This window comes from Paraburkholderia sp. RL17-347-BIC-D, assembly GCF_046027915.1.
In the GTDB taxonomy this organism is placed as follows: Bacteria; Pseudomonadota; Gammaproteobacteria; order Burkholderiales; family Burkholderiaceae; genus Paraburkholderia.
On sequence record NZ_JARESS010000001.1, the window covers coordinates 571,625 to 628,738 of the forward strand.

Below are 57,114 nucleotides of genomic sequence, written 5' to 3' on the forward strand. Positions count from 1 at the left end.
TCGGTCGGGGCGACCCGATCGATCATGCGGACCAGTTGGCGAAATGCCGGGGCGCCGCCCACGAAGGCGCCCGAATCTGCCTTGTCGTGGGCGAACGGAACGACAGGGGTGTAACTCATTGCAAAGCACGCTCCACTTGAACCGCGCGTGGCGCTACGCGGAAATTGCCGTCGAAAGGACGGGACGGACGGTCATGCATCGAGCGCGTTTCCGGCGAAATCTTCCGGTTACGTTGTCGGGACCGTCCGCCGCAAGAAGAGACAGAGTATGACGGCTTGTTGCCGATCTTGTCCTTGTCGAAATTAATCCTGGCCGGAGGTTGATGAAAGCTGGCGGCGCTGCCGCCGATTCGGCGACAGGCATGGTATAGGGCGTGTAAGGGCAAGGCACGAATGGGTATTGGCCGCGACGGCGAAAGCGCGCCTGGCCGATTGACGATGCGTTACCCTGATAACGGCGTTTCAGCGATGATTCTTTAATGGAACCCGGACTTCCTATCAAGCCCTATCAGGCTGCCGCGCCTCGCAGATCCCTGATATGTTGATAGACCGTGGCACGCCCCATCCCGAGTACATTCGCCACATAATTCGCCGCGCTTTTCCCCTTGAATGCGCCCTCGGCCCACAGCGCTTCGACCAATTCGCGGCGGTGGTCGCGAGTCAGGGAGTTCAATGCCAACTGGCGCTCCTGAAGCCACGTGTGGAGAAACGTGTTGATGCGCTCCTGCCAGTCGTCCTTGAACAGTTCCTCGGGCTGCTTCACCACGCCGGCGCCGGAGATCACGCGGTCGATGACATGCTTCACGTCTTCGAATACCGCAATGTTGTAGTTCACGCACATCACGCCGATGGCGGCCTCGGCGTCGTCGAAGAGCACGGTGCTGACGCAGCGCATGCGCCTGCCATCCCAGTTGATCTTTTCATACGGGCCGATGGTGCCGGACTCGGCTGAATGGTCCATTTCTTCCAGCGCCGACTCGTCGCCCAGCTCGCGCTTGGACAGGTTGTTGGCTATGTAGGCCACGGTCTGGCTTTGCAAGTCATGGATGACAATTTCGACGTACGGGAAGAACAGCAGCGCGATGCCGTCGGCGACCCGGCTGTAGCGATCCAGAAGAAGCCGGCGCGCGGCTGTGGTCTTGGTCTTGCGCATAGGGATGGGTGAAGTTCCAGTTTTCGGAAAGTCCGCAGCGTGTTGCGTCATGGTGCTGCAAGTCCGTGTGTTATCCGCCATTTTGCCATGAGCGGGATCTCGATCCAGTTGCTCTCCCGGCGCTCGTCGCGCCGTGCTCGACCTGCTCATCGCACACCCTGTGTCACCGCAATGTCACGCATCCCGCTGCGTCAAATACCTGAAGAGTGCGAACGCGATGGCCACGTCTTCCAGTCCAAGTCCGATCGAGCGGAAAAACGCGTGTTTGTGATAGGACGGCTTTTGCGCGACGCCCGATACGAGTTCGGGCAAATCAGCCACGACGTTGTCGGCGGACCATCCGTGTCGCTGCGCGGCCAACTTCATTTCGCCCGCGCTGGCCGGCGTGGTTTGCCGGTAGTCGCAATAGACGTCCATGGTGGGAATCCATGAGGGTGGAATTTCGTGGGCGTTCACGACGTTGGTGCTGATCGACGTAATGAGCGCCGGCTTGCCGAGCATGCCTTCCTGCAGCACGGGCGTACCCGATGAGGTGCACAAGGCCACCACATCGGCTTCGCGCACGCAATCTTCAATCGTGTTGGACACGACGACGCGCTCGTCGAGGGCCGCGACCGCCGCGCGCTTCGCCGCGTTGTCCTTGAGATCGGGCGAAAACACCTGAATCGAGCGCCACGGACGCACCGACGCCAGGTGGCGTAGATGCGCCTGGCCCACCGCGCCCGAGCCGATGATCGCGAGTTTTCCCGCATCGGGCGCGGCGAGGTGCTCGACGGCAAGCGCCGTTGCACCGGCGGTGCGCTCGATCGTGAGCAAGCCGGCATCGCACCACATCAACGGCTGTCCCGTTTCCATCGACATCAGCGCGGTCCACGCGGTAATGACCGGCTTCGTTGGCGTGACGATGTACGGCGACAGTTTGGCGCCGAATACCTTGCCGCTCGCCATCACGCCGAGGTACGTAATGAAGTCTCCCGCGCTGCCTGGAAACAGAGTCAGCGTTTGGGCCGGCTGCACCGCGGCGTCGTTGCCGAGCGAGCGAAACATCTGCGTCAACGCATCGCGCACGTCGAGATGAGGTAGGGCTTCGCGAACGGTTTCCTGATCGACGATCAACGGAACGGCTTTTTCTATCTTGCTCATTGGATTGCTCTCCACGACGTTGCCGGCCTCCGGCGTGGAAGCAATTCTAAAGTCAAAAAGTCCAGTCTGGACTTTTATTTTGAAAATTGCTTGCTTTTGCCAGAGTCCAGAATAGACTGTTGATCCAGAGAGAGTGTGAGGCCGGCTTCGCGCGGCGCCCCATGCGCCGTCTCGAGGCTTTGCAGTTAGCCGTTGTCCGTGCCCTCAATTCGCGATGCCCAACTACCTAGGGAGCCACCATGCTTCAGAAGCTGTCACTTTCAATTTTCGTCGCTGCTGCGTTGCTCGGTTCGGTCGGCACCGTCAGCGCGGAGACTCAAAACACCTTGCGCTTCGGCATCGAGGCAGCGTATCCGCCGTTCGAAAGCAAATCGCCGACGGGGCAACTGGAGGGCTTCGACGTCGACGTCGGCAACGCTGTTTGCGCCAAGATGGGCGTGAAATGCGAGTGGGTGGAGAATGCATTCGACGGGCTGATTCCCGCCTTGCAGGCCCGCAAATTCGATGTGATCAATTCGGCCATGAACATCACCGCAAAGCGCAAGCAGACGATCGATTTCACGCGGCCGATCTATGTCGTGCCGATCGTGATGGTGGCCAAGCGCGGTTCGGGCTTGATGCCTGACGTGAAGAGTTTGCAGGGCAAACGCGTGGGCGTGCTGCAGGCGTCGTCGCAGGAAGATTTCCTGAAACGCCACTGGGCGAATGCCGGCGTGTCGATCGTCTCATACGCCGACCAGGATCAGGTGTACACCGACCTCGTGGCGGGGCGGCTCGATGCGGCCGTTCAGGAAGCGCAGACTGTTCAGGACGGTTTCCTGAACAAGCCCGCAGGCCATGACTATGCGATTGCCGGCCAACCGCTCAGCGATCCGGCAACGCTCGGCGAAGGGACCGGTTTCGGTTTGCGCAAGGGCGACAAGGCGCTGGCCGGGAAGATCGATGCCGCGCTCGACGCGCTGAAAAAAGACGGCACGCTCAGCGCGCTTTCGCAGAAGTACTTCAAACGCGACATCATTGCGAAGTAAGGCGTTTTCGAACTAGTGCGAACCGGTGCGAACCGGTGCGAACCGGTGCGAACGGATTCGCGCCGGACCCGCGTGCGAGTTGTCGCATGCGCGCTTCCGGTCCCGTCAGTGAAAGCAGAGCGAGCGTATGGATTTCGATGTAATCGTGCTGGGCGCCGGGATCGTCGGCGTGTCGTCCGCGCTGCACTTGCAGGATCGCGGCCAACGGGTGGCGCTGGTCGATCGGCGCGGTCCGGGTGAAGAAACCAGTTTCGGCAACGCCGGCCTGATCGAAAGTTCGTCGGTCGTTCCGTACGCTTTTCCGCGCAATCTCGGCACACTGCTGCGCTATGCGCGCAATCGCTCGACCGATCTTTACTGGGACTATCGGGCGCTGCCATCTTTTGCAGGCTGGCTCGCCCGTTTCTGGTGGGAGTCGTCCCCCGAGCGGCTGATGGCCGCGGCGCACGACATGCTGCCGCTGATCCGGCAAAGCGTTGCGGAGCACGATGCGCTGATCGAGCGTGCCGGCCTCGAGCAACTATCGAGTGACAAAGGCTGGATCGAGGCGTTTCGCACGCAGGCGGAATTCTCGCGGCAGGCGGCCGCCTCCGAAGTAACAGCAAGTACCTATGGACTGCATGTAGCGGCGCTCGATGCCGCGGCGTTGGCCGCGCGCGAACCCGGCGTCGCGACGGGATTTTGCGGAGCGTTGCATTGGCAGGATCCGAAAAGCATCGTCAACCCCGGCGCGTTGACGAAGGGCTACGCACGCCTGTTCGAGCAGGGCGGCGGCGCGTTGTTGATCGGCGAAGCGACGACGTTGAAGCCGGAAGGCGGCACGTGGACCGTTGAAACTTCATCGGGCAGGATCAGCGCGCGGGACGTCGTCGTGGCGCTGGGCCCGTGGTCGGATCAGGTGTTCGCGCCGCTCGGATATCGTATTCCACTGCGGGCCAAACGCGGCTATCACATGCACTACCAACCCACGAAGCCGATCCTCTCGATGCCGCTCGTAGACTCGCAGCAGGGTTACGTGGTGGCGCCGATGGAAGGGCGTCTTCGGCTGACCACGGGCGTCGAAATAGCCTGGCGCGATGCAAAGCCGACAGGGATCCAGCTGGAGCGCGCCGAGCGCACTGCCAGACCGACATTCGGTCTCGGTGCGCGGCTCGACGAGCGTCCGTGGCTCGGCTTGCGTCCGTGCACGCCCGACATGCGGCCGGTCATTGGGCCTGCGGCTCGCCATAAAGGGCTCTGGTTTGCGTTCGGCCACAACCACCACGGATTGACGCTCGGCCCGGTGACAGGCCGTTTGCTGGCGGAAATGATGACCGGCGCTCAGCCATTTATCGATGCGCGTCCATTCCGTCCCGAGCGGTTCGGCTAGCTGTTCATCAACGGATCGCCTGATTGAATAACAAAGGAGAGTGACATGAAGATCAAGGACTTCGGCGTCGAGCGGTGGATGGATCTGTACGAAACCAGGTGTACGTACAACCTGGCGGAAACCTGCGTGGAATCGCTGACCGTCGATCAGTTGCTGACGCTCGCCAACAAACAGGACAGCATTCTCGACGAGCTACGCGCGCTCAAGCTCACATACGGTGCAATCGAAGGTTCGACCCGGCTGCGTGAAGCGATCTCGGCAATGTACGCGCGCCAGTCGCCGGAGAATCTGATCGTCACGCACGGCGCTATCGGCGGCAACGCGCTGGTGTACGAAACCCTGGTCGAGCCTGGCGACACGGTGATTTCCGTTCTGCCGACCTATCAGCAGCACTATTCGATTCCCGAGAGCTACGGCGCCGACGTGCGAATCCTGAAGCTGCGCGAGGAGAACCGGTTTCTTCCCGATCTCGCCGAACTGCGCAATCTCGTCAACGATAAAACCCGACTCATCGCGATCAATAACCCGAACAATCCGACCGGCTCGCTGATGGACGAGGCGTTCCTCGCCGAGCTCAGCGAGATTGCGCGTTCGTGCGGTGCGTATGTGCTATGCGACGAGGTATATCGCGGTACGGATCAGGAAGGCAGTGGCTATACCACTTCGATTGCGGATGTGTACGAGCGCGGCATCAGTACCGGCAGCATGTCCAAAACATACTCGCTCGCGGGACTTCGGCTCGGCTGGATCGCCGGTCCGAAGGATCTGATCCGCGCCGTCGCGATTCATCGCGACTACAACACGATCAGCGTTGGCATGATCGACGATCATTTCGCCTCCATCGCGCTGGAGAACCGCAAGGCGATTCTAGCCCGCAGTCACGACATCGTGCGGACCAACCTGGCGATCGTGGACGCGTGGATTGCCAAAGAACCGGCTATGTCTTATATCAAGCCGAAGTCGGGAACCACGGCATTGTTGAAATACGACCTGCCGATGTCGTCGCTTGAATTCTGCGTGGAGCTGATCGAACAGACCGGCGTGATGCTGACGCCGGGCAGTGCGCTCGACATGGAAGGTTACGTGCGCCTTGGGTACGCCAACAACCGCGACGTACTCGAAACAGGGCTTGCGAAAGTTTCAGAATTTCTCGCGAAGCATCGAGCCTGATTCATCGTCGACCGGGACGTGAGGGCATTCACTCCTCGCACTTCACGTCCTGCCTACGCACGACGATGATCACCGGATAGGTCCCGTGTTCCAGTTCCACGCGCGCGACGACGGACATCGTCTCATTGTCGACATCGTCGTACACGCTGACCTTTTCATTCCGCAGGCTCGTGAGGCCGGTACAACCGGACGCGCGGCCCTCGTCGGAAACCTTGCATTGAATCGGGTTGTCCGCAAGGAAGCGATATCGGTCCCGGTTGGGGGTCGCCAGGTATTCACGAAAACTCTGCGCCGATCCGCCGATGCCGGTGACATACCCAATCGCGCACTGCAGCTTGGGTGTGTCGCTGCTTCCGGCTGTCTGGGCTGTCGCGGCCGTGCTTGCGGCCGCGATGAGCGCCGCGAATGTCGATGCAAGAAGGTATTTCATGGCGCGAATCACGATGGTCGGACGAAGTGCTGGATTGTAATGGCATCTTCGCAAGCATGCTCCGCTAGACATTGAACAGTTCGCTACGCGCCGCGTCCAGAATCATCGCGACAGCCGGATGACTGATGCGGCGCTCGATCGAGATCGCAAAGAATTCTTCGACGATGGAATTGATCTGGCCGACCGTCGTCAGCTTGTGTTCGGCCTGTAGCTGGCTTTCCAGCACGGTGGGCGCGAACAGCAAGCCGCGGCCTTCACGGGCGAACGCCATGGTCATGGCCCCGTCGTCGAACTCGCCGACGATGCGCGGCGAAATGGCATGGGACGCCAGCCAATGATCCAGCTTGCGGCGCACCGCCGATTCCGTACCGGGCAGCAACACCGGCAACTGACCGAGCGACAACGGGAAGCGCTTTCTGCCGCTCTGGATCAGCGCTTCCGCGCCGAAGCAACTGAGCGTCGAGCGGCCGAGCCGGTGATTGAACGCCTTGATGTTGACGTCGGCGGGAATGGGGGCGTCCGCGATGATCAGGTCGAGGCGGTGGAGGGCCAGTTGCGCGAGCAGCGCATGCAGCTTGCCCTCGTGGCAGATCATGCGCAGCGACACGGACGCGCTCAGCGCGGGTTCCAGCAGCCGGTACGCGATCGCCTTCGGCACCGAATCCGCGATTCCGACGCGAAACCGCGTTTGCGGGCCCGCTTCGTTCTCGCGCCGCACGGCGCTTTCGAGCTCAGAGCCTAGCGAGAATATTTCGTCGGCGTAATCGAGCGCCAGGCGGCCCGCGTCGGTGAGTTCGAGGGTGCGGCCGCTTTTCCTGAACAGCTTTTTATCCAGCGCCTCTTCGAGCAGCTTGATCTGCCCGCTGAGCGTTTGCGGCGAGATGTGCAACTGCTCGCCCGCCCGAACGATGCCGCCCGCGTGCGCCGCGACCCAGAAGTAATGCAGATGCTTGAAGTTCACGATCTCTCCGTCGATTACGCAATGCTACGGTTTTCTCGAAGTGTCAGCATTGAAAATACGCATTTTACGTTATCTCGCGTTCAGGTAGATTGAGGTCTCGCCCATGAGTTCATGCGGGGCGGCTAACGGTACCTGACGGAGGTGGCAGATGGCATCGGTTGCGCAATTCCTGCGTTCAAAGGCATCCCAGACAGTATGGTCGACCCAGGCATCCGCCGCGGTTTACGACGCGATCGCGATCATGGCTTACCGGCAGGTGGGCGCGCTCATCGTCGTCCATGAAGGACGCGTGGCCGGCATCGTCACGGAGCGCGATTACGCGCGAAAAATCGTGCTGATGGACCGCTCGTCAAGGAATACGCCGGTGCGCGACATCATGTCGGCGGCCGTGCGCTATGTCAGCCCGGAGCAGACCACCGAGGAATGCATGGCGCTCATGACGGAGCTCCGGATCCGTTATCTGCCTGTGATCACCGCGGGGCAGGTGGTCGGCATGGTGTCAATCGGCGACCTGATCAAGAATCAGATTGCCGAGCAGGAAGACACGATCCGGCAGTTGGAGCACTACATTCACGGCAACAGTCTTCAGGTTGCTCAACATGGCTTTCAGGCGCAATCACCAGCAAGTTTGACCACTCAATAATATTACTGTTCGTAATGTTTTCAGCGCGATGAAGAAAGGCGCGCGAAGCGGGCAGTCCCCTGACTCACCAAAGAGGTTTTTATGTACACGCAGATCATCAATCAACTTCGACGGGTTGCCGGCTCGGTGACGCGCGGGACGGCGGCGCTCGGACTGGCGGGGCTCCTTGCTCTCGGCGCCGTGGCTTCGAACGATGCCGAAGCGAAGCGCGTGGGCGGGAGCCAAAGCATCGGGCGTCAGTCGCAAACGGCGTCGCCGTCCGGGCAAACACAACGGAGCCAGCAAGCTCAACCGGCGCAGGCCGCACAGACGCCGGCCGCCGCCGCGGGCAACCGCTGGATGGGTCCGCTCGCGGGGCTCGCCGCCGGGCTTGGCATTGCAGCGCTGTTGTCGTCGTTTGGTCTTGGCGAGGGGCTCGCGCAAATGCTGTCGAATGCGCTGCTGATCGGAGCGGTGATTCTCGCGGGCGTGCTGCTGTTCCGCTTTATCGCCAACCGGCGCCGTCCGGATCTTGCTTATGGACACGGTGCCGCGAACCGGCAGCAAACGGGCGGTTCAACATTCCTGAACCAGATGGGGCAATCGCGGCCTGAAGCGACTTTTCGGGGCTGGCCGCGCGCAGCGATGGGTTCGACCGGAGCAGCGAACGGCATGAAGACGCCTGAGCTTTCGCTCGGGCCAGATCAGGCGGCATTTCTCGTCTCGGCGAAGGCGATGTTCATGCGTCTCCAAGGTGCGTGGGACAGGAACGAGCAGGGGGATCTGTTCGAGTTGACCACGCCGGAGATGTTCGCGCGGCTCAAGCAGGATCTGGAAGCGCGGGGTCGCGAGCCGAGCCATACGGACGTGCCGCAGCTCGATGCCGAGGTACTGGGCACCGAAAGCAATGCGGATGAAACGCTCGTCAGCGTTCGTTTTTACGGTCAGATCCGGGAAGACGATGCACAGACCGCGCAGCCGTTCCAGGAAATCTGGAACCTGGTCAAACAGACGCAGGGCGACCAGGCGTGGCGGCTGGCCGGTATCCAGCAGATCGACTGATAGACCGACCGATAGCGGCACGAATGAGGCCGGCGCGAAGCAGCGCCGGCCTTCGGCCGCTCATGCATTTGATGTCAAAGAACGGCAACGAGTCGCCCTGCGACCGTCATCATCCGGACACTGAGGTGCGGCTGCTGTCGATCGCCGCGACGCAATCGATCTCGATGTCGAAGTGTCCTGGCCACGCCGGCACATTGATGAAAATCCTCGCCGGCGGGTTCGGTCCGAAGAAGCGCGCATAGATCGCGTTGACGGCAGGAAACGCTTCAACCGATGTGCAATACACGTTGCACTTGAGCACCTGATCGAGCGATGAACCCGCCGTCTCGACGCACAGTTTCAGTTGTTCCAATACCCGTTCCGTCTGCAGCTCGATCGGTGCGTCCATTACTTCGCCGGTGCTCGGATCGAACGGCGGAAACCCGGACACGTAGATCGTGTCGCCATGGCGGGTGACAGCGGAAGTCGGCGCTTTCCAGCGCTCGAGCCAGCTCGAAAGCGGTTCGACACGAATGATTTCACGGCTCATGGTTCGCTCCATGTAGAGGGGTTATTCGATGAAGAAGACGCTACGCCACATCCTGAAACATATTGTTCAACCACGCGCCCGACGGCTCCTTCGGCAAGCGATCGAAGCGGCCGTCCGCAAGCGACTGAACGCTAGTCACCAGCCCGCCCCATGCCGCGCGTGCGAGTGCGCCGCCCACGCTCACGCGCCGCACGCCGAGCCTCGCCAGTTCGCTCAGCGTAAACGCGGAGGGTCCGCCGATCAACAGATTGACGGGCTTCGGGCTGACCGCGGCGAGCACCGCTTCGATCTGCTCGCGCGTCTGGATGCCCGGCGCGTACAGACAGTCGGCGCCGGCTTGTGCATAGGCTCGTAAGCGCGCAACTACGTCTTCGAGATCGGGCACGCCAACAAAGAAATTCTCAGCACGGCCGACGAGCAGCGTGTCACTGCCTGTATCGTCGATCGCGCGTCTTGCCGCCGCGAGACGTTTGACGGCGACATCGAGCGGAAACAGCGGCGACTTCGGATCACCCGTCGAGTCTTCGATCGACAGCCCCGCGATGCCGGTATCGACCGCCATCCGGACGCTATGCGCCACCTCGGTGGGATCGTCACCGAAGCCGTTCTCGAAGTCGGCGTTGACCGGCAGATCTGTAGCACCGACCATCTCGCGAAGGTGCGCGAGGATCGCATCGCGTGACACGCCGTTGTCCGGCCGGCCAGTCGACCACGCGAAGCCGGAGCTGGTCGTGGCAATCGCCTTGAAGCCGGCCGACGCCAGATAACGCGCGCTGCCCACGTCCCACGGATTCGGCAACACGAAGCATCCGTCTTTGTGCAACGCGCGAAACGCCGAGCGTTTTTCAGCAGTATGGCGAGACATGATCGATCTCCTTGTTTGAGGACGTGGCAGCGCGCAGTCGTTACACGACTTCGGTTTCGACGACCGGAAAATCGACCTCGGTATCGAAGGCGTTGTTGACGAAATTCGTCAGCATGAATTGCGCGGCGAGCGCGATGATTTCGACGATGTTCGCTTCGCTGAAGCCGGCTTCGCGCACGGCGTGCAGATCGTCTTCTGTGACTTTGCCGCGGGATTCCATCAGCGCCTTCGCGAACGCGACGGCCGCAGCGGTTTTGGGCGTATGCGATCTGCCGAGCCGGTTCAGGCGAATCTCTTCGTCGTCGATATGCGCCATGTTGCTCGCGACATAGCTATGCGCCGACAGACAGTACTGACAGCCGTTGACCTGGGACACTGCGAGCGCGATGCCGTCGCGCAGTTTCGCATCGAGCGTCTTCGCAAGCGCGCCTTGCAGGGCGGCCCAACCGTTCAGTGCGTTTGGGCTAAGGGCCATGATGCGAAAGAGGTTGGGCGTCATCTTCAGTTGCTTCGTCATTGCATCGATGACCGGCTGCGAAGCGGCCGGGATAGCGTCGTTGGCAGGGAGGGCGATGCGGGTCATGGTCGTGCTCCTGTTTCGGATGATCGGGAGAAGGGTGCGTCTGCATCGAAATATCGGCTTGCGTTCTCGGCTGCATTGATGAAAATTCTAGGCGTGCAGGTCGAACAAAAAATCCTGAGAACAGGCGCAAAAGTCCGTGGATGCACGTGAAGGCGCGATCGCTTTAAAAACGAAACCGGCGCCTTGCCTCGGCGTTGACATGCCGGTGCAAGGCGCCGGCCAGGGCGCAAGAGCGTGCGAGTCAGGAATGCAGGGTCCGGCAAACGACGCAAGAAATCCTGGCGATCAACCCTTTGCGGGTCCCTCACGGTATTCGGCGGGGCCCGTATCGAACACCTCGCGAAACGCGCGCACGAACGCGCCGCGGCTCGCATACCCGGCGTGCCGTGCCACCTGATCCAGCGACAGGTCGCCGGCGCGCAACTGGGCGGCCGCCTGGCGCATGCGGATGTCGCGCAGCACCTGCATCGGTGACTGGCCGAGCGCGGCCGAAAAGCGCGCCATGAACGCCGAGCGGCTGAGGATCGCTGCATCCGCAAGACTGGCGACGGTGTGCGGCGCACCCGGGCGGGCCACCATGTCGGCGAAGGCGCGCGCGATTTGCGGATCGCCGAGCAGCGCGAATCGCTCCATCCACAGTGCGTTGGATTTCAGCGACCGGCGCACGAGCGCGACGATCACCTGTTTGAGCAACGCGCCCGACATTGCGCCGGCGCCGATCTCCTGCGCGACGAGTTCATCGAACGCCGTGCGCAGATAAACGTCGAGCCGGTCGGAAGCTTCGAACTGCTCGACGATCGGCGTCGACAACGTCCCGAACAGATTGATCGACGCGCCGAAAGACGCCTTGAAATAGCCGCAGATCATGACGGTCATCGGTTCGGCATTCCCCGCGCGGAAGCGACTGATCGAATCGACGACCTGTTTGTGCTCGCGTCCAGGCACCACGGTCGGCGCGATACCGGCCTGGTTTGCCGGGACCTCGAGCTTCAGTGAATGACGCGGCGGCACGATCAGCAGCGTGTGAGGTTTGAGCGGTACGGTCTCGGCGCCTGCGATGTGCAGGCGCCCCACGCCCGAGAGGATGTAGTGGATGCCGGGCGCGTCGTGGCCATCCAGTTCCAGCATGAATCCCTGGCTGACCAGGCACTCGGAAAGCCCCAATACCTGAATGTCGAGCAGGGTGATCAGCTCGTTCAGATTGCTGGGTGATAGACGTGGCGACGAAATTGCTTGTGAAACAGGCATGGGTCATCCGCGGGAAGTGAGGCAATCAACAGATGTTTGAGCGTGGACGATGATTGTCGCAGGTTTCCGGTGAACGCAATCGTGTGCAGCAGGCGGCAGAGGCGCGCCTGCACTCGCCCGGCGGCGAGTGGAGTGAACGCACGGACGTCGGACTGAACCATACGGACACCCCCCAAGCGTGGCGTGAGAGGCTTTTCCAGAAGCCCGACTACACCCTGATTTACGTGTCTTTCTTGCTGAAGTGGGTGCCCGCTGCCTTCACACGGTGAAGAGGAGCGCAAATGGAAAACAAACTTCATACCACAGAGAGCCGGCTTTCCGGCCCACGTCTCGAACCGGAATTGATGCGTGCGAAAACGCGGCGGATACCTCGCGCGCCGCTATGCAAGGCTCGAGCGCTTCTGTTCGTGGCCTTGTCGTGCTTCCTGAGCACGGCGCTTCCGGCGCAAAAATCAGTATCCGCCGATGCCAGCCCGGCGAGCACGCCGAGCGCCAAGGCAGCTCAGCACAGCCATCTCGATCGCTCCGGCAAGTCCCGCAAGGGCAAGGCCTCGTATTACGGGCGGGAGTTCTATAAGAAGGAGATGGCCGACGGTACGCCGATGAATCCGCAATCCAATGCCGCCGCAAGCAAGACGCTACCGCTTGGCACCAAGGCCCGGGTCACGAATCTGAAAAACGGTAACAGCGAGGTGGTCGAAATCAGGGATCGCGGTCCCTATGTCAAGGGTCGAATCGTCGACCTGTCGCCCAAGACTGCGGATAAGCTCGGGTTGAAAAAAGATGGCGTGGCCCCCGTCGAGGTCAAGCCGGTGGAAGTTCCGCAGGCCGACGGTAGCGTGAAGCCGGGCGCAGGTGTACAGGAAAGCGAGCGCGGCAGGACGTCGGCAGAGTTGCAGGATAGCCATTCCTTGCGTTGAATCCTTGCATTGAATGGACTGCGCGATGACAACGGACGCTTCCCATCGTTCGGCTTGTCAGAAGGCTTCGTGAGCGGACGTTTGCCCGCATCGACGCAATGCCGGGAGATGGCGCGCGGTTGGTGCCGCGTTATGCGGGTGGGCAACTCATCGACTTAACATGCAAGCTCTGGCAGGGATACGATTGAGGCAGCTGCGGGATCCCCGCCGCACTCAGATTCGAATCGCCACCAGTCGCGGCGCAGCCGGCGAGCATCATCGCCAGACTCGATATGACCGCGACGTGACTCCACACAGTAGATCGCATACGTGCTCGACACAACAGGAACGGGTTGCGGTAGGGGATTTGCTTCGCGAACGCTACAGGCCTGCTGTCGATCTTCAAGGTCTGGTCACCGAAAGGTAAGCCGCGGCCTCTTCGATCTGCGTGTCGTTCAACGTCGCCGCGACGGCTGTCATTGTTCCCGGCGCCGGCGGTTTCCCCTTCGCGCGGGCCTGAAATTCGTGTAGACGCGCAACGACAAATGCCGCCGGTTCACCCGCGATGCCTGGAAAGCGCGCGCCATTGCCTTTACCGCCGGCCCCGTGACAGCTGAAACAGGCGGGAACGTTGGATCCCGCACCCATCTCGGCGAGCTGCTTTCCGGCGATCACCAGACTCTGCTGCGGCGGCGTGCCTTCGGCAAGGGGTGGATTCTGCCTGGAAAAAAAGTTGGCGAGTTCGTGTATTTCGCTATCGGAAAGATTGAGTGCGACCGTCTGCATGACAGAACTTGCACGGCTGCCCGCCTTGAACATTGACAATGCATGCGCGAGATAATCCGCATTCTTGCCGGCAAGCCGCGGCCCACCGGTGGCGGTTCCGGCACCCAAGGCGCCGTGGCACGCCACACACGTTGCGATGGAGGGCGCCGTCGCCCCCGCGGCCATACCTTGCGCATTCACTGCGGACTGTGCATGACAGGTGCCGGCGAAAGCGACGAGCGCGGCAATCGAAAGCGAACGCAAGCCGTTGCGCAGCATGTTGGTAGAACGTGAACTGATCATCATGGTCTTCCCGATATCCTCCGGACAAGCGTCCGGTGAACGACGCTGTGAGGCGATTCTGCGGAAATGATTCTGACCAGCGAGCGACGAAAGAATTACGGATTTGTTATCTAAGGCGATGGGCCTGTCTGCCGCCCTCACGCGTCGCTCGACTGCCCATAAAGCCAAACAGCCAGTGGCGCGCGATTCCATTGCATAGAATCAGGTTACGCGCAGAACGCTTTCGGGCAACACGACCGCAGTCGCGTTCGCGGTCGAGCTTGCGCGTATACAACGCGATTCGTACTAATCGTAAGGAGAATCGTCATGGCGACCTATGTGGTTCTTGCGCAATTCACCGATCAGGGCATACGCAACATCAAAAACAGCCCGCAACGGGCCGGTCAGGCGGCGGAGTTGGCCAAGACCTTTGGCTGTGAAATGAAAGAGATCTACTGGACGGTAGGCAAATACGACATCGTCACGCTCATCGACGCACCGGATGAGCAAAGCTTCGCGGCATTCGGCTACGCGTTGGGGTCGGCAGGCAATGTCCGCACGCAAACGCTGCGTGCGTTCACGAAGGACGAATGCAGCGCGATTATCGGCAAACTTCCATAAAACGAGCAGTCATCTGACACGTGAGCCGTTCTCTTTCCGCGACTCTTTCTCAGGAGATCACAATGAACGCAAAAGCAAACGACAGCGAAGACGTCCGTGCATTCGTTCAAACGGCCGAGCAGGCCGGCGAGTTTGTCTGGGTCATTACGCTGGTCGACTTCGGGGCACAAAAGGTCAAACGGTCGATGGTTTCGGACGACACATTCGCCATGCGCGCTGCGGCTCAGGACGCCGGCGAAGCCTATCTGAAGGGGCTGACGGAAGACCGGTAGCGAGGCGGGCAGGCGCCTTGTCTTCGCTCGCGGACAGACTAAAGTTGGACCAAAGGCAGAGGGCCGCGAGAGGAGGAAGCCAATGTCCACCACGCCACAAGCTGCGGCATCGCCTCCCACGGTGTCTGTCGAAGCAGGTCGCTTCCACGTCGATCGGCCAGCAAGCGCGAACGATGTGATCGACCTGGTGCGGCAAAAGAATATCCAGATCGTCGATTTGAAGTTCACCGACTTACCCGGACTCTGGCAGCACTTCTCGATCACGCTGCCTGAGGTTCACCCGGACCTGTTCGACGCCGGCATCGGCTTTGACGGCTCGTCGATCCGCGGCTTTCAGGAGATCCACGAATCGGACATGCTGCTCAGACCCGATCCGGCGACCGCTTTTGTCGATCCGGTTTATGACACGCCGACTCTGTCGATCATCTGCGACGTCGTCGACCCGATTTTGCAGCAGCCCTATTCACGCGATCCGCGCTTTGTGGCGAAAAAGGCGGAAAACTATCTACGCCAAACCGGCATTGCGACCACTTGCTATGTCGGACCCGAACTCGAGTTCTTCATCTTCGACTCGATCCGCTTCGGTCAGGACCAGCATTGCGGCTTTTACTATGTCGAGTCGTCCGAGGGCGACTGGAATACAGGTCGTGACGAGGGTGCGTATGGTGGCGGCAATCTCGGCTATAAACAGCGCTACAAGGAGGGCTATTTCCCGGTTCCGCCTCACGACACGCTGCAGGAAATCCGCTCGGAGATCGCGTTGACACTGCAGCAGGTCGGCGTGCAGATCGAAGTGCACCACCATGAGGTAGCGACTGCCGGCCAGAACGAAATCGACATGCGGTTTGCCACGCTCACGCGCATGGCCGACAACGTGATGATCTACAAGTACGTTTGCAAGAACGTCGCGCGCCGGCACGGAAAAGTGGCAACTTTCATGCCGAAGCCGCTGTTTGCCGACAACGCGAGCGGTATGCATTGCCACCAAAGCCTGTGGAAAGACGACATGAATCTCTTTTACGACGCGAACGGGTGGGCGCTGACTTCCGACCTGTGCCGCTGGTACATTGGCGGCTTGCTGCAACACGCGCCCGCGCTGATGGCTTTTTGCGCCCCGACCACCAATTCATACAAGCGTCTGGTGCCGGGCTACGAGGCGCCGGTCAATCTCGCGATGTCGCAGCGCAACCGTTCGGCAGCGGCGCGCATCCCGATGTACTCGGATTCGCCGAATGCGCGGCGCGTCGAGTTTCGCTGTCCGGACCCGTCGGCCAATGCGTACCTTGCTTTCGCGGCGATGCTGATGGCCGGTCTCGACGGGATTGAGAACAAGACTGATCCGGGCGACCCGCTCGACCGCAACATCTACGACCTTTCGCCCGAAGAAGCCCGCAACATACGCCAGGTTCCGGGCTCGCTCGACGCGGCGCTCGCAGCGCTGGAGGACGACACTGCGTTCCTGCGCAAAGGCGATGTTTTCACCGACGACGTGCTGCAGACCTGGATCGACTACAAGCGCAGACACGAGATCGAGCCGATCAAATTGCGTCCGCATCCCTGGGAGTTTTACCTCTATTTCGATATTTAAACTGAACATTCGGACCGGACATATCGAGGCGGGCAGGCTTCGTTTCGACGATACGCAGTGCCTGTGAGGCGAGGGTGACTATACTCAAAGAGGCCGCCTCTGATTCAGGTTCACCGGGTTCAGGTGGTAGAGGCGCCGCGCAGGATTTCAACGCGAGCCGGCCGGGTCGCGCGGGAGAAACGTATGTTCAAGCATCTGCTGGTGCCGACCGACGGCTCGACGCTTTCCGAGGCCGCCATTCAGATGACGGTCACGCTCGCCGTGGAAAGCGGAGCCAAAGTCACGGGCCTCCATGTCATTCCGGAGTTTCATGTCCTCGCTTATGGCACGGAGATGATCGCGGACAACGAGGATCGAATCATTCAGGCCGCGCGACAGCGTGCGGACGACTACCTGGAAGTTATCAAAAAAGCCGCTGCGCAAGCCGGTGTCGAGTGCAATATAGTTGCCACGAGCCGCGCCCATCCTTATGAGGCGATTATCAGCGTTGCAGCAGAGCAGAACTGCGATCTCATTGTCATGGCGTCGCACGGTCGAAGTGGCATGCGGGCATTTTTGCTCGGCAGCGAGACCCAGAAGGTCCTGACGCACAGTCAGATCCCGGTTCTCGTCGTCCGGCAGTCGACGCCAGCCGGCGCGCATCCAGGGCGGTAGTCCGGCTCGTAGCCGAACGGGTGCGTCGGCCCGGAAGTGTACGAATGAATTGAATCGGAATCCTTATATAGGATCCGGCATTCGCGTCACGGGAGCGGTTCTTAACTCGTGTGGCGCCGTACCGTCACCCCTTGCGGGCGGCGACTCGTTGTTGCCGTAAAATCCTCACAAAGTTCAATACAGTCGGGGACTTTTCGCGTTGCCGATGAATCAACGCGATACCCGTCGACAGCGGATTGCCCCGCAGCGCGTGATACGACACGCTTTCGACCTGGATCTGCCGGATCGATGCGGGAACCACCGCAACGCCGAATCCAGCCGCCACGAGATTGGCCGCCGATGAGATCTGCGGCGACTCCATGCCAATCGAAGGCGCGAAGCCGGCTTCGCGGCAGGCGCCGATGATCGAGTCATACAAATCCGGGCCAATGGGACGTGGAAAAAGGATGAACGGATCGTTTGCAAGATCCGCCAGATCGATGCGCCGTCGCCGGTTCAATCGATGATTCGCCGGCAACACCGCCAACATGTCTTCGTCGACGAGCGGTTCGACAATCAGCTCCCGGCAGTTCAGCGGCATGCGCACCAGGGCGGCATCGATCTGCCGCTCGGCGACTTTATCCAGCAGCAGCGAACTGTTGCTCTCCTCGCAACTGATCGACACGCGCTCATACGCATGCCGGTAGCGCTGCATGGTCATCGCGACCGCTGGATGAAACACCGTCGAACCCGCGAAACCGAGCGAAAGCCGCCCGGTCTCTCCGCGTCCGGCGTTCTGCACCTCGACGAACGCCTGCTGCGCGTCCTCGACGATGCGTCGCGCGCGTTCGCGAAAGAGTCGTCCTGCCTCAGTCAATTCGACGCGACGCGGATGACGGATAAACAGCGGCGTGCCGATTTCCCGTTCGAGCTTCAGGATCTGCTGGCTCAACGGTGTCTGGGCGATGCCCAGATGAGTCGCGGCATCGGTGAAATGCAGGTGTTCGGCGACCGCGAGGAAGTAACGCAATTGGCGAAATTCCATATGTTTTTCGTCTCCAAATAGCGACTTTAAGATATTGGACTAATGACTGGACTGATTTTAACCTTCGTGTCAATCCGATGCGCTCAAAGGTCGCAGCCGAATTCGCTGGACCCAGGCGACGCGCATCGCGCCCAACGCCTCACGAGGAGAAATCGATGTCAGCAGCGCACACACCATGGGTAGCCGCCCGGCCCGACGTGGCTCACACGTTGATCGCGGAGTTACGCAGCATCGTCGGCAAGAAACATACGTTGACCGATGACGCCGCAACCCGCCGCTTCCGGACCGGCTTTCGTTTTGGCAGGGGCACGGCGCTCGCGGTGGTCCGGCCAGGCACGATCGTCGAGCAATGGAAAGTACTGCAGGCATGTGTAGCGGCGAACATGATCGTGATCACGCAGGCGTCGAATACGGGCCTCACTGGCGGCTCGACGCCCGATGGCGACGACTATGATCGCGACATCGTGATCGTTAGCACGAGCCGTATGAAAAAGGTGTTTGTGATCGACGGTGGCAAGCAGGTCGTCTGCCTGCCCGGCGCTACGCTCGACCAGCTGGAAAAAACGCTGAAGCCTCTTGGCCGGGAGCCGCACTCGGTGATTGGCTCGAGTTGCATCGGAGCGTCGGTATTTGGTGGTGTCTGCAACAACTCGGGCGGTGCACTGGTGCAGCGTGGCCCGGCGTATACGGAAATGGCGGCATTTGCGCAGGTCGATGAAACGGGCAAGCTGCACTTCGTCAACCATCTCGGGATTCAGCTCGGTGAGACGCCCGAGGATATGCTTGGCCGGCTCGAGCACGGCGAGTTCTCGGATTCCGATGTCCGGCACAACGTGGGCGCCGGGTCGGATCACGGTTACGCGAGCCATGTGCGTGAGGTCGATGCCGACACGCCGGCGCGCTTCAATGCCGACCCGCAGCGTCTTTATGAAGCGTCAGGCTCGGCTGGCAAGCTGATGGTGTTCGCAGTGAGGCTCGACACGTTTCCGATCGAACAGAACGCCAAGGTGTTCTATATCGGCACAAACCATCCCGACGAACTCACCGAGATCCGCCGCCACGCGCTGCACGACTTCAAATTCTTGCCGATCTCGGGCGAATATCTCCATCGGGACGCTTTCGACGTCGCTGAAGAATACGGTAAGGATACTTTTCTGGCGATCAACTATCTCGGCACGTCGCGGCTCCCCGCGCTGTTCGGACTAAAGAGCCGTTTCGACGCGCTGTTCGATCGTCTCGGCTTTCTCCCTTCGCATTTCACCGATCGCGTCATGCAGGCCGCGAGCCGGCTGTTCCCGAGCCATTTGCCGCCGCGAATGAAACAGTACCGCGACAAGTACGAGCATCACCTCATGCTGAAGGTCGCCGCTGAGAGCGTCGACGAAACCCGCGCGTTCCTCTCCGGCTACTTTGCGAAGGCGACGGGTGGTTATTTCGAATGCACCGATGAGGAGGGCAGGAAAGCGTTCCTGCATCGCTTCGCCGCCGCCGGCGCCGCGGTTCGCTATCGTGCCGTGCACACCCGCGAGGTGGAAGACATCGTTGCGCTCGATATCGCACTGCGCCGCAACGATCGCGACTGGATCGAGACGCTGCCGCCCGACATCGAGGAATCGATCTCCATCAAGTTGTACTACGGCCACTTCCTGTGCCACGTGTTCCATCAGGATTACATCGTCAAGAAGGGCAACGACTGCGTCGACGTCGAACACAAGATGTGGACGCTGCTGGACCGCCGCGGCGCCGAATATCCGGCGGAACATAACGTCGGCCATCTTTACCGCGCGAAGCCCCAGCTTGCGGCGTTCTATCAGCAACTCGATCCTTGCAACTGCTTTAACCCAGGAATCGGACAGATGTCGAAGTTCCGGAATTATCGGGAAGCGGCGGTCTAGCGGAACACTGCCATTGCGGAGTGCCCGCGCGCTTCATTGCACGGCACGCTGATTTCGCAGGAGATGGCGGAAAGGCTGAAATTGTCGATGGGGCGCGCCACAGACCGCGCGCCTCGCCGCGCCATATCAAACGTGGTAATAGCCGTCGCCAGCAGAATTCTGCAGCACGCCGTCGACGTAAACGCCCACGGGATCCCCGTCGGCCGATGTCAATATTGCGCCGTTGGCATGTTGGCCGATGAGCTTCATGCGGCCTCCGTGAACTTCGGCCATCGCCTCGCGGTCCAGGTCAATGGACGTGGAAAGGTCCATGATCGTTAGTGCTTTCATGATGCGCTCCTTAGGTGAGTAGAGGATGAGGACTGGACGAGCGGCCGGACGCTTGCAAGAACAATGCATATGTCGTGCCATCGCGCGGGTTTGCGCTGGCTTGTCCATCCAACGGCATCGGAGTGAGGCGCGGTGGGCTAACGGCCGCCACCTGAAGTGATTTCAGTTGCCCGCACGCCAACACTGCAGTAGCGACGAGAGTCGAAACGTCGCGTGCGAGCGTTGGCAGGGGCGGCCCGCGGCCAGTACAACAGCGCGAGCAGGATGTAATGAATCTTTGGGTGTCTACTTCTTGACCGCCGGCTCCACGGATATCGCGAGGGCCTCGGTGTACAGGGCCTCCACCTGATCACCCTTTTTGATGTTGGCGAACTGTTCGGGGTCTTGCACTATCAGGTCTAGTGTGTTGCCCTTTGGACCTTTCAACGTGACGGTCTTGTTCTTTGGATTGACGGCGACGACATTAGCCACGATTTTCACTTCCCGGCCTACGGTGCCGCCGGGCTTGCCGCCAGCGGGTGCGCGCTCCATCGACGGGCGCTCTTCGACCGAACTAATGCCGTCGCCTCCTTTCTTCAGGTTCAGGCTAAGTGCTTCACGGTAAACGACTGTGACGATGTCGCCAACCTTGAGCTGGTCAAAGTTGCGTGCCTCGTCCCCGACTTCCACCTCGACGACCTTGCCGTTTTTGCCCTTTAGCAGGACAGTTCTTGTCTCGCGATCAATGTCCTGCACAGTGGCCGTCACGCTCCTCGTTCCCTTGATGGTGACCGAGCCAGGCGCTCTCGTCACTTGCGTGTCGGCTTCCTGCTGTGCCCATGCCGCGGGCGCCACGGCCACCAAGGCGGCGATGACGAGAAATTTTGCGTTCGTCATGAACTGCTCCTTTGAGACGCTAAGGCTTCGTTGGTAGCGGACCGGCCGTGCGCGGATCGCGTTGCGTGTGTGGATTACGCGCCCCCCGGGGAAGGCGCTCGCCTACACACGTGAATCGTCCTTGCGGCACAAATCATGTCCTGTGAGCTGGCATTGCATGTTGCGCGGCCTATAGGATCGCTCATTCATCAACTATCGTCGCGAGGCAGGCGCCTGGCAATAGGACCTTAGGCCAATGGTTTCTGCCCGGAAGATCTCGGCGGGACATCTCTCACGCGGCTCATGGTTGCTTTGAGGGATGGCCGGCAAGGCCTCAAAAGCGCAAGCCTACTCCGGCTTCGATCAGATCCGTGTCGCGGTCGTAGCGCGTGACGATGCGGTTCCATGTGATACGTGTGAGCCAGTGCTGGCCGAGCCGGTAACTCGCTGATACGGCTACGAGCGCCGAGACGCGGCCGTCGCCGGTGCGGTTTTGCGGAAGGTCATCGTTCTGTGTGATGGAGACATAGGGCCCAACGCCGATCGACAGCGTGAGTTCATCGTCGAAGAAAGCGCGGGTCGCCCAAAATTGCGCGGCAATACCGTCGCGGCGCGACTGGATTTTCCCTCCTTCGTGGATGTATGAGGCCGTCACATCCACATAGCGCCACAACCCGCGCCGGTATTCGAGACTTCCGGCATTGGCCGACTCGGAGTTGTCGCTGTTCAGGATCGTCTTGCCGAACATCGCGGTGACTTCGTTATTCGTCACGTTCGTTGTCCGTGGTATCGGGCGCTGTCGTGGACCGGGCTCGCCCTTGGCTTCGAGTTGATAGCCGATGCCGAACAGCAGCGCGGTCGTGTCTGGACCGCCAAACACCTGGACGTGATTCAACTGCGCCTGCGCAATCCACCGGCGATCGAAATAATATGCGGCGCGTACGCTCCACAAGAGACCCCAGCCGTGCGTGTTCGAATAGTCACCGCCGGATTGAGCCGCGGTTGTGTCGAAGTATCGGTACGGCCCGGTACCGGCCGATAACTCGAGCCGGTCGTTCCACAACGGCAGACGCCCCCAGGCTTGCACGGTCTGGCCGTCACGATGGTGCTGCGGAATGTGACCTTCGTTGATCCAGGAAAAGCTCCAGGCGGCGTAGCGGCCGAGGCCTTCGCGATAAGTGGCGTCCCACGAATAGGTGTTTGCACTGTCACTCACGAGAGGGCCGGCCAGCAGCGAGAATTCCTGTGCACTTACGGGTGAAGACAAGATGAGGAAGGTGCCGATCAGAAGTGTCGACAGGGCAGTAATGCGGTCCTTATCGCTTTGGATTGTGGACACTATCCTGCCCTTGGCAGACTGGGTATTGGAAAGATAGCTTCTCGGGACGGGTTACGCTACCCGAAGCGATATCCGCAGAAAGGAATGCAGTGAACAAGACGCACGACACGCGGAAATTACCGCACCGACATGCTCCAGTATGTGTGTTAGCGAACGTACCTGATCTACGTTGTGGCGCAGACGCGTTGCGTGCGAATGTATTCGTTATGCCTTGTAGCGAAACGCCAATACGTTGCCGCGAGGGCGGATTCAACCGGTGGATGCAATAGTTTGCCGGAATCGACGGTTGGACATGTTCATCAACCCTATCGCGATAGTGAGCGCTGACGCAACTTGGGTGTAGTCGAGACGTTGCATGTCACTGTCCATGTTGTTTAACAGGTGTGGTCAAGACGTGATCTTCGGTATCGACGACGATCGCGGCGAATCAGACGGTCTCGGTCTCGCGACGATGGGTCGTCGCGCGGTACTGTATGCACGGCGGTTTCATGCAATGATGCGCGGCTTCGGCGAACAGGAAAGCGATCGCAATCAGCGCGGCCGCAACCAGACTCAGGTACTGCCCGCCGATCGACTCGAGCACTGCACCGCCAAGCACGCCGGAGCAGGCAAGCCCGATGTATGTCGCGGTATTGTTGAGGGCCAGCAGCAGGGGTGCCACGCCCGGCGAGAGCTGAACGAGCCGATGTTGTTGCGGGACGATGAGCCCCCAGCCGCATATGCCCCAGATCGTGAGCGCAACTGCAGTGCTGAATGCATGCGCGGATGTCCACGGCAACGCACAAAAATTGATGATGGCAAGCCACAGCATCGCATTGATGATGTTGCGGCTCTTGAATCGGTCCACAAGGCGGCCGGATAAGAGGTTCCCGGCCGTCGCCGCCACGCCCCAGAGCAAAAACATCCCGGCGAGAATGCGTCCGTCGCCGTGCGTGACACGCTGCAGCACCACGCCCGCATACGTGTACACCATGAGGAACCCGCCAAAGGCGAATAGCGAAGTGAGCAAGGTGAGCGCGATCCGCACATCGCGGACCGGCGCAAGCCGTTCTCGCAACCTGACAGATGCAGGCCGGGGAACGGATGGCAGCATCGTCCAGACGCCGATCATCGCCACGACCCCGAGCAGGGTGACGAACCAGAGAGTCGTTCTCCAGCTTCCGAAACCGCCGATAAACGTGCCGATCGGCGAGCCGAGAGCTGTCGCTCCCGTCAAGCCGGCTGTGACCGCAGCCAACGCTCGGCCGCGTTTTTCGGGCGGGGCAAGCGCAGAAGCAACGCCCAATGCAGTAGGCGAGAACAAAGCTGCGCCGAATCCCGACAGAGCCCGGCTAAATAAAACCCAGTGCAAGTCCGTAGCGACCGCGCTGAGCATGTTGCCGGCGACGAAGATACCGAGCGCGGAAACCAGCAGAAGCTTGCGCGGCCAGCCGCCCGCCAAAGCCGCCATGACCGGGGCAGCCAACGCGTAAGTCAAGGCGTAAAAGGTGACCATCAGCCCGGCGAGGCTGACGGATGTATTCAGCGATGCAGCGACGCCTGGAAGAATACCGGCAACTACGAAGTTGTCGGTACCCATTGCGAACATGCCCACGGCCAGTATCAGTAGTCGACGGTCCATACGAAAGCTCTTGCGATAAGCGGTTTGAGGTTGAGTCCGAAGACGCGCGTCGCGCTTGGACTGGCACGCGATCACGGGGTCCATCCGGCCGGCTTTTTGCGCCGGAGCGGTATGGGTAGAGAATAAGCGTCGTTGACCATGTCTCAAATGTCATATATACAAGCGATTCAGGACATGACCTCGGCACGCTATGCACACGATCGGCTTCGTTGTATTCCCGAATTTCTATCTAATGGGCTTCGCGGCGGTCACCGCCTTTGAACTGGCGAACGTCGTGCTCGCAGAGCAGGCATACCAGGTGACGGTTCTGTCTGAAGAGGGCGGCCTTGTATTGTCCTCGGCAGGTATCCGTGTAGAAACGCAGCCATTCAGCGACGCCGCGTTCGACACCGTCATGTTTGGCTCCGGCGTCGAGATCGACATCGTCTCTGCCGCATTGACAGCCTTCGTCAGGCGCGCGCTGAGTACGTCGCGGCGCATCGCGGCACCCTGCACGGGCGCTTTTATCCTGGCTGAAGCAGGGGTGCTGGACGGTCGACGAGCGACGACACATTGGCGCTTCGCGCACGATCTGCAGTGCCGTTTTCCCGAGATAGCCGTCGAAGAGGACCAGATTTTCATCGTCGACGGACCGATCTGGACGTCGGCAGGCATGACAGCCACGATCGACATGGCGCTCGCCATGATCGAGAAGGATCATGGTCAGGACGTATCACGCGCCGTCGCCCGCAAGCTCGTCGTTTATCATCGCCGCGCCGGCGGGCAATCGCAGTTCTCCACGTTGCTCGACCTGGAGCCTAAATCCGACCGGATCCAGAAAGCGATCGACCATGCGAACGCCAATCTGCGCAATGCCTTGACCGTCGAGGAATTAGCCGACGTCGCGGGCCTCAGTCCACGCCAGTTCAGTCGGGCGTTCAGTGCTGAAACGGGCCAATCCCCCGCCAAAGCCGTTGAACATTTGCGAGTGGAAGCCGCCAGGCTATTGCTGGAAAAAGGGCGTTTATCTCTGGATGTGATCGCAGACGAAGTCGGCTTCTCGGATCGGGAGCGAATGAGGCGCGCGTTCCTGCGGACCATTGGACAACCGCCCCAAGCGGTCCGTCGCTCCGGCAGGGACACCCGTGGGCCGACTGCGCGCGACCATCAATAACCGTGCGCTCGTTGCCGTCAACCTCGCGTTTGTATGAGGCCACTCGGCACTCGGTCGCAGCTTCTGCGAAACGGCAAAACGATGCTTGTCCACGATGCTCTGATCTGTTTGCGCGTCGCAGCGATTATTTACAGCAAGTTAACGGCGATTTGGTTAACCTGATGACAGACAATGCACAGGAGCCGCCATGAGTCGCGCGCTGGTTGGTCTACGGACTCTTCTTGGACTCGGCAAAACTCAGCCCCATGACCGCTCGCGGTCCGCGCCAGGCCGCAATGTGATGATGCGGGTCACCCTGGACGCCCAGCACGCCACGCCATTGCGCCAGGCGCTGATCCGAGACTGCGGCGATCAGCAATGGACCATTCGTGTCGCGCCGCTGCACGGAACGGGCCGCGTGCGGTTATCGCTCTATCTACCCAAGGACGCAGTCAACGGAGCGATTCAACGGCTCGCGCATCTGGCGCCGGCCGCCGAGGTGGGGCGGCTGCTTGAAATCCCCGAGGCGCCGACGGACGCCTGGCGGGATTTGATGGATGGCGAGCCGCGCGCCGACTCGCCATCCAACGGCATCGAAGCGGTTGAAAAAGGGGACACCCTTGCGCAACTGCTTACACCGCATCATGTTCTGCTCGGCCTGGACGTGGCTGACCGGGAGACACTTTTCGCGCAGTTCGGCCGTTTCTTCGAACGGCACTATGGGTTACCGGCAACGGGCGTGGCTGCAGGGCTCACGGCACGTGAGGCGCTAGGCTCGACAGGCCTCGGCCAGGGCGTAGCCGTGCCGCACGGTCAAATACGATTGCTGCGCCAGGCCATGGCTTTTTACGTTCGTCCCGCGACGCCGATTCCGTTCGATGCCCCCGATGGCAAACCGGTGAGCGACGTGGTCGTCCTGCTCGTCCCGGAATGGGCAAACAGCACGCACCTGCGGCTGCTGGCCGATGTCGCGCAGCGCTTCTGTGACCATCGGTTCCGCGAACTGCTGCATGGCTGTCTCGATGCGGGAGCCGTGTGCCAGTTGTTCGCAAGCTACGAGGAGGCGGATCGTGCGGAGCGCGGCATTTCGCACGGCGATCCCGCCCGTCACGACGGTGCGGCGGGCAAACGGGTCCGCGCGCACGGCTAGCATCGTTCCCGGGTCTCTTCCGGGTTGCCGAACACCCGGTTGATTCCGGCGCGGTTTATGCCGTCGCCGTGTCCTGAACCGCGCCTTCGTCCTCGGACTGCAATCCATCAGATCAGGCCGGCGTATTGCGCCAGGCGATCCTCGTCTCGAAGGTCCTTTCCGGCTTGTCATGCGGTAGCGCGCCGACGCGATGTCTCTGATCACGCGAGCGGCGTCGATCTCCTTGTATTCGTTCACCAGCCGATAACACAGCGAATCTGATTGAGGTTGCAACGACCTCGGGGCATCGGACGCTAAAATAAAACGTAGCGCCGGTCTTTTGCGTGAAACCGATTGTCCGATCCCGATCTATCAACGGCAGGCAACCATGAACACTCACTATGCGTGTTTCGTTCGCCCGGCAGTGGCTGCAATTTGCGTGGCTTCGCTTGCAACGCTCGTCGCGTGCGGCGGAAATACCTGCATTAGCCTCGGCGGGTGTGTCAGCGGAAATAGCGTGCCCGACGTCACGCTATCCGGGACGGCCGCCACCGGCAAGGCGCTCGCCAGCGCGGCGGTCAGCGTCAGTTGTGCTCAGGGTTCGGGCTCCGCCCTGTCGGACGGCGGTGGGCACTACACCCTCACGTTCAACGCCGCGCTGCCCTGCATCCTTACCGTGACCTCCGGCGGCACGAGCCTGCATTCGCTCGCATTTGCCGGCGGCACCTTCAATACGACGCCAGAGACCGAGTTGATGCTGGTCTATCTCGCTTCTCAACTTGGCACCACCGAGAGCGCTCTGATTGCGGGCTTCCCGAGTAACGCACAGTTCCAGCAAGTGCTAGCGAATCAGGCCGATGTGCTTGCTGCGCAATCGGCGGTCGTCACCAATCTGCAACAGCGCTACGGTGTCACGCTGACGGCGCCGGCGTTTCTGACGACGCCGTTTAATGTTGGGCAAGCCGGCGTCGACAGCGATCTCGACGCGCTGGCGGCAGCGGGCGCGATCGACACCAACGGCATGCCCGATCAGGCCGCCGTCGCGCTCCTATCAGCGGCGGGGCTCGCCCATCCGCTCACAGCGGCGTCCTCATCTTCGTCCGGCGCCGGCAGCACAAGTACTGCCGCCGGCGGCATGATGTGACGTTTGGCAAGCCGCAGGCCATGGAATCAGCCTCAGTAAGAGCCATGCTTTCCACGATCCGTAGATAGCGGACAGGGAAGGTATCGAAGCCAAACCGGGTAAATTGTGCAGCCCGTTGCTGCACATGGATTCGACAGATGAAAGATGAAAGATTGCTCGAGATGCGCGTCTTCAAGGCGGTCGTGGAGGCCGGCGGCTTCACCGCGGCGGCGAATCTTCTGGGGGTCAGCCAGCCCTTTGTCAGTCAAAGCGTCAACAGTCTCGAGCGCAGGCTCGGCGTGCAACTGCTGCATCGTTCGACGCGCACGCAGCGGCTGACCCATGAGGGCGAGCGTTTTCTTTCGTCCTGCAACGACATTCTCGATAGCCTGGAGGAAGCGGAAGCGCAGGTCCGCTCCAGCGAGCCGACCGGCAACTTGCGCATCAGCGTGCCTCAAGCGTTTGGCATGGATCAACTGGTGCCCGCGTTGCCCGGTTTCCTGTCGTCCTACCCGAAGTTGTGCGTGCATTTTTCCCTGTCGGACTCCAACGTCAACCTGATCGAGGACAACTTCGATGTCGCGGTCCGCATGGGCCGGCTGCAGGATTCCACTTTGCGCAGCCGAAAGCTCTGCGACCTGCAACGAATCGTCGTCGCTTCGCCGGACTATCTCGCCGCGCACGGCACGCCCGTGACGCCGCTCGGCCTGTCCAGGCACGCCTGCCTGACCTGGGAGTCGCCACGCGAGCATCTGAACCAGTGGCCGTTCATGATCAACGGCAGGCTCGAACGCGTCGTGGTGCAGGGTAGTTTCCGCAGCACCGACGGCACGACCCTGTTCCAGCTGTGCGTGGCCGGCGTGGGCATCATGCGACTCGCCGCCCACCTTGCCTTGCCCGCGATCCGCCGAGGCGATCTGGTGCCGCTCCTCTCGGAGTACCAGGCGAAGGACGACACCGCGATCCATGTCGTCTATCTGCCCGAGCGCCAACTGGTGCCGCGCATCCGCGCTTTCATCGACTATTTCGTCGAAGTCTTCCGCGAGCCGCCCTGGCAAAAGCCCTAGGCGCCCGGCATTTATATATCGGCGTAATAAATCCTATTGCCCGGCGCGCCTAGATCGGCGCCGGGTGTTTCCTTATCGTTAGCGGCATGCGATCACCGTCAACACAGGAGACACCATGAGCACCGGCACTGGAAAAATCGATAGCAGCGCGCAGCAGGCCGAACTGCGCCGCACGATTTCGCATCCTTCGAACAATTCCATCTATCGGCCGAAGCAGGCAGGGCTGAAGTTCCCCGAGCTGCCCGACTTTTCGTCCTTCGCGCAGGAGCGCCAGCACCGCAAGGAACGCCTCGTGGCCGCATGCCGCGCCTTTGCGCTGCACCATCTCGATTACGGTTTCGCCGGCCACCTCACCGTGCGTGATCCCGAGTTCCCGGAGTTGTACTGGACCAATCCGATGGCCGTGCATTTCTCCCAGGTGAAGCTCTCCAACCTGATCCTGGCCGACCATACCGGCAAAGTCGTCGAAGGCAGGTACGCGCTCAACCGCGCCGGCTTCGTGCTGCATGCCGCGGTGCATGAAGCCAATCCCGACATCGTGGCGATGTGCCATGCGCACTCCGTCTACGGCACCGCGTTCGCGGCGCTCGGACGTCCGCTGGACCCGATCACCCAGGATGCCGCGGCCTTCTATGAAGACCATATCGTGATCAAGGACGAGGCCGGCGCAGTCGCGGTCGAGGAAGAGGCCGGGCTGTCGGTTGCCGACTACTTCAAAAACGTCAAGGCGGCGATTCACCAGAATCACGGGCTGCTGACGGTGAGCCGCCACAGCATCGAAGCCGCCGCGTTCTGGTTCATCGCGCTGGAGCGCTGCTGCCAGCAGCAGTTGCTGGTCGAGGCCACCGGCATCAAACCCGTCATGGTGCCGGAGCACAGCTCGCGCTATAGCCGCGAACATGTCGGCAGCGAATACATCGGCTGGCTGCATTTCCAGCCCATCTATGACCAGCTCGTGCAGACCAGCCCGGACATGTTCGACTGAACGGCCAGCATAGGCCGTCGCATACACAACAAGCCGCACTGGCGCGACAGTCAAGCGCGCCGGCGGCGATTCAAGGAGACAACGATGTTGAAATCCGCTTACGGCGATGTCGTCACGCCAGCCAACGCCGAGGACCGGACCTACGCCAAGGTGACGTGGCGGCTGATTCCTTTCCTCTTTATGTGTTACGTCTTCGCTTATCTGGACCGGGTCAACGTAGGCTTTGCCAAGCTGCAGATGCTGACCGACCTCAAGTTCAGCGAAACCATCTACGGCCTGGGCGCGGGTATTTTCTTTATCGGCTATTTCATCTTTGAAGTGCCGAGCAACATCGCGCTGCATCGTTTCGGCGCGCGCAAATGGATCGCCCGAATCATGCTCAGCTGGGGCGTGATTTCCGCCGCGATGATTTTCGTGAAGACGCCTACCGCCTTCTACGTGCTGCGCTTCCTGCTCGGCGTCGCTGAGGCCGGATTCTTTCCGGGCATCATCCTCTATCTGACCTACTGGTTTCCGTCCTCGCGCCGCGCAAAGATCACCGCGATGTTCATGACGGGGATTCCAATTGCCGGCGTCATTGGCGGTCCGCTGTCGGGCTGGATACTGAACACCTTCAACGGCACGGGCGGCATGGTGGGCTGGCGCTGGCTGTTCCTGCTCGAAGCGCTGCCTTCCATTATCGGCGGCATTGCCGTGCTGTTTTACCTCGACGACAAGATCAGCGCGGCGAAATGGCTGAGCGCTGAAGAAAAGTCGCAGCTCGAGAAGGGGCTCGCGAACGAGTCAGGGCACATCGAGGTGCATAGCGCAAGCGGCGCATTCACCAACAGGCGAGTGTGGGTGCTGTGCCTGTGCTACTTCGGCATCATCATGGGCCTGTACGGCATCAGCTTCTGGCTGCCCACGCTCATCAAGGCCTCGGGCGTGAACGACGCTTTCAACGTCGGCCTGCTGACGATGATCCCCTACGGCGCCGCGGCCATCGCGATGGTGCTGCTGGGACGCAGTTCGGACCGGAGCAAGGAGCGGCGCTGGCATGTGGCGCTGCCCGCCGTGATCGGCGCAATCGGCCTGGTGGCGAGCACGCTGATGCCCCACAGCGTCGCGCTGGCTGTCGTGTCCCTCACGTTCGCCACGATCGGCATCCTTGGTGCACTGTGCCAGTTCTGGGCGATCCCGCCTGCATTCCTCGGTGGCGTGGCGGCGGCCGCGGGCATTGCGCTGATCAATTCGGTCGGCAATCTGGCGGGCTTTGTCAGTCCCTATCTGGTCGGCTGGATCAAGGATATGACGCACAGCACCGACATGGGTCTGTATTGCGTGGCAGCCTCGTTGCTCGTGGCGGCCGCCATCGTGCTGACGATGCCGAGGAGCGTGGTCAACCGTTAAGGACAAGTTTGCGCGGCAGCAATGCCCGAGATGTCGATTGCAGCGGCGGCCACCAGCTTTCGTTCCGGCTGGTGGCCGCCGATTCTAGCGGCCCAAACGCTACCGGCCCATGGCCGGTGCGGTGTCTTCCACCAATGGCGCCTCCACCGACGCAACATCAGCCGCAACATGGGACAGCTTCATCATGCGCGGCTGCAAGAGCAGCGCCACGAGCCCGCTCCAGCCGGTCTGATGCGAAGCGCCGACGCCGCGTCCGTTGTCGCCGTGAAAGTACTCATGGAACAGGATGAGATCCCGCGACCGCGGGTCGGCTTGCAGCATCGGATAGGCCGCCATCGCCGGCCGCACGCCTTGTGCATCTTTGAGAAAGAGCGTGGTGACACGCCGTGCGAGGTCGTCGGCAATCTCACTCAGCGAAAAACGCTTGCCCGATCCGGTCGGGTACTCGACGCGAAACTCATTGCCGTAGTAGCGATGGAACTCATATAGCGATTCGATCAGCAGGTAGTTGACCGGTATCCAGACCGGCCCACGCCAGTTCGAATTGCCGCCGAATACGCGCGAGTCCGATTCGGCCGGCTGGTATTGAATGCAGACGTTCACGCCATCATGGTCGAAGACATAAGGTGCGTCGCGATGCACACGGGACAGCGCCCGCACGCCGTGCCCGGAGAGAAACTCGGCTTCATCGAGTGCGCGGCGCAGCAGCGCGGTCATCCGCTGTCCGCGCAACAACGACAGCAGCGTGGTGTTACCCGTGCCGGGTTCGGTCCAGCGCGACACCAGCCTGGCGAGATTCGGCCGATGATCGAGAAACCACGCCAGCCGTTCGCGCAATCCCGGCAGATGGCCGTACACGCGATCCTCGAGCACGTGTACGGCGAATAGCGGAATCAGCCCGACGATCGAACGAATGCGCATCGGCACACGGGTGCCGTCCGGCAGGTGGAGTACGTCGTAGAAGAATTCGTCTTGTGCGTCCCATAACCCTGTTCTGCACCCTTCGCCGCAACTGACCGCTTCCGCGATGTACAGAAAGTGCTCGAAGAACTTCACCGCGATTTCGACGTACGCGCTGTTCGTCATCGCCAGTTCGAGTCCGATCTGCATCAGGTCGAGCGCGTAGGAGGCCATCCATGCCGTGCCATCGGCCTGATCGATGCGGCCGCCGGTGGGCAGCGGCGAAGACCGGTCGAAGATGCCCACGTTGTCGAGCCCGAGAAAGCCGCCCTGAAAGATGTTGTGGTCCTCGGCGTCCTTGCGGTTGACCCACCACGAGAAGTTGAGCAGCAACTTGTGGAACATGACTTCGAGAAATTCGTGATCGCCGACGCCGGTCACCTCGCGGTCGAGTTCGTACACACGCCATGTGGCCCATGCATGAACTGGCGGATTCGCATCGCCGAACGCCCACTCGTAGGCCGGCAATTGCCCGTTCGGATGCATATAGCGTTCCTTCACGAGCAGCAGCAATTGCTTCTTCGCGAAGTCGGGATCGATCACGGCGAACGCGACCGCATGAAATGCAAGATCCCACGATGCGTACCACGGGTATTCCCACTTGTCGGGCATCGACACGATGTCGCCATTGCACATGTGCCGCCAGTCCGCGTTGCGGCCGTGCCTGCGTGCTCCCGGTGGATTCGGTTGCCCGGGGTCGCCGTCGTGCCAGCGCGTCACGTCGAACTGGTAGTACTGCTTCGTCCACAGCATGCCGGCGAGCGCCTGGCGCTGCACGAGCCGCGCATCCGCGTCGGGGATGTCGTGCTGAAGCGCAGCATAGAATTCGTCGGCTTCCGCCTGCCGGCGCGCGAAGAGCGCTTCCATGTCGAGCGGCACGGCATCCGCAGCCGATTCGGGACGCCAGCGCAGGTACAGCACCGAGCGCTCATGAGGCGCGAAGCGCAGGCACACATGCGCGGCGGCGCGGGTGCCCTTGTCGCGCCGGATTGCCAGCTCGTCGCCGTCGACGAGGTAGTCATTGAAGCCGTCCTTGAACGGCCCCGCGCCTTCGGCGCCGAAAATACGGCGCACATTTGTTTCGTTTTCGCAGAAGATCCACTCGAGCGGCTGTTGCGCCGACGCCGTCACGATCATCGTTCCGTGCGCGGGGCTGTGCGCGACGACGCGAGCGCCTTCCTTGGTGTTCGACTCAAGCGTGAGCGACGGCTTGCCGGGCTTGCCCGACCACGCCCATCTGTTGCGCGCCCAGAATTGCGGCAACACATGAAGCACCGCGCACTGATCCGCGCGGTTTTCGACGCTGACGCGCATCACGATGTCGTCGGGTGTGTGCTTCGCATACTCGACGCAGACGTCGAAGTAGCGGTTATCGTCGAACACGCCCGTATCGAGGATTTCATATTCGGGCTGATCGGCGCCGCGCCGCATGTTTTCGTCGATCAGATCCTGGTACGGGTACGCATCGTGAGGATACTTGTACAGCATCTTCATGTACGAATGCGTCGGTGTGCCGTCGAGATAGAAGTAAAGCTCCTTGACGTCCTCGCCGTGATTGCCCTGCTCATTCGTCAGCCCGAAGAGCCGTTCCTTGATGATCGGATCGCGCCCGTTCCAGAGCGCGAGCGACACGCACCAGTCGAGCGGGTCGTTGCCGAATCCGGCAATGCCGTCCTCACCCCAGCGGTACATTCGGCTGCGCGCATGATCGTGCGGAAAGTAGTCCCAGGCAGTGCCATATTCGCTGTAGTCTTCGCGAACAGTGCCCCATTGCCGCTCGCTCAGATAAGGCCCCCAACGGCGCCAGCGGTCGCGCTCCGGACCATGGAGCCGGACACCTTCCGTCGACTGGAGAAGATTGATTGCGCGTAGCGGTGGCATGGAACCTCCCGACCCGACATCGACCATCCGACATGTTCAGTACCGTAATGATAGGCGCCATCGCGCTGTAACGCGTGAACCGCGGACCAGCCCTGTGTTGCATACTTAAGCGAATCACACACTGCCGGAAACATCGACATGGTTGCGAACCTTGCACGCTCCTGGCTAACCTGCAGCGCACCCGTGGCCGCGGCACAGGCCGCTGGCCGCCCGCTCGTGGCGCTTGAATCGACCATCATCGCTCACGGCATGCCTTACCCGGAGAATGTCCGCACGGCACGCGAAGTGGAGGCCTCGATCCGTGACCTGGGCGCCGAGCCCGCCACGATCGCGCTGATCGATGGGCGAATCCGCATCGGCCTGTCGGACGACGAACTGGAACTGCTCGGCCGCGCGGACCACGTGCACAAAGTCAGCCGCCGCGACCTGCCGGCTGTGCTGGCCGGCGGCGGGCTCGGCGCCACGACAGTGGCCGGCACGATGATATGTGCCGCGCTGGCGGGCATCGAGGTCTTCGTCACCGGAGGCATTGGCGGCGTGCATCGGGGCGCGCCGGAAACCTTCGACATCTCGGCCGACCTGCAGGAACTGGCGAAGACCTCCGTGGCGGTGGTCTGTGCCGGTGCGAAGTCCATCCTGGACATCGGCCTCACATTGGAATACCTGGAGACGCACGGCGTGCCGGTGCTCAGTTGCGAGCAAGACAATTTTGCTGCGTTTTACACGCGGGACAGCGGCTTCCGCTCGGACTTCCGACTGGACGACCCGGCGCAGCAGGCACGCTTCATCCGCACCAAGTGGGACTTGGGCCTCGTGGGCGGCGTGATATTGAGCACGCCGGTGCCGGAAGCGGCAGCGATGAGGTTCGAAGAGATCGACGCGCTGACCCAGCAGGCGCTCGCCGAGGCCGCGGCGCAAGGAATCACCGGTAAGGCCGTGACACCGTTCCTGCTGGCTCGCATCAAGGCGCTGACGGGCGGGCGCAGTCTGGCGACAAACATCGCGCTCGTGAAACACAATGCCGAGGTGGGGGCAAGGCTGGCGCTGGCGTTGGCACACGCAGGGCGCGGGGCGGACGCGGCGTAGCCGCCTGAGCGTCTCGGCCATCGAACTTCCGCATCCGGCGAGCAACGGACCTGGGTCGTGGCCTCAACGCGCATCACTGAACGGGCCGCCCGTCGCTTATCGCCGAATGCCGAGGCAGCTACAGCGAACGCTCGATCGCCTGCCCGAGCAGTGCCAGGCCCAGGTCGATCTCATCCTCGTGGACGGTCAACGGAGGGGCGATCCGGAAGACACCGCCCATACCCGGCAACTGCACGATGTTCATGCTGAGCCCCAGGTTCATGCATTCGCGCGTGATCTTTGCGCCAAGCCCATCCGCCGGCTCCTTCGTGCGGCGGTCCTTGACGATCTCCATACCCAGAAGCAGCCCCCGGCCGCGAATGTCGCCGATGCACTCGAAGCGTTCCATCAGATCCAGCAGGCCGCGTTTGAGTCGCTCGCCCATCAGGTTCGCACGCGCGACCAGCCCCTCGCGCTCGACCACATCCAGCACCCGCAGACCGACGGCGGCGGGGAGGGGATCGGATACATGAGTCGTATAGAACAGGTAGCCCAATTCGTGGGCCCGCTCCTCTATCTGTGCGGAAGTTACGACGGCCGCGAGCGGCAGACCGGCGCCTAGCGTTTTCGACAGAGTAAGAATGTCGGGCGTGACGCCGTCGCGCTGGCACGCGAACATCGTGCCCGTGCGGCCGACCCCGGTTTGCGCTTCATCGAGAATCAGCAGCATGCCGCGCTCCTCGCATTTGCGCTTCAACGCGGCCATGTAGCCTTCCGGCAGTTCGATGATGCCGCCGGAACTGAGGATCGGCTCTGCAATGAAGGCGGCGAGATTGCCACTGGACTGACGATCGATGAGATCGAACGCATAGTCCAATTCCGCCAGGTAATCGTACTCACCGTGGCGCTCGAAACGCGGCCGGTACAGGAAGGGGGCAGGGATCGCAAAGGAGCCGACTGCTGCCGGACCGACGCCTTTGCGACCGGCGCTGTAGGTGGCGGAGGCTGCCGCCCCCGTCATGCCATGCCAGGACTGCGCAAAACCGACGATTTCATATTTGCCGGTGACCAGCTTCGCCATGCGAATCGCGGCCTCGTTCGATTCCGCGCCCGTGCTGAGCAACAGTGCCCGGTCGAGTCCGTCAGGCGTGATGTCGGCGAGGCGGGTCGCAAGATCGACCACCGGCCGCGAAAGCATCCCGCTGAAAAGATGGTCGAGCTTGCCGGCGTATTCGTTGATGACCGCGACGATTTCCGGATGGCTGTGCCCAAGCACCGCGCTCATCTGCCCGGAGGTGAAATCCAGAATCGCGCGGCCGTCCGCGTCATAGACGAAGCTGCCCTGGGCGCGCTCGATGATCATCGGCTCGAAGGTGCCGCCATAGCGGATCAGGTGCTGCCTGGCGTTGCGCCAGAAAACTGCATCATTGTTCAGGGACACCTTGCTTCTCCTTGGCGGGTAGCGGGAATAACTTGCAGTCTAGATGGCTCTCTGGTTTCATAGAATCGAATAGTTCTTATCGAAGCTAGAAGCGGACCTAATACCTTGAGTCTTTCACTCGAAATCGATCTGCTGCGATCATTTACTGTCGTCGCCGAAGTTCGCGCGCTCAGCCGGGCGGCGAACCGGATCGGCCGAACCCAGTCGGCGCTGAGTCAGCAGATGAAGCGCCTCGAAGAAATCGTCGACCAGCCGTTGTTCCAGCGCACGGGTCGTGGGGTGGTGCTGACCAATCCCGGCGAACGTCTGTTGATCCATGCCCAACGCATTCTGCGACTGCACGACGAGGCGATGGCCGATCTGTCCGGCAAAGGGCTGTCGGGGACGATCCGCTTCGGCTGCCCGGACGACTACGCCGCCGTTTTTCTGCCGCATTTACTGCGTCAGTTTTCGAGCCAGCATCCGCATGCGCTGGTCGAAGTGATCTGCGCTCCCACGCCGCGATTGCTCGAACAACTGGAGATGCATGCGCTGGACCTTGCCATGATCTCGTTGCCGGAAGACGCCTCGTACGACGACATCATTCGTCGCGAGCCGCTGGTCTGGGTCGGCTATCCGGGACTCGACTCGGCACACTTCGACCCGTTGCCGCTGGCGCTTTCCGATCCGGACACGCTCGACCACGTGGCGGCCTGCGAAGCGCTGCGACGTGCCGGCAGGGCCTACCGCATCGCCTATGCGAGCAGCAGTCTTGCCGGCCTCACGGCCCTGGTCCGCTCGGGGCAGGCCGTTGCCGTCCTCACACAGACTGCCGTCGCCCCGGATCTCCACATACTCAATGGCGATCCTGCACTTCCGCCTTTGCCGACCATAGGCATTACGCTGAAGTTCGAGCGAGAGCGGCCGGCTCATCTGGTCACGGTATTCGCGGAGCACATCAGACTGACGCTGCCGTTGCTGTGATCGAACGGGTTCAACGAGGTCGACGATCGTCGACTCGCAGTTGCTACGCTCTCGCAGCTGGCAAGCAGGGCGGCACTGGCTTTCGACGACGGTCAGCGAAAGATCACGCCCCTGGCGTCGGAACGATCGGCGCCCGCGACCGCAGTACCGCTCATGGTTTCATGCGCTCCTGCCAGTACACTACCGGTCTAAGCAAAATCCGGCTCGTCCGGTCCGCGCACATGCGCCGAAGTCTCGCGGGCAGAGCGTTGCGCGGGTCCGGTTTTGAAGTTCCCTGTAGAACGCTCGATTCGCGTCAGACATGCCATGGATTATTTTGCCGCGGTACGCGCCTTCGTTTGCGCAGCGGAACTGCAGAGCTTCAGCAAGACGGCCCATGAAATGGCAGTCAAGACCTCGACCATCTCGCGCTACGTGAGCGAACTGGAAAAGGATCTGGGCATTGCCCTGTTCAACCGGTCGACGCGGGGGCTCGTCCTGACCGAAGGCGGCAGGCTATTTCGTGAGCACGCCATGCTTGCCCTGCAGGCACTCGATGACGCGCGCCAGGTGACCTCGTCATTGAACCGCACACCGCAAGGCATGCTGCGCGTCACGATGCCGCCGGCATTCGGGCGCCGGCATATCGTGCCGCATCTGCCGGCGTTCATGACGCGCTACCCTGACATCGGCCTCGATATCGTGTCGACCGACGAAACGCTCAATATGATCGAAGCCGGCATCGACGTGGCGATCCGTATCGGCGTACTGCCCGATTCGTCATTGATGGCCAAACGCATGGCGCCGCATCGTCGTATCGTCTGCGGCAGCCCGGCGTATTTCGAGCGGAGCGGGATGCCTCGCGTCCCTGAAGATCTGGCCACGCACGATGTGCTTCGCTTGTCCCTGCTGCCGGACGACAAATGGTCGTTCACACGCATCGCGGATGCACAGGCATCGCCCGAGCAGGTGCTGGTGGCATTGCGAGGGCGCCTGCGCGCGGACGACTCCGAAGCCGTGCTGGAACTCGCCGTGGCCGGCTGCGGGCTTGCTCTCCTGCCGACGTGGCTCGCCTCTACGGCCCTACGCGACGGGCGCCTGCAGCACGCGCTGCCAGAATGGGAAGCGCGCACGGGGCGCGCCGAACCAGCGGTCTGGGCAGTCTACCCGCCGAAGAAAATCGTATCGTCGAAGGTGCGCGCGTTCGTGGACTTCTACGCCGAGGCGATTGGCGAGCCGCCGTACTGGGACGACGGACTCGCACCGGCGCTTCGGGCTTAACGGGCGAAGCGAATGTCGAGCGTGCGCAGCCAGGTCTGCAAGCCGGCATCCTGGATCGGAATCACATAAGCGTTCTCGTCCGTTTCATTGAAGTGCGCATGCCAGTATCCCGGCGGCGTCACGAACGCCATCCCGGCTTCCCAATCGACGCGGGTGGGATGCGCGATATTGCCGCTCTCATCCAGTTCGGTGCCGACCAGCGTATACACGCCCGGCTTGCCCCCGGCGATGAAGTCGAGTGCAATCGACTGATGGCGGTGCGGCTTTTGCATCGAGTTGGGCGGCACGATGCCGAACATGGCCCACAACACATGCGTGACCGTTCGCGTCTGCGGAAAGTTGGCGTTGCCCATCAGCACACTGATGCGGTTGCGGCGGCCCGCATTGGCTTCTTCTGAAACCCTGCGCAATTCCGCCTGCGCCTGAGCGGCCGGGTAGAGCGTCGGCGCAAAGCGCGCCGTGACGCCGGTCGTGCCGAGATAGGTGAGCAGCGGCGCGTCGTTGACGTAATAGAGCGTGGCCGTCGTGCCGGCGGATAGCACAGCGGCATCGCCGCCGGGCAAGGTGAAGAAATCGCCCTGCGCGAACGGGAAGTGGGTGTCGGCCTGCGTCACGCTGCCGGTCCCGCTGATGACGTAGCAAACCTGCGAGGTCGCGTTCGGGGCGAGCGTCAATGCGTCCCCCGCGTTGATGCGCAGAAAATTGGCGCTCAGGCCGGGACCGGTCGCGGGGCTAGGGCAACCCAACTCCGCGGAGAGGTCGAGCGGCACGATCCGGGTCACTCCGTCCGCGTATAGCGAAGGCGGGAAATTGCGGAAGGGCACCCGCGAGATGAGCTTCGCGCCGATCGGATTGGCGGACGACGTGTATTCGAAGTATTGCGCATCGAGGGTCGCGTCGGCGGGTTCGGCGAGAGGCGCCAGAGACGTACGGGTCAACATGGTCTGCTCCTTTGGATTGGGAAAACTTCGTGCGGATCCGTCACGAAGTTGGATTGGCGTCCGAAAGCTGAGCTGACTATAGGCGCGGGTAGCTGGCCTCAGAAGTACCGGATGTCGAAATCACCTTTGCGCAAATGGGCACGCCGCTCATTCATTGCCGTTATTCCGCGCAATGATAAGGTTTAGTTAAGGTGGTTTATAAAATAATTTAATGCTGATCAGATATTACAGATAAAAACATATTGCTCATAAGGGTATGTGCTGAAAGACTAAATTCAATTGTAATGGCTCTCATTACAGATAAAGCATGCAGCGACTGACCACCTGCAATCGTTCTGTGTTGAGGCACTGCGCCCATCTCCTCCTTGCGTCCCGCCATTGTTATCTTTGAAAGTAATTCGGCCTCTATTGAGATGATAGGAAAAAGAGATTGGCTAATCTAATAGCTGAGCAATAGGATTCCTCCGGCTTCTAACTGAACCCAGGAATACAACGTGAAAATACTGAAGACACAGATTGCAGCAAGCATTTTCTCAATCATCTCGGCAATCTCGATCGCTCAACCGGCGCATGCCGCGGATATGACCCAGGATAGCGGGTCGCCGGTCGGCGACAACCAGAATTCGCAGACGGCGGGCCCTGAAGGTCCAGTTCTTTTGCAGGACTCTCATCTCATTGAGAAGCTGCAACGCTTCGATCGCGAGCGCATACCCGAGCGCGTCGTTCATGCGCGCGGCACAGGTCTCTTCGGCGAGTTCGTGCCGACGACAGACCTTAGTTCGCTGACCACTGCCCAGGTGTTCACGCCGGGAACGAAGACTCCGGTCTTCGTTCGATTCTCGACGGTGATGGGCTATCGCGGGTCGCCCGAGCAGGCACGAGATCCGCGCGGTTTCGCTATCAAGTTCTACACGCAGCAAGGCAACTGGGACATGGTCGGCATCAATTGGCCGATCTTCTTCATTCGCGACGCCATCAAGTTTCCTGACTTCGTGCATGCGAACAAACCGTCGGCGGTGACGGGTGTGCAGGATCCGAATCTGGCGTTCGACTTTTTTGCTCACTCGCCCGAAGCGACGAACATGCTGACGCATCTCTACACGGACGAGGGCATGCCGGATTCGTATCGTCACATGGACGGTTTCGGTGTGCACGCATTCAAGTTCGTGAACGCGAAAGGGGAAGTTCACTACGTGAAGTTCCACTGGAAAAGCCGTCAGGGCGTCGCAGGCATTCGTCCCCAGGATATCCCGCATTCGATCGGCGCCGACTGGAACATGATGACCAACGACCTGTACAACTCGGTCAAGGCGCATTCCTATCCGCAATGGGATCTTTATATCCAGGTGCTCTCGCCGAAGGATCTGGACAAGTTCGATTTCGACCCGCTCGATGACACGAAGGTGTGGCCGTCCTCCATCCCGGAGCAGAAGGTGGGCACGATGACGCTCAACCGCATTCCGGATAACTATTTCGAGTCCACGGAAGAATCGGCATTCGCGCCTTCACGGCTCGTGCCGGGCATCGAGCCGTCCGAAGACCGGATGTTGCAGGGCCGCCTGTTCGCTTATGCCGACACGCAGATGTATCGCCTCGGCCCGAACTACAACCAGTTGCCGATCAATCGTCCGATCGTCCCGGTCTACAACAACAACCAGGACGGCTTGATGAACGAGGACGATCGAAAGGGCGAAGTGAACTACGAGCCATCCGGAGTCGCTGAAATCGCACAGCAGGATAAGTACAAGTCCGTGCAGACACCGCTGAAGGGGACAACCCAGCAGAGAGCGATTCACAAGACGCTCGACTTCCGTCAAGCCGGCGAGTACTACCGGACGCTGTCCGCGACCGACAAGACAGATCTGATTACGGCGCTGTCGGGCGACCTTGGCCGCGTGACCAACGACGCGAACAAGTACGCGATGCTCTCGTACTTCTATAAGGCTGATGCCGACTACGGCACCCGCCTCGCGCAGGCGACCCATGCGGATGTCACCCGAGTGAAGGATGCGGCAGCACACCTGAGCGATAACTGAAGCTTGCGCGGGAGGCCTGCGCAAGCAGGCTTCCCGAATGATTAGGCAGGCTTTCTCACGGAGGACGTAGTAATGCAATGCTCTTTCACCGCCCGGCGCCTTGCTCGGACCGTGGCGGCCGCCGCCCTGGCCGCACTGTTGACGGCCAGTTGTGCGCAACACGTGTATCAGCCGGGAACGTATTCGGCCGCGACGGACACGCCGCGTTACACCGAAGACTGGTTTGCCGCGGCGCGCGCGGGACGCACGGATATTGTTCAGGCGTTGATCGATGCCCATTTCCCGCTCGAGACGACGACGCCCGAGGGCTATACCGCGCTGATCCTTAGCGCGTATGACAATCATCCGGAGACATTGAAGGCTTTACTTTCCGCAGGCGCCAACGCCTGCGCCGCCGACCGGCATGGCAACACGGCGCTGATGGGCGCGCTCTTCAAAGGCGAGACGAATATTGCAATGACGCTGCTCGACACGCATTGCGCCATCGATCAAACCAACAACGCGGGGGAAACGGCATTGTCGTTCGCCGCGTTATTCGGCCGGCTCGATATGATTGCGGTGCTTGTCGCGCACGGCGCCGACGCGAATCATGTCGATGCGCGCGGCGGGACCGCGTTGCAAATGGCGATCGCACAACACAACCCGGCCGCGGAAGATGCATTGCGGCACGCCGGCGCGACACAGTGAGACGTGGCCGATGGAACGTCTCTTATGCCGTGTCGCCCGTCGGTAAATCAAGTGATCGCGAGACTCGCACAAGCTGCTGCTTCCGGCACTCAACCATTCGCCGATCACGTCCGCTTCAATAGCGCGGTATCCACCGGCAACGCCCGGATTCGCTTGCCCGTCGCATTGAAGATCGCGTTGCAGATCGCAGCCGATGTCGGCGGCACGCCCGGTTCGCCCACACCGCCGGGCGGAGCGGCGCTCGGCACGATGTACACGTGCGTGTCCGGCACGGAGTCGATACGGGCGACCCGATAGTCCGTGAAGTTCGACTGATCGGCGGCCCCGCTGCTGAAGGTCAGTTCGCTGTACAGCGTGTTGCCGAGCGCCATCACCACCGCGCCTTCGAACTGCGCGATCACACGATCGGGATTGACGATGCGTCCGCAGTCGACCGCCAGATCGACACGCGTTACACGCACCGAGCCATCGTCGGCAACCTGCACTTGCGCGACCGCCGCGACGTACGTCAGAAAGCTGCGATGAACGGCGATGCCGCGTCCATGGCGGGCGGGCAACGCGGCGGACCAGTTCGAACGCACCGCCGCCGCGCGGACCACGGCGGCATAGCGCGCGGTATCGATCGGATACTCGTCGATCGACGCGCCGTAGTTCGGATAGTCGACTCCCAGCGCATGCAGATCGACATGGCGCGGACTGCCCAGCAGCGCGAGCAGATGTCGCACCGGGTCCTGGCGCGCGGCAGCGGCGAGTTCGTCGGCGAATGAGCCCAGCGCGAAGCCGTGCGGAATGTTGTACACCGAGCGATACCAGCCGATGCGTGTATGCGCCGGCGCCGCGCCGTTTTCGCATTGCACATTGGCGACTTCATAAGGCATGTCGGTCACGCCCTGACCGAGTTCGCCCGCCGAGCCGTACACCACGTTCGGCGTGAACGTCGAACCGATCGACGGAAACACGCTGCGATGCAACCACGCAATCGTCGCGCCCTGGGCGTCGAGTCCGCCTTCCATGTGCTGCGCGCACACGGCGTGGAAATAGTCGTTACGTATGTCGTCTTCGCGTGTCCACGTCAGCTTGACGGGCGCGCCGGCTTCACGCGCCAGGAATGCGGCCTCGGCCACATAGTCCGGCTTCGACTTGCGGCCGAAGCCACCGCCGAGCAACGTGACATTGATCGTCACGGCCTGCTCCTGCACGCCGAGCATCTGTGCGACGGTGGTACGCGCCTGCTGCGGGTTTTGCGTCGCGGTCCAGACCTCGACCGCGCCGTTCGCAAACGATGCCGTCGCGGCCAGCGGCTCCATCGCCGCGTGCGCGAGGTGCGGCACGTAATAGTCGGCCGATACGTGTTGCGTGGCGTTCTTCAGCGCGCCCGATGTATCGCCGTTGTTGCGCACCACCTTCCCAGGCTGTTGCGCAGCGTCTTCAAGCGTCTTGCGATACGCGTGGCTATCGTACGTGCCGTTCGGCCCGAGGTCCCATTCGAGCTTCAGTTGCCGGCGTCCTTGCAGTGCGGCCCACGTGCTGGTCGCAATTACCGCGACGCCGCCCAGCGGCCGGAAGCCGGCGGGCAGCGGGGCGGCTGGAATACGCACCACGCGCAGCACGCCGGGCACCTTCAGCGCCTGACTCGAGTCGACGCTCTTGAGCGTTGCGCCATAAACGGGGGCACGTTCGACCGATGCGTACTTCATCCCCGGCAATACGACATCGATGCCGTACGTCGCCCGGCCATGAACGATGTCGTCGAGATCGACGATTGGCAGCGACTTGCCGATATAGCGCCACGTGTCCTCGCTTTTCAGGCGCAGCGTGGCGACGCCGGGCACCGGCTGACGTGCCGCGGCGACCGCCAACGCACCGTATGAAAGCCGCCGTCCGCTCGCCGCATGCACGACATGGCCGGGTTCAGTCCGACAGCTCGCCAGGCTCACGCGCCACTGCGCAGCGGCGGCTGCCACCAGCATCTGCCGCGCGGCGCCGCCTGCTTCACGCAGTGGCTGGAAGAACTGGCGAATGCTGCGCGAGCCATCGGTATTCTGGTCGCCGTACTTCGCATCGCCTTGCGCCTGCACGACTTCGACGGTGTTCCAGTCCGCATCGAGTTCGTCGGCGAGGATCATGGCGAGGCTGGTGCGGATGCCGGTGCCCATCTCGGAGCGATGCACGACCAGCACGATTTCGCCGGACGGCGCGACCGACACATAGACGTTCGGCGCAAATACGGTTTTGGCGCCGCTCGCCGAAGCGAGCGGGCTCGCTGCAAACGCCATGCGCGCGCCGCCGACATGCAGGCCCAGCACCATCCCGCCCGCCAACGTACCCTTCAGCGCCCGGCGCCGGCTCAGATTGACGATTTCACTCATGACGCCTGCTCCGCTGCTGCCTTGATGGCAATCTTGATGCGTTGATAGGTGCCGCAGCGGCAGACATTGCCGGACATCGCTTCGACGATCTGCTCGTCGCTCGGCTTCGGCGTCTGTTTCAGCAGCGACGCTGCCTGCATCATCTGGCCAGGCTGGCAGTAGCCGCACTGCGGCACATTGGCGGCTTTCCACGCTCGCTGCACGGGATGCTCGCCGCCTTTGCCCAAGCCTTCTATCGTCGTCACGGGCTTGCCCTGGACATCTGCCAGCGAGGTCACGCACGAACGCACCGCCACGCCATCCAGATGCACGGTGCATGCGCCGCATGCGCCCACGCCGCAGCCGAACTTGGTGCCATGCAATCCCAACAGGTCCCGCACCGCCCATAGCAGCGGCATATTCGCGTCGGCGTCGAGGTTGTGACGCACGCCATTCACAATCAGTTCCATCCGTCCACTCCTTGTTGTCGACGCACGCACCTGTCGACGCTGCATGGCATCGCCTTACCGGCGCGCACCGTTCATGTTCTTGCCTGATAGGCGTTGCACCATCCCGCGCCGTTCACCTGCTTCGGGCCGAACAGCGCACACAGCGCGCTGGCGTCGGCTGGCTTGCCCTGGAAGAACTGGCAGTTCGAGCAGCGCTGGTTGTCGCTGTAATGGGGGTATTTCGAGCGATCGACGTGAGTGGCGTCGGTCTTGTACCCGAGCGCCTGCGCAGCGGGATCGCTCTCCTGAAGTTGCGCGGGCGCGGCCCAGACAGCGCGTCCGGTGATCGCGAGCGCTGCGGCACCGATTGAACGGAGCATGAAGGTGCGTCGATGAGTTCGCATGATCGATGGCTCCTTCACGCAACGAGTACGCGTTCCGGCGGCGCCATGAATTCCGGCCCCACGGGATCCTTGACGAACTGCGCGAGAATCGCGTCGATCTGCGCGAACGCCTTCTCGTCGAGATGCCAGCCGAACACATCGTCGATCCCGTCCAGTTGCGCAGGACGGCGTGCACCCCACAGCGCGATCGTCGGACCGCGGTCGAGCACCCAGCGCACGGCCAGCGCGAGCACCGACTTGTCGAAGTTATCGCGCGCGAACACGTTCAGTGCTTTCACCGCCGCGACATACTGCTCGCGACGCGGCTCGCGAAACTTCGGATCGCGCTGGCGCAGATCGTCGCCCTCGAAACGCGTCTCGACGCCGATGCGCCCCGCCAGCAGTCCGCGGCACAATGCCCCATAGGCCAGCGCGACGAGCCCATGCTGTTTCGCATACGGCAGCACGTCACGCTCGATATCGCGCTCGAACAGGTTGTACGGCGGCTGCGTGGCCGACAGCGGCGCCACACGGCGGAACGCATCCATTTGCGCCGGCGAGAAGTTGCTCACGCCCAGCGCGCGCACCTTGCCTTCCTTGCGCAGAGCGTCGAGCACCGCGGCGGTCTCTTCGATCGGCACCAGCGGATCGGGCCAGTGGACCTGATACAGGTCGATGTAATCTGTCCGCAAGCGCCGAAGCGTATCCTCTACTTCCTGACGAATGCGCTCTGGCGACGAATTGCGAAACACTGCGCCGTCGTGCCATTCCAATGCGACCTTGGTCGCGATGACCGCCTTGTGCCGATACCCGTCGGCCAGCGCCTTGCCGACAATCTCCTCCGAAGCGCCGAAGCCATACACCGGTGCCGTGTCGATCAGATTGACACCGCTGTCGAGCGCCCGGCGGATCACCGCGATCGAGTCTTTCTCGTCGGTGCCGCCCCACATCCATCCGCCGATCGCCCAGGTGCCAAGGCCGATGCGTGAGACGGGGGTCGTTAAACCTTCAATTGCGATTGTTTCAATAGTCATGTGAAGCTCTTTAATCAAAGCACTGCGTAAAGCACCGCATACGGGTCGAATGCAATCTGACTAACGGCGACGTGCCCATCGAACGGGCAGGCGAGCCGATTATTTCAGCGGCATCCGGCGATCACAAGAAGGCACCTGACGGTTTCATACTTTCCCCATGGAAACTAATTGCTACGACGGCGCTTGCGCGCACGACAACCCGCAAAAAAAAACCGATGACCTCGCGCGCAACATCATCGAGCAGATCGCGGACAAGTGGACGATCCTCGTCATCGACGCGCTCGGCACGCACGGCGAGATGCGCTTTTCGCGGCTGCGCGAAGTGGTGGAGGGCGTGAGCCAGAAAATGCTCACCAAGACATTGCGGCAGCTGGAGCGTGACGGCCTCGTTACGCGCTACGTGCATCCGGTGATTCCGCCGCGAGTCGACTATCAGCTGACGCCATTGGGACGCAGCCTGCTCGACAAGATCTGCGGGATATGGGATTGGGTCGAAGCCCACATGAGTGAAATGGAATTGGCGCGCCGCGAGTTCGACCACGGCGAAAAGCGGATCGATCATCTACGTCCGCGTGATGTGCCCATCGCTTAGCGTAGTCGTAGCAAGAGGAGCTCGACGCTCAGCATGAGCGTCGAGCTGTCAGCAAGGTCGTGAGAAATTGCCCATAATTGCGCGCACTGTTCGAGCAACCGTTGGGACGTTTCATGAAAGCCGCTTCTGCCGCACCGCAATCCCCGATCGCATTTCTGGCTGTCGCGTTGGCGTTCGCGATCAACATGATGGGCACTACGCTACCAACGGCGATCTATCGGTACTACGAGCTGCAATATGGTTTTACCCCGACCATCATCACGGTGATCTATGCGTCGTATGCAATCGGGGTGCTGGGTGCGCTGCTGCTGGTCGGCAACTGGTCCGATCAGCTAGGCCGTCGTCGCATGCTGCTGGCGGGACTGTGTGCGTCGGCCGCGTCGGCGCTGACATTCCTGCTCAGCGACGGGCTGGCGCTTCTGATGCTCGGCCGCCTGCTGTCGGGTATCTCCGCCGGCATCTTCACAGGAACCGCCACCGTAGCCGTGATCGAACTCGCGCCGCCTGCGTGGCGCAGCAAAGCGATGCTCGCGGCTACCGCCTCCAATATGCTGGGGCTGGGTTGCGGCCCGTTGCTAAGCGGCATCCTCGTCGAACTGTTTCCCTTGCCGATGCGCTTGCCTTATGCGGCGCATCTCATGCTCGTCGGTGTCGCCGCACTGATCGTCCTTGGCGTGCCGGAGACCGCTGCGATTCCTTCGCGCGTGAAGCTCGGCGTCCAGAAAATTTCGCTTCCCGCCGAAGTACGCCCCGCGTTTATTCCTGCCGCGCTGGCAGGCTTTGCAGGCTTCGTCGTGGTGGGCTTCTTTGCGGCGGTCGCCCCTCAACTGATTCGCGGTGTACTCGGCTTTCAGAGCGGCATCGTGACCGGCGCGATCGTGTTCCTGCTGTTCGCGTGCTCCGCCCTCGGACAGATCGTGCAGACGTTCATTACTGCCCGATGGAGGCAAGCGGCCGGCTGCGTTGGACTCGTCGTGGGGCTGATGTGTGTCGGCCTGTGCGTGCCGGCGCAATCGCTCGGCGCGCTTTTGCTCGGCACGGCCCTGGCAGGCATCGGGCAGGGCATCAGCTTCCGCGCCGGGTTGGGCGAGATCGCGGCCGCGGCACCTGCGCAACGGCGAGCGGAAGTCACGTCCAGCTTTTTCGTCGTGCTTTATGTGGCGATCTCGCTACCCGTGATCGGCCTTGGTATCGCCGTGCAGATGTCCGACATTCAACGCGCGACGCTGCTCTTCGTCGGCTTGACGATAGTCCTCGTGCTTATCGCGTTGCTCCTGCTGATGCGTAAGCAAGCGGGCACGGAGCAAGATGCCAGAGCGATCGGTGATTGATAGGCCATTCGCTCCGCTCATCGAGACGAGCTCTGCCTACGGCGATTATTTTGTCGATCTCACCGGTGACGGCTTCGATTGCTCAATTCGCCCGGCTTGTCTTCCGGACGGAATTGCTGGCCGTCACCCGGCGCTCGTCTATCTGATCGCGTCAACTATCAATCGTTGAAGTCAGTCGATGCCGACAGGGCCTTCCAGGTTTCGGTTTCCTGCGCGACATAGGCATTCTTGTCAGCGATGGCCTTCAGCGTGTCGGTGCCAAGCGGCAGACGCAGCGGAGGCGTTTGCGCATCGACCAGTTCGATCATCGCCGCTGCGAGCTTGGCGGGATTCCCCGGTTGGTTGTGGTTCAGGTTGGCAGCGATCCGACGCACGTTGCCCGATGTCGCGTCATAGTCCGCAATGACCTCGCGTGCGACGACGAGCGAAGACGTGTCGAGGAAGTCAGTCCGGAAGTAACCTGGCTCGACGACCGTCGCGTGAATGCCGAGCGGCTTCAATTCGGCGTGCAATGCTTCGGTCAAGCCTTCGACCGCGAACTTTGTCGAACTGTACGCGCCGAATCCCGCGGCGGCCCGATAGCCGCCGATCGACGACATATTGATGACGTGGCCGGCGCGCTGCGAGCGCATCGCCGGCAGAACGGCGCGCGTGACGGTCAGCAGCCCGAACACGTTGGTGTCGTACATGCGGCGCACGTCCGCGTCGGTGGACTCCTCGATCGCGCCGAGCAAACCGAATCCCGCGTTGTTGATCAGAACGTCGATACGGCCGAATTTTTCGAGCGCGGCTTGAACGGCGGCTTTCGCCTGCGCTTCGTCCGTGACGTCCAGCGCCACGGGCAGCAATGCCGGCGAGTCGCCGAGGCGCTCGACGATCGCCGCAACATTGCGGCCGGCGGCGACCACCGCATTGCCGTCAGCCAGGGCCGCCTCGGCGATCAGCGCGCCCAGGCCGCGCGACGCGCCCGTGATGAACCAGACACGCTTGAAGCCGTTCTTCGTGAGTTCAACCATGATGCTTCTCCTACGTTTGGGGTGGGTGTGAACGGATCATAGGAGTATTGATTCGCACGAACTAGGCGTAGATTGCTAGACTGATAATCAACTTTTATTTGCTAATGGGGGTGGCGGTGAACGAAGTTCGTGCGATCACCATATTCGTCCGGGCGGCGGAACTCGGAAGCCTGCGCAAGGCGGCCGTGGATCAGGGCATTTCGCCGCAGGCCGCGAGCCACGCGGTGATGCAACTGGAGAAGGAGCTGGGCGTGCGGCTCTTCCATCGAACCACGCGCAAGCTGAGTTTGACCGAGGAGGGGCAGGGCCTGCTCGACAGCGTGAAGCCTGCTTTGGCCGTCCTCTCGTCCGCACTCGACGACGCGCGCCGATCGAAAGCCGAGATTGCGGGCCCGCTGCGGGTGAGCGCGCCAAGGGCGATAGGGCATCTGGTGCTGTGGCCTTACTTTCTGGAATTCGCTGAATTGCATCCGAACGTGCAGCTCGATGTGCAACTCGACGACCACTTCACCGACCTGATCAACGATCGCGCCGATGTGGGGTTTCGCGGCGGGTCTCCGCCGTCGGGCGGCACCATCGCGCGGCGGCTTTTGCCGATCCAGTTGATCGTCTGCGCGTCGCCCGCCTATATCGAGCGCCATGGCGCGCCGCGCACTATCGACGAACTCGACGCTCACCGCTGCACGGGATACCGGCGCGCGAACACGGGCAAGCAGGCCCCGTGGGAATTCCTGATCGGGGATGAAATCGTCTACCGCGACGTTGCCACCGCCCTATGCGTCAATGACACCGACGCCGAGACGGCGGCCGTGATCGCCGGACTCGGCATTGGTCAACTCGGCAGCTTTTCAGCCATCGCGCCGATCAGGAGCGGCCAACTGGTTCCGTTGCTGGTTCAGCATGTCACCCAGCGCGAGGCGGTCTATATCTACTATCGTCATCGAACCGAGCAGCCGCTGCGGGTGAGGACATTTATCGACTTCATGGTCGCGCGCCTGGCGGGGAACAGGAGTTTTTATTTCGAGCCGTCCGAACTTCGTGCGGCCCGTTGAATCTGCGAGGTTGCCGGCGTGCACATGCTCCGAGAACGGATGGTCAACAACGGCTCTGAAGCTGGGCGATGTCCGGGTCGCGGGTACGTGAGCGGAAAGCAATCGCGGAAAGAATGACCGGAAGCTGGGCCGGTTTGGCGAAATGGTGATCGAAACCGGACCTGAGCGATACGGCCCTCTCGGTCTGCGACGACAACCCGGACACCGCGACAAGCAATGGTATGGGCTTGCCCCTGAGACCCCTGATTTTCCTGGCCACCTCTCGACCGTCGAGTCGAGGCATCTGGACGTCAAGAATAACCACTGCGGGAAACCACCGGCAGTACTCGGATAACGCATCGGCTCCGTCTCGTGTGGCTCGAATCTCGTAGCCGTGAAGCTCGAAATACTGGACGTATGCGGCGAGCAGAGCAGGGTCGTCGTCTGCAATGAGTAAATGGTGAGAGCGGACAGGCTTCATCGCCGTTTCTCCGGATCGTGTAGCGGACGAACGCAATTGGCGGACCCGGACCGATCGCACGGCGGATTTCCGCGTAACATGGACGTGGCATCACCGCGCAGTTCAAGGTTTTGCCACTATTCGAGGCGCACATGCGATTGGCTGACTTCATCCTGCGGAACATGGAAGCGATCCTGGCGCAATGGGAGGCGTTCGCCGGCACCCTGTTGCCAGCCGCGGGGAATATGCAATCCCCGGCTTTACGCGACCACGCGCAACAGATTCTCGAGGCAGTGGCGAAGGATCTGTCGACCGCCCAGACGAAGGAAGCACAACTTGAAAAATCACAGGGGCGCGCGCCCCGAATGATCGATGCCCCGGAGACGGCGGCACAAACACATGCCATTCTTCGAGCACGAAGCGGTTTCGACATCCGGCAACTGACGGCCGAATACCGCGCTCTGCGCGCCAGCGTCCTGCGGCTATGGATGGACCAATGCCCGCGCGAGGAACTGGTCATGGACGACGTCATCCGCTTCAACGAAGCAATCGATCAGGCGCTCGCCGAATCGGTCAGCTTTTTCAGCGCGCAAGTGGAGCAGGCTCGCAACCTGTTGCTTGGAATGCTCGGGCACGACATGCGCAGCCCGCTTCAGACCATCCAGATGACAGCGTCGTATCTCGCCGCGTTGAATGCCGGGGAGAGGGTGGCGAGTGCTGCGAGCCGCCTGATCCGAAGCGGCTCGCGCATGCAGGCTCTGCTGGACGATCTGTGTGATTTCAACCGGACGAAGCTCGGTCTGGGTATTAACATCGTTCCGACCCACATTGATCTCGCGACCGTCTTTCGCGACGAACTGGACCAGCTTCGCACAATACATCCTGATCGCCAGTTCGATCTGGAGATGCGGGGCAAATCCGAGGGCGATTGGGACGGCAAACGTCTGCAACAATTGCTCGGCAATCTCGTTCTGAACGCAGTCAAGTACGGCGCGCCGAATACACCGGTGCATGTCATTGTGACCGGTGAGGCGGAGGATGTTCGTATCGTTGTCGCAAATAGCGGAACTTCAATTGAGCCGCTAGCCATGGAACAGATTTTTGAGCCTCTGAGGCGCGGCGTGGGTCCTGAGGAAGGCTACGAGGAGGACAGCCACCTCGGTCTCGGACTGTATATCGTGCGCGAAATTGCGAAGGCTCACGGGGGCGAGATCGAAGTGCGTTCCGGACAAGGCGAAACTGCGTTCGCCGTACGACTGCCGCGCACCAGGTAGCGATTCACTGTGCCGTTACCCAAATGCCTGGCGGCGAGCACGTAAATAACTCTTCTGTACTTGCGGGCGCGCCCGTCAATCGAACTCACGAGGCGTCGGCGCCACCTCGCTGATTTTTTCCGCAGAGCCATGGTGCTGGCCCCGCATGGCCAGTTGAGCAACGGTATTTGCACGATGGGCACAGCGCATGCTGAACAACGATCGGCAATGCGTTGCCATGCACGGCATTTCCGCCGTGCATCCGCCAGAGCGTCCGCTCTGAGAGCCGGACGCCCACCGTTGGGTGCGGGCAGCCATTCGGTTGCACCGCTGTCCGGGTTGATCCATGGTCGCATGCGATTCTGGACAGGTACAGGGACATAACAGGTCCACGTCTGCACCCGTACGGAGTTGCTTCGGCCAGTTACCGGAGAAACCTCATGTTCATCCATAACAAACGCCTCCAATACACCGTGCGCGTCGCCGCGCCGAATCCGGGTCTTGCGAATCTGCTGCTGGAGCAATTCGGTGGACCGCAGGGCGAACTCGGTGCCGCTTGCCGGTACTTCACCCAGGCGGTCGGCGAAGATGATCCTGGCCGAAAGGATCTGTTGTTCGATATCGCAACCGAAGAGCTGAGCCATCTGGAAATCGTTGGCTCGATCGTCGCGATGCTGAACAAAAGTGCCAAGGGCCAACTGGCCGAAGCCGTGGAAGCGGAGGCGGAGCTCTATCGTTCGATGACGGGGGGAGGAAACGACTCCCACACGACGGCGCTGCTGTACGGTGGTGGCCCGGCCCTGACCAATTCGGCCGGCGTGCCCTGGTGCGCCTCCTATGTCGACACGATCGGCGATCCGACGGCCGATCTGCGCTCGAACATCGCGGCAGAAGCTCGTGCGAAGATCGTCTATGAACGCCTGATCAATGTCACCGACGATCCGGGCATCAAGGAAACACTCGGCTTTCTGATGACACGAGAAATCGCCCACCAGAAATCGTTCGAGAAGGCGTTGCATTCGATCCAGCCAAACTTTCCGCAGGGCAAGCTCCCTGGCGTGCCGCAATACACGAGTGTGTACTACAACATGTCGCGAGGCGACGATGCGCCGCGTGGGCCATGGAACGAAGGCCCGGATTGGGAGTTCGTCGAGTCTCCGGAGCCGGCCGTGGATGGTGGTGACGGCATGGCCACCGTCAACGTATCGCAACGCGACGTGAAGGTGTTGCAGGCAATGGCATCGAGAACGGCGTCGGATGTGGCTTCGGATCCGACGACAGGTGCGGACCTCGGCGCGGGTCAGACTGTCTGACGTTGTCGGCGAAGGCGCAGCCGTCCTGACGGCTGCGCCTTCCATTCCCTGGACCTTGCCTCAGTCCGACGCCCGCTCATCTCGTCATGGAATGAAAAGGCGCGTCAGGAACTCGGCCGCCGGCCGGTGGCGTGTTGACATGCACCGCACGCATGAGTTGATTTTTTTAATGAATTGGTAAGACCGGACGAATTACGGTCGAATGGCGGGCGCTGCGCGCCGGATATGGCTCCGACAGCGGGGCCCGCCGCTCATTCGTTTAAAAAATCATGAAAGGAGAAACATGAAATACCTGCTTGCAAGCCTGACCATTGCGCTGCTGGCCATATCTTCCGGCAATGCGATCGCGAAGGAATGGTCGACCGTGCGGTTCGGTGTCGACGCGAGCTATCCGCCGTTCGAATCGAAATCCGCCGACGGCAAGCTCGTTGGCTTCGACATCGACCTGGGCAATGAGATCTGCCGTCGTCTGAACGCAAAATGCGTGTGGGTCGAAAACGCGTTCGACGGGATGATTCCGGCACTGAAGGGGCGCAAGTTCGACGGCGTGCTGTCGACAATGTCGATGACGCCGGCGCGTCAGGCGCAGATCGCGTTTTCGTCGAAGGTGTTCCGTATCCCGACACGCCTCGTCGCGAAGAAGGGCTCGGCGATCACGCCGACGCCGGAAACGCTGAAGGGCAAGCGAATTGGCGTCGAGCAGGGCTCGATCCAGGAAACCTATGCGAAGACTTACTGGGAGCCGGTCGGCGCGGTGATCGTCTCTTACCAGGATCAGGATCTGGTTTACTCCGACCTGATCGCTGACCGCATCGACGCATCGCTGCAGAACGCCGTGCAGGCTGATGTCGGTTTCCTGCGCACGGCGCGAGGCAAGGATTTTGCGTTTGCCGGCAATGCGCTTTACGATGCAAAGACGCTCGGAAGCGGCACCGCGATCGGTTTGCGCAAGGAAGACACCGACCTGAAGGCGAAGATCGACAAGGCGATCGCCGACACACGCGCGGACGGCACATACGACAGCATCGCGAAAAAATATTTCGACTTTGACGTCTATGGCCAGTGAACGCAGCCACAACGCGTGGACGCGGCGGATGAGCGCGTTCAATGTCCGCTTAGGGACAATGTCACCCTAGTTCCCGCAAAGCCCTCATCTGGCCGGGTTGCTGCGATCCCGGACATTTCGCTCCGGGTGCGCGGCAACCTTCGGCGAAGAACCTCCACTTCTGCCGCCACGCTGTCCCCACTTAAGCGCGCACCTGTCACGAAGTGTTGTCAACCGGTGCGGCACCGTACCGACGCCTCCTACGAATTCCGGCATGCTGAAGGTCTTGCACGCTGCGCGATACGACTGATCGGCAGCGAAACGTTCGGATCGGCGCTACGTTGCTGTAGAAAGAAGGCCAACTTGTTCAGTACTTCGCTCGCATTCCTCTCGGACGGCCTGCTTGCCTTTTCCGGGTGGCAGATCCTGCTGGCTACGCTGATATCGACGCACGTCACGATTGTCAGTGTGACGGTCTACCTGCACCGGTGCCAGGCTCACCGCGCACTCGACCTGCATCCTCTCGTCAGCCATTTTTTCCGGTTCTGGCTGTGGATGACGACCGGCATGGTGACAGGCAAGTGGGCTGCGGTGCACCGCAAGCACCACGCGAAGTGCGAGACACAAGAAGATCCTCACAGCCCACAAATCAAGGGCATCTGGGCAGTACTGCTTGGCGGTGCCGAACTCTATCGCACTGAAGTGAATAACGAGGAAACACTGCGCAGATTCGGCCACAGCACGCCGGTCGACTGGATTGAGCGCAACGTCTATGCGAAGTATCCGAACCTCGGCATCAGCCTGCTGATCGTGATCGATGTCGCGTTGTTTGGAGTCGTTGGTGTGTCGGTGTGGGCCGTCCAGATGATTTGGATTCCTTTCTGGGCTGGCGGCGTGGTCAACGGTCTGGGGCATTTCTGGGGTTACCGCAACTTCGGCACTCCTGATGCGAGCACGAACGTGATTCCCATCGGCGTCCTGATCGGCGGCGAAGAACTGCACAACAATCACCACGCCTATGCGACATCCGCAAAGTTGTCGAACCGATGGTACGAGTTCGACATCGGTTGGATGTACATTTGCGTCCTTTCCGCGCTTGGGCTGGCCACGGTCAGGAAAGTGGCGCTGCGGCCGCATCTGGTCAAAGGCAAAGCGGAGATCGACGACGACACGCTGCAAGCTGTACTTCGAAACCGTTTCGAGGTGATGGCAAGCTATGCCCGAACGGCTGAGCGTGCCTTCCGGCAGGAACTGGTGCATGTGAAATACACGAGCCGCCGCGAGAAAGCCCTGCTTATGCGTGGCGTCAGACACTGGTTTCGCGACGACGGGCAGGCAGGGCAAGCCAAGGCGTGTCAACCGGTGCCCAAAGGGGTATACGACCATGCCCCGACGCTTCGTGTCTACGTCGAATTGCGCGAGGATCTGTCGGCAATCTGGACGCGCTCGAATCTCTCTCGTGAACAGCTACTCTGCCAGTTGCAGGACTGGTGCCATCGTGCGGAACAAAGTCGCATCGACGCCCTGAGGCAATTTTCGCTACGTCTTCGTCTTTACGGTTGATACCTGGGTTTAGATCGATCGCGGCCTGGCCGGCGATCTCCGTAGCGAAGCGGATTTCCCAGACTGGTACGCCACCGTACCGACTTCTGGTCACTGCGCGTGCACCGTCATTGCAAGGTCCTGGCGTCGCGCAGCCACCGGAAACGAAGCAATCTCTCGTGTCACGATCTCCCTCACCGATTTCTATTGCCATGCCCGGTCATTGCGCCACGGCGGCGCGACGGCTTGCCGGAAAGCATTTTTCAAGCACGCGCAAAAGCGTGCGAGGAACACATGATGTCAACTACCGATTCGACTCTGGAGGAGCCACAGGCATTCCTCCCACACCCCAGTGTCGCGGCTTACGCCGAGATATCCGGCATGGATGCCTATCGCGCGCTGGTTGCCGAGGCGGAGCGCGATTACACCGGATTCTGGGCCCGTCTCGCACGCGAAACGCTGCAATGGAAAACGCCGTTTTCCTCGATTCTTGATGAATCCCGCGCGCCGTTCTATGAATGGTTTAAAGACGGGACCCTGAATGCCTCGTACAACTGTCTCGACCGCCATGTCGAAGCGGGTAACGGGGACCATGTCGCCGTGATTTTCGAAGCGGACGACGGTACTGTCACGCATGTCACCTATCGCGCGTTGCTCGAAAAGGTGAGCCGCTTTGCCAACGCGCTGCGAACCCGCGGTGTGAAAAAAGGCGACCGCGTGGTGATCTATATGCCGATGTCGATCGAAGGCATCGTGGCCATGCAGGCCTGCGCCCGGATCGGCGCGACGCATTCAGTCGTGTTCGGCGGATTTTCGTCGAAGTCGCTCAATGAACGGATTGTCAATGTGGGGGCGATTGCGCTCGTCACTTGCGATGAGCAGATGCGCGGCGGCAAGGCGTTGCCTCTGAAGAACATTGCAGATGAAGCCCTCGCGATGGGCGGCTGCGAC

Annotated in this window: 54 protein-coding genes (2 of these 54 only partly in view); 30 read left to right on the plus strand and 24 right to left on the minus strand. The window is 61.4% G+C overall.

Features of this window, described 5'->3' with window-relative positions:
- The 3 genes from P0D96_RS02625 to P0D96_RS02635 all read right to left on the minus strand — a co-directional run.
- Positions 1–119, minus strand: partial view of a sigma-54 interaction domain-containing protein gene (locus P0D96_RS02625; RefSeq protein ID WP_408311409.1) — the 5' portion only. The gene continues 2,200 nt to the left of window position 1, outside the view; the window shows 119 of its 2,319 coding nt (coding positions 1–119); the start codon lies at positions 117–119; its stop codon lies off the left edge, out of view.
- Between the two features lie 388 nt (positions 120–507).
- A complete protein-coding gene (locus tag P0D96_RS02630; protein WP_132374504.1) occupies positions 508–1,152 on the minus strand; it encodes a helix-turn-helix transcriptional regulator in 645 nt (214 codons plus the stop codon).
- Between the two features lie 174 nt (positions 1,153–1,326).
- The gene (locus P0D96_RS02635; protein WP_408311413.1) at positions 1,327–2,295 is read right to left on the minus strand and encodes an ornithine cyclodeaminase family protein; all 969 of its coding nucleotides are present in this window, start codon (positions 2,293–2,295) and stop codon (positions 1,327–1,329) included.
- A gap of 239 nt (positions 2,296–2,534) precedes the next feature.
- Between P0D96_RS02635 and P0D96_RS02640 the strand changes: the two genes are divergently transcribed.
- From P0D96_RS02640 to P0D96_RS02650, 3 genes are all read left to right on the plus strand, one after another.
- Entirely contained in the window at positions 2,535–3,323 is a 789-nt protein-coding gene (locus tag P0D96_RS02640; RefSeq protein WP_132374506.1) for an ABC transporter substrate-binding protein, read from the plus strand.
- 127 nt (positions 3,324–3,450) lie between these two features.
- Positions 3,451–4,692 (plus strand): NAD(P)/FAD-dependent oxidoreductase, encoded by a 1,242-nt coding sequence (locus P0D96_RS02645; RefSeq protein ID WP_408311416.1) that lies wholly within the window; start codon positions 3,451–3,453, stop codon positions 4,690–4,692.
- Between the two features lie 45 nt (positions 4,693–4,737).
- On the plus strand, positions 4,738–5,862 hold the full coding sequence (locus tag P0D96_RS02650; RefSeq protein WP_408311418.1) for an aminotransferase: 1,125 nt from the start codon (positions 4,738–4,740) through the stop codon (positions 5,860–5,862).
- A gap of 28 nt (positions 5,863–5,890) precedes the next feature.
- Here P0D96_RS02650 and P0D96_RS02655 read toward each other — a convergent pair whose 3' ends face one another.
- Both P0D96_RS02655 and nhaR read right to left on the minus strand, forming a co-directional pair.
- A complete protein-coding gene (locus tag P0D96_RS02655; protein WP_132376896.1) occupies positions 5,891–6,292 on the minus strand; it encodes a hypothetical protein in 402 nt (133 codons plus the stop codon).
- A gap of 64 nt (positions 6,293–6,356) precedes the next feature.
- Positions 6,357–7,253 (minus strand): transcriptional activator NhaR, encoded by an 897-nt coding sequence (gene nhaR / locus P0D96_RS02660; protein WP_408176769.1) that lies wholly within the window; start codon positions 7,251–7,253, stop codon positions 6,357–6,359.
- Positions 7,254–7,401: 148 nt separating this feature from the next.
- On the opposite strand from nhaR, the gene P0D96_RS02665 reads away from it, so the two are divergent.
- Both P0D96_RS02665 and P0D96_RS02670 read left to right on the plus strand, forming a co-directional pair.
- Positions 7,402–7,896, plus strand: a complete 495-nt coding sequence (locus P0D96_RS02665; protein WP_408311421.1) for a CBS domain-containing protein — start codon at positions 7,402–7,404, stop codon at positions 7,894–7,896.
- 81 nt (positions 7,897–7,977) lie between these two features.
- Positions 7,978–8,937, plus strand: a complete 960-nt coding sequence (locus P0D96_RS02670) for a Tim44 domain-containing protein (protein WP_408311424.1) — start codon at positions 7,978–7,980, stop codon at positions 8,935–8,937.
- A 109-nt stretch (positions 8,938–9,046) separates the two neighbouring features.
- On the opposite strand, the gene P0D96_RS02675 is transcribed toward P0D96_RS02670, so the two are convergent.
- The 4 genes from P0D96_RS02675 to P0D96_RS02690 all read right to left on the minus strand — a co-directional run bounded on the left by P0D96_RS02675 (position 9,047) and on the right by P0D96_RS02690 (position 12,162).
- Positions 9,047–9,466 (minus strand): RidA family protein, encoded by a 420-nt coding sequence (locus tag P0D96_RS02675; protein WP_408311427.1) that lies wholly within the window; start codon positions 9,464–9,466, stop codon positions 9,047–9,049.
- A 40-nt stretch (positions 9,467–9,506) separates the two neighbouring features.
- Positions 9,507–10,331 (minus strand): isocitrate lyase/PEP mutase family protein, encoded by an 825-nt coding sequence (locus P0D96_RS02680; protein WP_408311430.1) that lies wholly within the window; start codon positions 10,329–10,331, stop codon positions 9,507–9,509.
- Between the two features lie 40 nt (positions 10,332–10,371).
- Positions 10,372–10,914 (minus strand): carboxymuconolactone decarboxylase family protein, encoded by a 543-nt coding sequence (locus P0D96_RS02685; protein ID WP_408311432.1) that lies wholly within the window; start codon positions 10,912–10,914, stop codon positions 10,372–10,374.
- 285 nt (positions 10,915–11,199) lie between these two features.
- The gene (locus P0D96_RS02690) at positions 11,200–12,162 is read right to left on the minus strand and encodes an AraC family transcriptional regulator (RefSeq protein WP_408311435.1); all 963 of its coding nucleotides are present in this window, start codon (positions 12,160–12,162) and stop codon (positions 11,200–11,202) included.
- A 281-nt stretch (positions 12,163–12,443) separates the two neighbouring features.
- Between P0D96_RS02690 and P0D96_RS02695 the strand changes: the two genes are divergently transcribed.
- Positions 12,444–13,082 carry a septal ring lytic transglycosylase RlpA family protein gene (locus P0D96_RS02695; protein WP_408311438.1) on the plus strand — a complete coding sequence of 213 codons (639 nt, stop codon included), beginning with the start codon at positions 12,444–12,446 and terminating at the stop codon, positions 13,080–13,082.
- Positions 13,083–13,463: 381 nt separating this feature from the next.
- Here the strand turns inward: P0D96_RS02695 and P0D96_RS02700 are convergent, their stop codons facing one another.
- Positions 13,464–14,321 carry a c-type cytochrome gene (locus tag P0D96_RS02700; RefSeq protein ID WP_408311441.1) on the minus strand — a complete coding sequence of 286 codons (858 nt, stop codon included), beginning with the start codon at positions 14,319–14,321 and terminating at the stop codon, positions 13,464–13,466.
- Between the two features lie 114 nt (positions 14,322–14,435).
- Between P0D96_RS02700 and P0D96_RS02705 the strand changes: the two genes are divergently transcribed.
- The 4 genes from P0D96_RS02705 to P0D96_RS02720 all read left to right on the plus strand — a co-directional run bounded on the left by P0D96_RS02705 (position 14,436) and on the right by P0D96_RS02720 (position 17,243).
- Positions 14,436–14,729, plus strand: coding sequence for a GYD domain-containing protein (locus P0D96_RS02705; protein ID WP_408230695.1), 294 nt, complete (start codon positions 14,436–14,438; stop codon positions 14,727–14,729).
- A gap of 62 nt (positions 14,730–14,791) precedes the next feature.
- A complete protein-coding gene (locus P0D96_RS02710) occupies positions 14,792–15,001 on the plus strand; it encodes a hypothetical protein (RefSeq protein ID WP_132374516.1) in 210 nt (69 codons plus the stop codon).
- An 82-nt stretch (positions 15,002–15,083) separates the two neighbouring features.
- Entirely contained in the window at positions 15,084–16,589 is a 1,506-nt protein-coding gene (gene glnA / locus P0D96_RS02715; RefSeq protein WP_408311445.1) for a type I glutamate--ammonia ligase, read from the plus strand.
- A gap of 183 nt (positions 16,590–16,772) precedes the next feature.
- Positions 16,773–17,243 carry a universal stress protein gene (locus P0D96_RS02720; protein WP_132374518.1) on the plus strand — a complete coding sequence of 157 codons (471 nt, stop codon included), beginning with the start codon at positions 16,773–16,775 and terminating at the stop codon, positions 17,241–17,243.
- A 124-nt stretch (positions 17,244–17,367) separates the two neighbouring features.
- Here P0D96_RS02720 and P0D96_RS02725 read toward each other — a convergent pair whose 3' ends face one another.
- Complete coding sequence (locus tag P0D96_RS02725; RefSeq protein ID WP_408311447.1) at positions 17,368–18,267, minus strand: LysR family transcriptional regulator; 900 nt, start codon at positions 18,265–18,267, stop codon at positions 17,368–17,370.
- Positions 18,268–18,422: 155 nt separating this feature from the next.
- On the opposite strand from P0D96_RS02725, the gene dld reads away from it, so the two are divergent.
- A complete protein-coding gene (gene dld / locus P0D96_RS02730) occupies positions 18,423–20,162 on the plus strand; it encodes a D-lactate dehydrogenase (RefSeq protein ID WP_408176785.1) in 1,740 nt (579 codons plus the stop codon).
- A 126-nt stretch (positions 20,163–20,288) separates the two neighbouring features.
- Here the strand turns inward: dld and P0D96_RS02735 are convergent, their stop codons facing one another.
- The 4 genes from P0D96_RS02735 to P0D96_RS02750 all read right to left on the minus strand — a co-directional run bounded on the left by P0D96_RS02735 (position 20,289) and on the right by P0D96_RS02750 (position 24,307).
- Positions 20,289–20,492, minus strand: a complete 204-nt coding sequence (locus tag P0D96_RS02735) for a hypothetical protein (protein ID WP_408311450.1) — start codon at positions 20,490–20,492, stop codon at positions 20,289–20,291.
- Between the two features lie 285 nt (positions 20,493–20,777).
- On the minus strand, positions 20,778–21,368 hold the full coding sequence (locus P0D96_RS02740) for a hypothetical protein (protein WP_408176787.1): 591 nt from the start codon (positions 21,366–21,368) through the stop codon (positions 20,778–20,780).
- A gap of 313 nt (positions 21,369–21,681) precedes the next feature.
- Positions 21,682–22,647: a hypothetical protein gene (locus P0D96_RS02745; protein ID WP_408311679.1), complete on the minus strand. Its 966-nt coding sequence runs from the start codon at positions 22,645–22,647 to the stop codon at positions 21,682–21,684.
- A gap of 466 nt (positions 22,648–23,113) precedes the next feature.
- Positions 23,114–24,307 (minus strand): MFS transporter, encoded by a 1,194-nt coding sequence (locus P0D96_RS02750; RefSeq protein WP_408311453.1) that lies wholly within the window; start codon positions 24,305–24,307, stop codon positions 23,114–23,116.
- A gap of 190 nt (positions 24,308–24,497) precedes the next feature.
- Here P0D96_RS02750 and P0D96_RS02755 point away from each other — a divergent pair, with 190 nt between their 5' ends.
- From P0D96_RS02755 to P0D96_RS02780, 6 genes are all read left to right on the plus strand, one after another.
- Positions 24,498–25,460: a GlxA family transcriptional regulator gene (locus P0D96_RS02755; protein ID WP_132374524.1), complete on the plus strand. Its 963-nt coding sequence runs from the start codon at positions 24,498–24,500 to the stop codon at positions 25,458–25,460.
- A 187-nt stretch (positions 25,461–25,647) separates the two neighbouring features.
- Positions 25,648–26,589: a PTS sugar transporter subunit IIA gene (locus P0D96_RS02760; RefSeq protein ID WP_408282415.1), complete on the plus strand. Its 942-nt coding sequence runs from the start codon at positions 25,648–25,650 to the stop codon at positions 26,587–26,589.
- Between the two features lie 367 nt (positions 26,590–26,956).
- Positions 26,957–27,712 carry a hypothetical protein gene (locus tag P0D96_RS02765; protein ID WP_408311456.1) on the plus strand — a complete coding sequence of 252 codons (756 nt, stop codon included), beginning with the start codon at positions 26,957–26,959 and terminating at the stop codon, positions 27,710–27,712.
- Positions 27,713–27,849: 137 nt separating this feature from the next.
- Positions 27,850–28,758, plus strand: a complete 909-nt coding sequence (locus P0D96_RS02770) for a LysR family transcriptional regulator (RefSeq protein ID WP_408176793.1) — start codon at positions 27,850–27,852, stop codon at positions 28,756–28,758.
- A gap of 115 nt (positions 28,759–28,873) precedes the next feature.
- Positions 28,874–29,743 (plus strand): class II aldolase/adducin family protein, encoded by an 870-nt coding sequence (locus P0D96_RS02775; protein ID WP_408311459.1) that lies wholly within the window; start codon positions 28,874–28,876, stop codon positions 29,741–29,743.
- 84 nt (positions 29,744–29,827) lie between these two features.
- Complete coding sequence (locus P0D96_RS02780) at positions 29,828–31,132, plus strand: MFS transporter (RefSeq protein WP_408311462.1); 1,305 nt, start codon at positions 29,828–29,830, stop codon at positions 31,130–31,132.
- Between the two features lie 99 nt (positions 31,133–31,231).
- Here P0D96_RS02780 and P0D96_RS02785 read toward each other — a convergent pair whose 3' ends face one another.
- Complete coding sequence (locus P0D96_RS02785) at positions 31,232–33,973, minus strand: MGH1-like glycoside hydrolase domain-containing protein (protein ID WP_408311465.1); 2,742 nt, start codon at positions 33,971–33,973, stop codon at positions 31,232–31,234.
- Positions 33,974–34,111: 138 nt separating this feature from the next.
- On the opposite strand from P0D96_RS02785, the gene P0D96_RS02790 reads away from it, so the two are divergent.
- Entirely contained in the window at positions 34,112–35,059 is a 948-nt protein-coding gene (locus P0D96_RS02790; protein ID WP_408176798.1) for a pseudouridine-5'-phosphate glycosidase, read from the plus strand.
- A gap of 118 nt (positions 35,060–35,177) precedes the next feature.
- Here P0D96_RS02790 and P0D96_RS02795 read toward each other — a convergent pair whose 3' ends face one another.
- The gene (locus P0D96_RS02795) at positions 35,178–36,479 is read right to left on the minus strand and encodes an aspartate aminotransferase family protein (protein WP_132374532.1); all 1,302 of its coding nucleotides are present in this window, start codon (positions 36,477–36,479) and stop codon (positions 35,178–35,180) included.
- Between the two features lie 105 nt (positions 36,480–36,584).
- Between P0D96_RS02795 and P0D96_RS02800 the strand changes: the two genes are divergently transcribed.
- Positions 36,585–37,442: a LysR family transcriptional regulator gene (locus P0D96_RS02800; RefSeq protein WP_408311468.1), complete on the plus strand. Its 858-nt coding sequence runs from the start codon at positions 36,585–36,587 to the stop codon at positions 37,440–37,442.
- Between the two features lie 306 nt (positions 37,443–37,748).
- Positions 37,749–38,702 (plus strand): LysR family transcriptional regulator, encoded by a 954-nt coding sequence (locus tag P0D96_RS02805; protein ID WP_408311471.1) that lies wholly within the window; start codon positions 37,749–37,751, stop codon positions 38,700–38,702.
- On the opposite strand, the gene P0D96_RS02810 is transcribed toward P0D96_RS02805, so the two are convergent.
- Positions 38,699–39,643, minus strand: a complete 945-nt coding sequence (locus P0D96_RS02810) for a cupin domain-containing protein (protein WP_408282431.1) — start codon at positions 39,641–39,643, stop codon at positions 38,699–38,701. The genes P0D96_RS02805 and P0D96_RS02810 overlap by 4 nt on opposite strands.
- 581 nt (positions 39,644–40,224) lie before the next feature.
- Here P0D96_RS02810 and P0D96_RS02815 point away from each other — a divergent pair.
- Entirely contained in the window at positions 40,225–41,679 is a 1,455-nt protein-coding gene (locus P0D96_RS02815; RefSeq protein WP_408311682.1) for a catalase, read from the plus strand.
- Between the two features lie 72 nt (positions 41,680–41,751).
- Positions 41,752–42,366 carry an ankyrin repeat domain-containing protein gene (locus P0D96_RS02820; RefSeq protein ID WP_408176805.1) on the plus strand — a complete coding sequence of 205 codons (615 nt, stop codon included), beginning with the start codon at positions 41,752–41,754 and terminating at the stop codon, positions 42,364–42,366.
- Between the two features lie 104 nt (positions 42,367–42,470).
- Here the strand turns inward: P0D96_RS02820 and P0D96_RS02825 are convergent, their stop codons facing one another.
- The 4 genes from P0D96_RS02825 to P0D96_RS02840 all read right to left on the minus strand — a co-directional run bounded on the left by P0D96_RS02825 (position 42,471) and on the right by P0D96_RS02840 (position 46,580).
- Positions 42,471–44,735 (minus strand): xanthine dehydrogenase family protein molybdopterin-binding subunit, encoded by a 2,265-nt coding sequence (locus P0D96_RS02825; protein WP_408311474.1) that lies wholly within the window; start codon positions 44,733–44,735, stop codon positions 42,471–42,473.
- A complete protein-coding gene (locus P0D96_RS02830) occupies positions 44,732–45,184 on the minus strand; it encodes a (2Fe-2S)-binding protein (RefSeq protein WP_132374537.1) in 453 nt (150 codons plus the stop codon). The genes P0D96_RS02825 and P0D96_RS02830 overlap by 4 nt, the downstream gene beginning before the upstream one ends.
- A gap of 71 nt (positions 45,185–45,255) precedes the next feature.
- Entirely contained in the window at positions 45,256–45,567 is a 312-nt protein-coding gene (locus tag P0D96_RS02835; protein ID WP_408176807.1) for a high-potential iron-sulfur protein, read from the minus strand.
- A gap of 14 nt (positions 45,568–45,581) precedes the next feature.
- Positions 45,582–46,580: an aldo/keto reductase gene (locus P0D96_RS02840; RefSeq protein ID WP_408176808.1), complete on the minus strand. Its 999-nt coding sequence runs from the start codon at positions 46,578–46,580 to the stop codon at positions 45,582–45,584.
- 157 nt (positions 46,581–46,737) lie between these two features.
- Between P0D96_RS02840 and P0D96_RS02845 the strand changes: the two genes are divergently transcribed.
- Positions 46,738–47,172, plus strand: coding sequence for a winged helix-turn-helix transcriptional regulator (locus P0D96_RS02845; protein WP_132374540.1), 435 nt, complete (start codon positions 46,738–46,740; stop codon positions 47,170–47,172).
- Positions 47,173–47,285: 113 nt separating this feature from the next.
- Positions 47,286–48,503, plus strand: a complete 1,218-nt coding sequence (locus P0D96_RS02850) for an MFS transporter (protein ID WP_408311478.1) — start codon at positions 47,286–47,288, stop codon at positions 48,501–48,503.
- A gap of 158 nt (positions 48,504–48,661) precedes the next feature.
- Here P0D96_RS02850 and P0D96_RS02855 read toward each other — a convergent pair whose 3' ends face one another.
- A complete protein-coding gene (locus tag P0D96_RS02855) occupies positions 48,662–49,519 on the minus strand; it encodes an oxidoreductase (RefSeq protein ID WP_408176812.1) in 858 nt (285 codons plus the stop codon).
- Positions 49,520–49,635: 116 nt separating this feature from the next.
- On the opposite strand from P0D96_RS02855, the gene P0D96_RS02860 reads away from it, so the two are divergent.
- Positions 49,636–50,571, plus strand: a complete 936-nt coding sequence (locus tag P0D96_RS02860; RefSeq protein ID WP_408311685.1) for a LysR family transcriptional regulator — start codon at positions 49,636–49,638, stop codon at positions 50,569–50,571.
- Between the two features lie 43 nt (positions 50,572–50,614).
- Here P0D96_RS02860 and P0D96_RS02865 read toward each other — a convergent pair whose 3' ends face one another.
- Positions 50,615–51,031: a response regulator gene (locus tag P0D96_RS02865; protein ID WP_408176815.1), complete on the minus strand. Its 417-nt coding sequence runs from the start codon at positions 51,029–51,031 to the stop codon at positions 50,615–50,617.
- 131 nt (positions 51,032–51,162) lie between these two features.
- Between P0D96_RS02865 and P0D96_RS02870 the strand changes: the two genes are divergently transcribed.
- The 5 genes from P0D96_RS02870 to acs all read left to right on the plus strand — a co-directional run.
- A complete protein-coding gene (locus P0D96_RS02870; RefSeq protein ID WP_408311481.1) occupies positions 51,163–52,284 on the plus strand; it encodes an ATP-binding protein in 1,122 nt (373 codons plus the stop codon).
- Positions 52,285–52,703: 419 nt separating this feature from the next.
- Positions 52,704–53,576, plus strand: coding sequence for a manganese catalase family protein (locus P0D96_RS02875; protein ID WP_132374546.1), 873 nt, complete (start codon positions 52,704–52,706; stop codon positions 53,574–53,576).
- A 283-nt stretch (positions 53,577–53,859) separates the two neighbouring features.
- On the plus strand, positions 53,860–54,642 hold the full coding sequence (locus P0D96_RS02880) for an ABC transporter substrate-binding protein (protein ID WP_408311484.1): 783 nt from the start codon (positions 53,860–53,862) through the stop codon (positions 54,640–54,642).
- A gap of 216 nt (positions 54,643–54,858) precedes the next feature.
- Positions 54,859–56,184, plus strand: coding sequence for a DesA family fatty acid desaturase (locus P0D96_RS02885; RefSeq protein WP_459252698.1), 1,326 nt, complete (start codon positions 54,859–54,861; stop codon positions 56,182–56,184).
- Positions 56,185–56,460: 276 nt separating this feature from the next.
- Positions 56,461–57,114, plus strand: the 5' end (the start) of a protein-coding gene (gene acs, locus P0D96_RS02895; protein WP_342960297.1) for an acetate--CoA ligase. The gene runs 1,320 nt beyond the window's last position; 654 of the gene's 1,974 nt are visible here — the first part of the coding sequence; it begins with the start codon at positions 56,461–56,463; its stop codon lies off the right edge, out of view.

Bases quoted from the DNA above. Each gene is read 5' to 3' on its own strand.
- P0D96_RS02685 (WP_408311432.1), bottom strand. From the start codon at position 10,914: ATGACCCGCATCGCCCTCCCTGCCAACGACGCTATCCCGGCCGCTTCG.
- P0D96_RS02825 (WP_408311474.1), bottom strand. From the start codon at position 44,735: ATGAGTGAAATCGTCAATCTGAGCCGGCGCCGGGCGCTGAAGGGTACG.
- P0D96_RS02850 (WP_408311478.1), top strand. From the start codon at position 47,286: ATGAAAGCCGCTTCTGCCGCACCGCAATCCCCGATCGCATTTCTGGCT.
- P0D96_RS02760 (WP_408282415.1), top strand. From the start codon at position 25,648: ATGAGTCGCGCGCTGGTTGGTCTACGGACTCTTCTTGGACTCGGCAAA.
- P0D96_RS02810 (WP_408282431.1), bottom strand. From the start codon at position 39,643: ATGTTGACCCGTACGTCTCTGGCGCCTCTCGCCGAACCCGCCGACGCG.
- P0D96_RS02700 (WP_408311441.1), bottom strand. From the start codon at position 14,321: ATGGAATCGCGCGCCACTGGCTGTTTGGCTTTATGGGCAGTCGAGCGA.
- P0D96_RS02775 (WP_408311459.1), top strand. From the start codon at position 28,874: ATGAGCACCGGCACTGGAAAAATCGATAGCAGCGCGCAGCAGGCCGAA.
- P0D96_RS02645 (WP_408311416.1), top strand. From the start codon at position 3,451: ATGGATTTCGATGTAATCGTGCTGGGCGCCGGGATCGTCGGCGTGTCG.
- P0D96_RS02835 (WP_408176807.1), bottom strand. From the start codon at position 45,567: ATGCGAACTCATCGACGCACCTTCATGCTCCGTTCAATCGGTGCCGCA.
- P0D96_RS02675 (WP_408311427.1), bottom strand. From the start codon at position 9,466: ATGAGCCGTGAAATCATTCGTGTCGAACCGCTTTCGAGCTGGCTCGAG.
- P0D96_RS02670 (WP_408311424.1), top strand. From the start codon at position 7,978: ATGTACACGCAGATCATCAATCAACTTCGACGGGTTGCCGGCTCGGTG.
- P0D96_RS02740 (WP_408176787.1), bottom strand. From the start codon at position 21,368: ATGACGAACGCAAAATTTCTCGTCATCGCCGCCTTGGTGGCCGTGGCG.
- P0D96_RS02875 (WP_132374546.1), top strand. From the start codon at position 52,704: ATGTTCATCCATAACAAACGCCTCCAATACACCGTGCGCGTCGCCGCG.
- P0D96_RS02695 (WP_408311438.1), top strand. From the start codon at position 12,444: ATGGAAAACAAACTTCATACCACAGAGAGCCGGCTTTCCGGCCCACGT.
- P0D96_RS02820 (WP_408176805.1), top strand. From the start codon at position 41,752: ATGCAATGCTCTTTCACCGCCCGGCGCCTTGCTCGGACCGTGGCGGCC.
- P0D96_RS02640 (WP_132374506.1), top strand. From the start codon at position 2,535: ATGCTTCAGAAGCTGTCACTTTCAATTTTCGTCGCTGCTGCGTTGCTC.
- P0D96_RS02870 (WP_408311481.1), top strand. From the start codon at position 51,163: ATGCGATTGGCTGACTTCATCCTGCGGAACATGGAAGCGATCCTGGCG.
- P0D96_RS02790 (WP_408176798.1), top strand. From the start codon at position 34,112: ATGGTTGCGAACCTTGCACGCTCCTGGCTAACCTGCAGCGCACCCGTG.
- dld (WP_408176785.1), top strand. From the start codon at position 18,423: ATGTCAGCAGCGCACACACCATGGGTAGCCGCCCGGCCCGACGTGGCT.
- P0D96_RS02635 (WP_408311413.1), bottom strand. From the start codon at position 2,295: ATGAGCAAGATAGAAAAAGCCGTTCCGTTGATCGTCGATCAGGAAACC.
- P0D96_RS02805 (WP_408311471.1), top strand. From the start codon at position 37,749: ATGGATTATTTTGCCGCGGTACGCGCCTTCGTTTGCGCAGCGGAACTG.
- P0D96_RS02855 (WP_408176812.1), bottom strand. From the start codon at position 49,519: ATGGTTGAACTCACGAAGAACGGCTTCAAGCGTGTCTGGTTCATCACG.
- P0D96_RS02755 (WP_132374524.1), top strand. From the start codon at position 24,498: ATGCACACGATCGGCTTCGTTGTATTCCCGAATTTCTATCTAATGGGC.
- P0D96_RS02770 (WP_408176793.1), top strand. From the start codon at position 27,850: ATGAAAGATGAAAGATTGCTCGAGATGCGCGTCTTCAAGGCGGTCGTG.
- glnA (WP_408311445.1), top strand. From the start codon at position 15,084: ATGTCCACCACGCCACAAGCTGCGGCATCGCCTCCCACGGTGTCTGTC.
- P0D96_RS02865 (WP_408176815.1), bottom strand. From the start codon at position 51,031: ATGAAGCCTGTCCGCTCTCACCATTTACTCATTGCAGACGACGACCCT.
- P0D96_RS02655 (WP_132376896.1), bottom strand. From the start codon at position 6,292: ATGAAATACCTTCTTGCATCGACATTCGCGGCGCTCATCGCGGCCGCA.
- P0D96_RS02720 (WP_132374518.1), top strand. From the start codon at position 16,773: ATGTTCAAGCATCTGCTGGTGCCGACCGACGGCTCGACGCTTTCCGAG.
- P0D96_RS02785 (WP_408311465.1), bottom strand. From the start codon at position 33,973: ATGCCACCGCTACGCGCAATCAATCTTCTCCAGTCGACGGAAGGTGTC.
- P0D96_RS02815 (WP_408311682.1), top strand. From the start codon at position 40,225: ATGACCCAGGATAGCGGGTCGCCGGTCGGCGACAACCAGAATTCGCAG.
- P0D96_RS02840 (WP_408176808.1), bottom strand. From the start codon at position 46,580: ATGACTATTGAAACAATCGCAATTGAAGGTTTAACGACCCCCGTCTCA.
- P0D96_RS02705 (WP_408230695.1), top strand. From the start codon at position 14,436: ATGGCGACCTATGTGGTTCTTGCGCAATTCACCGATCAGGGCATACGC.
- P0D96_RS02845 (WP_132374540.1), top strand. From the start codon at position 46,738: ATGGAAACTAATTGCTACGACGGCGCTTGCGCGCACGACAACCCGCAA.
- P0D96_RS02880 (WP_408311484.1), top strand. From the start codon at position 53,860: ATGAAATACCTGCTTGCAAGCCTGACCATTGCGCTGCTGGCCATATCT.
- P0D96_RS02725 (WP_408311447.1), bottom strand. From the start codon at position 18,267: ATGGAATTTCGCCAATTGCGTTACTTCCTCGCGGTCGCCGAACACCTG.
- P0D96_RS02630 (WP_132374504.1), bottom strand. From the start codon at position 1,152: ATGCGCAAGACCAAGACCACAGCCGCGCGCCGGCTTCTTCTGGATCGC.
- P0D96_RS02650 (WP_408311418.1), top strand. From the start codon at position 4,738: ATGAAGATCAAGGACTTCGGCGTCGAGCGGTGGATGGATCTGTACGAA.
- P0D96_RS02830 (WP_132374537.1), bottom strand. From the start codon at position 45,184: ATGGAACTGATTGTGAATGGCGTGCGTCACAACCTCGACGCCGACGCG.
- P0D96_RS02750 (WP_408311453.1), bottom strand. From the start codon at position 24,307: ATGGACCGTCGACTACTGATACTGGCCGTGGGCATGTTCGCAATGGGT.
- P0D96_RS02680 (WP_408311430.1), bottom strand. From the start codon at position 10,331: ATGTCTCGCCATACTGCTGAAAAACGCTCGGCGTTTCGCGCGTTGCAC.
- P0D96_RS02780 (WP_408311462.1), top strand. From the start codon at position 29,828: ATGTTGAAATCCGCTTACGGCGATGTCGTCACGCCAGCCAACGCCGAG.
- P0D96_RS02765 (WP_408311456.1), top strand. From the start codon at position 26,957: ATGAACACTCACTATGCGTGTTTCGTTCGCCCGGCAGTGGCTGCAATT.
- P0D96_RS02665 (WP_408311421.1), top strand. From the start codon at position 7,402: ATGGCATCGGTTGCGCAATTCCTGCGTTCAAAGGCATCCCAGACAGTA.
- P0D96_RS02735 (WP_408311450.1), bottom strand. From the start codon at position 20,492: ATGAAAGCACTAACGATCATGGACCTTTCCACGTCCATTGACCTGGAC.
- P0D96_RS02710 (WP_132374516.1), top strand. From the start codon at position 14,792: ATGAACGCAAAAGCAAACGACAGCGAAGACGTCCGTGCATTCGTTCAA.
- P0D96_RS02690 (WP_408311435.1), bottom strand. From the start codon at position 12,162: ATGCCTGTTTCACAAGCAATTTCGTCGCCACGTCTATCACCCAGCAAT.